The sequence below is a fragment of the Myceligenerans indicum genome, from assembly GCF_016742955.1.
GTDB classification, from domain to species: Bacteria; Actinomycetota; Actinomycetes; order Actinomycetales; family Cellulomonadaceae; genus Myceligenerans; species Myceligenerans indicum.
In genome coordinates, this window is record NZ_JABBYC010000024.1 from 1 (window position 1) to 56,607 (window position 56,607).

Here is a 56,607-nt window from a genome sequence, read left to right on the forward strand (position 1 = left end):
CATACGAGATGTAGCTCCGTCTCGTGGGCTCGGAGATGTGTATAAGAGACAGGGGTGGCGGTGGTGGTCGCGGGTGGCCTTCTTCCCGAAGGCCGCCCGCGACCGTCGTCCGGAACGCGAGGGGAGCTCAGGCGAACGCGCTCTCGCCGGTGATCTCGCGGCCGACGATCAGCGCCTGCATGCTCTCGGTGCCCTCGTAGGTGTGCAGGGCCTCGATGTCCGCGAAGTGCCGCGCCACGCGGTTCTCCAGCAGGATTCCGTTGCCACCCAGCAGGTCGCGGGCGGTCTGCGCGATCTGGCGGGCGCCACGCGTGCAGGAGTACTTGGCGATCGACGCCTGCGGGCCGGTCAGCTCGCCGGCCTCGGCACGGCGTGTCATCTGCTTCACCAGGAGCTGAAGCTGCGTGAGCGTCGACAGCATCTGCGTCAGGCGCTCCTGGACCATCTGGCTCGCGGCGAGCGGGCGCCCGAACTGCACGCGCTGCCTCGAGTACGCCACGGCGGCCTCGTAGCAGGCCACGGCGTGCCCGACGGCGGACCAGGCGACCCCCAGGCGCGTGGAGAACAGCACGCGGCCGGCGTCCTTGAAGGACCGCGACTTCGGCAGCAGGTTCTCCGCCGGGACGAACACGTCCGTCAGGACGATGTGGGCCTGGTGGATGGCGCGCAGCGACACCTTGCCCTGGATGGTGGTGGCCGCGTAGCCAGGGGTGTCCTGCGGCACGATGTAGCCGTGGACCTGGCCGTCCTCGCCCCGGGCCCACACCACGGTGATGTCGCCCGTCGAGCCGAGGCCGATCCACTTCTTCTCGCCGTTGATGACGTAGCCCTCGACCCCGTCGCGGGTGGCGGCGACCGCCGTCGTCTCCAGGGCTACGGAGTCCGAGCCGTGCGTGGGCTCGGTGAGGCCGAACGCGCCGAGGATCTCGCCGCGCGCCATCGGGCCGGCGTACCTCTCGATCTGCTCCTCGGAGCCGAGCATGACGATCGACTGCAGCGCCAGACCACCCTGCACGGCACAGATCGTGGCCACGGAGCCGTCCCCGCGCGACATCTCCATGGCGGCCAGGCCCTCGGCGTAGGGCGTGATGTGCGGGAGGCCGGGCACGTCCACGCCGTCGCGCAGCAGGTCGAGCTCGGCGAGGCGCTTGACCAGGTCCATCGGGACCTCGTAACGCTCCCAGTAGTCGGCGATGACGGGCAGGACGTCCTCCTGCACGAACTTGCGGACCTTGTGCTGGTGAGCGCGTTCCTCCGTGGTGGCGTCCGCGAACGCCCCGGCGAAGTCGATGTCGAGCGGCTGCGACAGGTCGTAGTCGGGGGCCGTCACCCCAGGGGTCTGAGTCATGCCCACATCGTGCTTCGGTACCGAATCTCACGTCAAGTGATACGGCGTCTCACGAGAAGGCGGCGACTTGCTCCCGTCGCTGGATGCGCCACCAGACGAAGAAGCCCACCAGGGTGAACCCGCCGTAGAACACGTACATCGCGGCCGTGGCCCAGTAGCCCGCGCTCAGCAGGAGGGGCACGCCCACGATGTCGACCGCCACCCAGATCAGCCAGAACTCGACCCACCCCTTGGCCATGCCGTAGGTGGCCAGGAGCGAGCCCATGAAGATCCAGGCGTCGGCCCAGACGGGCTCGAACGACCCGAGCGCCCGGAACAGCGGCGTCAGCAGCAGCGTGCCGCCGAACAGCGCGGCGACGAGACCGAGCCGCGCCGGCCACGAGGCCCATCGCGGATGCACGGCGGCGCCGTCGCCGGCCGGGACCCTGCCGTCCGCGCGGATGTCGGCGGAACGGCGGCGGGTCTCCTGCCAGCGGTACCAGCCGTAGACGGACACGGCGACGAACATGACCTGCCGGCCCGCCTGGCCGAGCATGTCGGCGCGCGCGGTCTCGCCGAACCATGAGCCGAGGAAGACCGTGAACAGCAGCACGTTCCCGACGATGCCCACCGGCCACGCCCACACCTTGCGCTGCATCCCGCCCAGCGCGGACGCCAGTCCGAAGACGTTCCCTATCACCTCGCGCCACAGGAGCTGTTGGTCCCCGATGGTGAAGGTGGCGTCGAACAGCCAGCGGATCGCATCCATGGGAGAAGGATGGCACGGCGTGTGGGCGTGGTTGTGAGATCGCTCTCACGAGTTTCCCCAGAACCATTGTCGTAAAAGGGATCCACCGGTACAAAGGTCTCTGAGAGCGTTCTCAACCCTGCAATGACGCAACCTCACTCGTCCCAACGATGGAAAGCGAGTCACCATGAGAACCCATCACCGGATCACGGCCGTGGCCGTCGGCATCGTCGCCGTCGCGATCGGCCCTCTGGCGGCGTCGATCACCCAGGCCGCCGTCCCCGCGACGCCCTCGGGCTGGTCCCTGGCCTGGAGCGACGACTTCGACGGAGCGGCCGGGACCGGCATCGACACGAACACCTGGATCTACGACATCGGCCACTCCTACCCCGGCGGAGCCGACAACTGGGGTACGGGCGAGATCGGCTACCACACCGACAGCACGCAGAACGTCTACCAGGACGGCAACGGCAACCTCGCGATCCGCCCGCTGCGTGACGCCGACGGCAACTGGACGTCGGGCCGTATCGAGACCGTGCGCACCGACTTCGAGCCCGCGCAGGGCGGCGTGATGCGGGTCGAGGGCCGCGTCAAGCTGCCGGACGTCTCCGGACCTGCCGCGCAGGGCATCTGGCCGGCCTTCTGGATGCTCGGTGAGCCGTTCCGCGGCAACTACTGGAACTGGCCGGGCATCGGCGAGATCGACATCCTCGAGAACGTCAACGGCACCAACCAGGTGTTCGGCACGCTGCACTGCGGCACCTCACCGGGCGGGCCCTGCAACGAGACGAGCGGTCTCGGCGGATCGACCACCTGCCAGGTCTCGAGCTGCCAGTCCGCGTTCCACACGTACAGCGTCGAGTGGGACCGCAGCACCGCGACCGAGGAGCTGCGCTGGTACCTCGACGGCAACCTGTTCCACACCGTCAACGAGAACCAGGTCGACGCGACCACCTGGACCGACGCCACCGACCACGGCTTCTTCATCATCCTCAACGTCGCGGTCGGCGGCGGATGGCCCGGCAACCCGACGCCGGCCACGGCGTCCGGCGTCCCGATGCTCGTCGACTACGTGGCCGTCTACCAGTCGACGGGCTCCGGCGACCCGACCACCCCTCCTCCGTCGACCGGCCCGGACGCCTACTCGACGATCCAGGCCGAGAACTACGACGCGCAGTCGGGCATCCAGACCGAGACGACGTCGGACACCGGCGGCGGTGAGAACATCGGCTGTGCCGCGAACGGCGACTGGGTGCGGTTCGACGGCGTGGACTTCGGGTCCTCGGCGGCGCACACGTTCTCCGCCCGCGTCGCCTCCGGCGCGGCCGCCGGTATCAGCGGCCTCGTCGAGGTCCGGCTCGACGACGTGAACGCCGAACCCATCGGCAGCTTCGCCGTCGCGAACACCGGTGGCTGGCAGTCCTGGCAGACGGTGCCCGCCAACATCGCGCCCACGACGGGCACCCACACGGTGTACCTGCGGTTCACGTCCGGCCAGCCGAACGACTTCGTGAACGTCAACTGGTTCACCTTCGCCCACTGAGCGCTCCCCGCGCCCAGGAGCGTCCGCGACGGGTGGCCGCCCGCCACCCGCCGCGGAACTACACTCCGATCAACCGGACCGGGGACCCTGGAGGAGAGCCATGCGCGACACGCAGGCGGCACGTCCCACCCTCGAGACGGTGGCACGCCTGGCCGGGGTCTCGCGCGCGACCGTGTCCCGCGTGATCAACGGCTCCGTGGGGGTCACGTCCGGCGTGCGCGAGGCGGTGGACCGGGCCGTCGACCAGCTCGGATACGTGCCCAACCCGGCGGCACGCAGCCTCGTGTCCCGTCGCACGGACTCGATCGCCCTCGTCGTGCCGGAACCCGCCACCCGGATGTTCTCCGACGACGCCTTCTTCACCGGCATCCTGCGCGGCATCGGCCAGGAGCTGGAGGCGGCCGACAAGCAGCTCGTCCTCCTGCTCGCCTCGACCCCCGCGAACCACGGCCGCATCATGCGGTACCTCCGCGGCCGGACCGTGGACGGGGTCATCCTCGCCTCGCTGCACGGAAACGATCCGTTCCCCGCCGAGGTCACCGCGACGGGCGTCCCCGTGGTCGCCAGCGGCCGCCCCTTGACCGGCGGCGCCGTCCCCTACATCGACGTCGACCACGCCGGTGGTGTCCGGGCCGCGGTCCGGCACCTCCTGGCGCAGGGGCGGACACGCATCGCGACGATCGCCGGCCCCCAGGACATGGTCGCGGGCATCGACCGGCTCGCCGGATACCGCGACGCACTCGCCGCGGCCGGCATGCGGTCGCTCGTCGAGATCGGCGACTTCACGCGTGAGTCGGGCACGGCGGCGATGCGCCGCCTCCTCGACGACGAGCCGGGGATCGACGCGGTCTTCGTCGCCTCCGACCTCATGGCCGACGGCGCCCTGCGTGCGCTGGCCCGGGCAGGACGCCGCGTTCCGCAGGACGTGGCCGTGGTCGGGTTCGACGACGCCGCCGCGGCGCGCTCCACGGAACCCCCGCTGACCACCGTGCGGCAGCCCATCCACGAGATCGGCCGCATGCTCGCGCAGCAGATCCTGAAGCTGGCCGCGGGCGAGCACATCGACACGGCGCTGATCCTCCCCACCGAGCTGGTGCTGCGGGAGTCCGCCTGAGCCCGCGCGCGTGCCCCTATCCCAGCGCGTCCCGGACCGCGCGCGCCACCTCGTCCGGCGGCGTGTCACCGTCGAGGACGGTGACCACGACCCGGCGGCGCGGCCTCGTGTCAGGCTCGGGCGCCTCACCACCCTTGCTGACCACGACGGCGCGACGCAGGTCGGAGAACGCCTCCTCCAGGTCGGGGCGCGGGTCCAGAGACGGGTTGCGCAGCCAGCGCCGCAGGATGGCGTTGTGCACCGCCACCACCGACGCCGCGAACGCGATCGAGGCGGTCGTGTTCGACCGGTCCGGCGGGAGCGTGTCGCGCAGGTACTGGGTGAACGCGCGCTCGTAGCGGTGGGTGGTGACCAGCTCACGGTCCCGCAGCGCCGGCACCTGCTGCAGCAGCGCGTACCGGGCGAGCGACGTCTCGCGCTGGCCCACGTGGTGGTCGAAGACCATGCGTGCTGCCCGGCACACCTCCAGGTAGGGGCCGGTATCCGGGTCCCAGCCGTGGCCGGCGTCGCTGCCCGCCTCCTCGCTGGACCGCGCCTCCGGCCGCGTGGCGGCCAGCATCACGACCACCTCCTCGAGGAGAAGCTCGTGGTCGGCGAAGACCACGTCCTCCTTCGACCGGTACCGGCGGAAGAATGTCGCGCGGCTCACCTGCGCGGCGTCCGCGATCTCCTCGACGGTGGTCTTCTCGTAGCCCTGACGGGTGAACAGGTCGACGGCGGCGTCAACGGCCTGTGCATGCGTGTGGGGTCGAACCGCGGTCATGCAGGGCAGGTTACCGTTCCCGGATCTTGCCGGTACGAAGCCGCTGAAGATAACGCACCTCGCGGAGCGCGATCGCGGAGCCCAGCGCCAGGGGAACGGCGGACCACGGATGCCCGGAGAGGAGGCCGAACAGCCCGACGGCGGCCACCACGACACCGCCGACGACCGTGAACAAGCTCGACCATCGCATGAGGCTCACCGTAGCGGAGGCGAGTCCGACGATGTCGTACAGGCGGCATAGGGTCGGCGCATGACTGAAACCACCCGGAACAGCACCCCCGTCGTCGACGTGTACGTCGACCCGGTGTGCCCGTTCGCCTGGATCACCTCCCGCTGGGCCATCGAGGTCGCGCAGCACCGCGACGTCGAGCTCACGTTCAAGCTGATGAGCCTCTACCTGCTCAACAAGGACCGCGACATCCCCGCCGACTACCGGGCGCTCATGAACAGCTCGCGCGGCATCGGACGCGTCGCCGCCGCAGTCCAGACAGACCACGGTTCCGAGGCGTTCGCCGCCTTCTACAACGCCGCCGGGGTCCGCGTCCACAACGGGCGCAACAAGGACTTCGCCGCCGTGATCCCCGAGGCGCTCGCCGAGGCCGGGCTCCCCGCCGAACTGGCGGCCGCCGCGGAGTCCGACGCGTACGACGACGCGCTCTCCACCTCCCACGAGACCGGAATGAAGCCGGTGGGTGAGGACGTCGGCACTCCGACCATCCACGTCGACGGCACCGCGTTCTTCGGGCCGGTGCTCCAGTCCATCCCCCGCGGGGAGGACGCGGTCCGCCTGTTCGACGGCGCCGTGGCGCTGGCCTCGCACCCGGACTTCTTCGAGCTGAAGCGGACGCGGTCGGGGTCGCTGAACTTCGACTGAGCCGAACAATCCCCCACGGCGGAAAAGTGTCGGAACGATCCGGCCGCCGATGACATTGTTGGAGGCATGAGTCTCGACCTCCGCATCTTCACGGAACCCCAGCAGGGCGCCTCCTACGACGATCAGCTCGCCATCGCCAAGGCAACCGAGGAACTCGGCTTCAGCGCCTTCTTCCGCTCCGACCACTATCTCGCGATGGGCGGCGACGGACTGCCCGGCCCCACCGACTCCTGGATCACGCTCGCCGGCCTCGCCCGCGACACCGAGACGGTCCGGCTCGGCACGCTCGTCTCGTCCGCGACCTTCCGCCACCCTGGTGTGCTCGCGATCCAGGTAGCCCAGGTGGACCAGATGTCTGGCGGCCGCGTGGAGCTCGGCCTCGGAACCGGCTGGTTCGGGGCCGAGCACGCGGCCTACGGGATCCCGTTCCCCGACAAGCGGTTCGGCATCCTCGAGGAACAGCTCGCCGTCGTGACCGGGCTGTGGGGCACGCCCCAGGGCGAGACGTTCTCCCACTCGGGCAAGCACTACACGATCACCGACTCGCCCGCGCTGCCGAAGCCCGCGCAGGATCGCATCCCCGTCATCGTGGGCGGGGCCGGGGCGAAGCGCACGCCGGCGCTCGCTGCCCGGTTCGCCGACGAGTACAACCAGGGGTTCCCGGAGATCGACTCGATCGGCCCACGCATCAAGGTCATCGAGCAGGCGCTGTCCGACGCCGGGCGCAGCACGGACTCGATGGTGCTGTCCGCGGCGCTCGTGCTCGCGGTGGGCCAGGACGAGGCGGAGTTCACCAGGCGCGCCGCGGCGATCGGCCGCGAGCCCGCCGAGCTGCGCGAGCACGGCGTCGCGGGGACGGTCGCCGAGGCCGCCGAGCGACTGCGGGACCTGGAGAAGGCGGGGATTTCCCGGGTCTATCTCCAGGTCCTGGACATGCAGGACCTGGACCACCTGGATCTGGTCGCGCGCGAGGTGCGGCCCCAGCTCGACTGAGAGCAGCTCGGACCGGCACCGGCCGCGCCCTGTCCCGCGTCGGGCGACGCGGGCGGGCCCGGGCGGGTGCCGGGCCGGACACATGGGGGAAACCGTCTCCCGTCGCCGCGTGGACTACTCTCCGCTCGATACGTGAGCGAAGAGAACGGGGCCTGGCATGACGAGGGGTTGGACAGTGCACGGGGACGGCGTGCAGATAGCGCCGGGAGAGGCCGTGGCGCCGGGCGAGAGGCTGAGCTGGCCCCGGACCGTCGGCATCGGGCTGCAGCACGTCGTCGCGATGTTCGGTGCGACGTTCCTGGTGCCCGTGCTGACGGGATTCGACCCGGCCACGACGTTGTTCTTTTCGGCGATCGGCACGGTGGGCTTCCTGCTGATCACCGGGAACCGGCTGCCGAGTTATCTGGGCTCGAGCTTTGCCTTCATCGCCCCGATCGGGGCGGCGACGGCGTCGGGTGGCCAGTCGGTCGCCGTCGGGGGTGTCCTCGTGACCGGCCTGCTGCTGGCGCTCGTCGGCGCGGTGGTGCACCTGGCGGGCGCACGATGGATCGATGTCGTCATGCCCCCGGTGGTCACCGGTGTGATCGTGGCGCTGATCGGCCTCAACCTGGCGCCGGCCGCGTGGGGTACCTGTGACGAAGGCGGCGCGTGCTCGGGCTTCCAGGCGTCGCCACTGACGGCCGTCGTGACGCTGGCGTCGATCATCCTCGTCTCCGTGCTGTTCCGGGGGATCCTCGGGCGGCTGTCGATCCTGGTCGGTGTCGTGGTCGGCTACGGCTTCGCCGCGGCGCGGGGCGAGGTGGACTTCACGGCGATCGGGGACGCCGCCTGGTTCGGGCTTCCGACGTTCACCACGCCGTCGTTCGACCCCGCGGTACTGGGGCTGTTCGTCCCGGTCGTGCTCGTGCTCGTGGCCGAGAACGTGGGACACGTGAAGTCCGTCGCCGCCATGACGGGCAAGAATCTCGACGGCGTCACCGGCCGCGCGCTCCTGGCGGACGGTGTCGCGACAACGTTTGCCGGTCTCGGTGGCGGCTCCGGGACGACGACGTACGCGGAGAACATCGGCGTGATGGCGGCGACGAGGGTCTACTCCACGGCGGCGTACTGGGTCGCGGCGGGCGGAGCCCTGGTGCTGAGCCTGTCGCCCAAGTTCGGTGCGGTGATCAACTCCGTTCCGGGCGGTGTGCTGGGCGGGGTGACGACGATGCTCTACGGGATGATCGGCGTCCTCGGAGCGCGGATCTGGGTGCAGAACCGGGTGGACTTCTCCGACCCGGTCAATCTCACGACCGCCTCGGTGCCGCTGGTCGTCGGCATCGCGAACTACACCTGGACGGCGGGCGATCTCCGGTTCGAGGGCATCGCCCTGGGGACGGCGTCGGCTCTGCTGATCTATCACGGGATGCGGCTGGTCGGCCGCCTGCGCGGGTAGCGGTCGGGGGCCTCGGGGGTGGCCGGGCCCGCAGCCTGCCGCTGCTCCGAGGGGGCCATCGACCTGACTGCGAGGCTGCGGCGTGCTGCCGGGCGTCGGCCGCCGCGGCACCTCGTGACGAGGGCTTCCACCCGATTGAACGTGTGTGTAGCATGTTGAACATGCGTTCAGCCGGCGGGTCCGCCTCCAGGCCCCAGCGGACGCCCGCCACGGACAAGACCACGCGGGCGCGCATCCGTGACGCCGCGATACGACGCTTCGCCACCAGCGGTTTCGGTGCGTCCGTGCGTGCGATCGCCCAGGACGCCGCCGTCAGCCCGGGCCTGGTGATGCACCACTTCGGCTCGAAGGACGCGTTGCGTGCGGCATGCGACGAGCATGTTCTCGCCCAGATCCGCGCGGTGAAGAACGAGACCATCGGCCATGCGGCCGGAGGCGGCGGCTTCCTGCAGGCGTTCGCCGGCGCCCAGGAGCACGCCGCGCTCCTGGGCTACGTCCTGCGGTCCATGCAGGACGGCAGCTCCCTCGCCCGGGAGTTCATCGACCGCATGGTCGACGACGCCGTGGCGTACACGCGGCACGCGGTCGCCCAAGGCATCGTGGTGCCCAGCCGCGACGAGGTCGCCCGGGCGCGCCACCTGACGTTCTCGGGACTTGGCGCCCTGCTGCTCGAGGTCACCCTGAATCCGCCGGAGGACCCCTCCGATCTCCGCGCGATCGTCGACACGTTCCTCGAGCAGAGCTACCTGCCGATGCTCGAGCTGTACACCGAGGGATTCCTGACCACCCGGCGCATGCTCGACGACTACCTCATGTATGTCACCGACCCGCCGGAAGGTGCGACGGCGGCCGGCTGAGGCCGAACCACGTCCCACGTTCGCCGCCGTCCCCAGCTACCGCCGTACCGCAGGACCGGTACGGCGGCCCTTCACCTTCCGTGAACTGGTAAGGACAACCAGAGAGCGAGCATCTTATGACCAACACCTCCTCCGGCGTGCCCGCGATCGAGATCGCGGGCCTCGACAAGTCCTTCGGCGCGGTCAAGGCCCTCGACGGCCTCGACCTGACGGTCCCCACCGGCGAGGTCGCCGGATTCCTGGGCCCCAACGGCGCCGGCAAGTCCACCACCATCCGAGTCCTGCTGGGCCTGCTGCGGTCCGACGCCGGTACCGCCCGCATGTTCGGCCGTGACGTCTGGCGCGACGCGGTCGAGCTCCACAAGCACATCACCTACGTCCCCGGCGACGTCAGCCTGTGGCCGAACCTCACGGGCGGCGAGTGCATCGACTACCTCACCCGTCTGCGCGGTGCGGCCGACAAGAAGGCACTGCGCGTCCGCAAGGCCGAACTGCTGGAACGCTTCGAGCTCGACCCGCGCAAGAAGGCCCGGACCTACTCCAAGGGCAACCGGCAGAAGGTCGCCCTGGTCGCGGCCTTCCTGTCCGACGCCGAGCTGTACATCCTCGACGAACCCACGGCCGGGCTCGACCCGCTCATGGAGTCCGTGTTCACCGACTACGTCCGTGAGGCCAAGGCGGACGGCCGTTCCGTCCTGCTGTCCAGCCACATCCTCAGCGAGGTCGAGAAGGTGTGCGACACCGTCACGATCATCCGCAACGGCACCGCGGTCGAGCACGGCACGCTCGACGAGCTGCGGCACCTCACACGGTCGAACGTGACCGCGGTGGTGGGCAAGGACCCCGCGGCGCTGGCGGGCCTCCGCGCGGTCAACGATCTCCAGGTCAAGGCGCACGACGGCGGGACCCGAGTCACCTTCGACGCCGACAACGCGGGCATCGCCGACGTGCTCGACGCCGTGACGGCCCTGGGCGTGCACAGCATCACCGTCACTCCTCCGTCTCTGGAGGAACTGTTCATGCGGCACTACGGCGACGTCATCGAGGCCGACGAGGCCGCGGCGGACGACGTGGCCGGTGACGGGGCGCCGTCGGGCCGCGCCGCGAGGAAGGCGGCCCGGCAGGCGGCGAAGAAGGCGGGTGTGCGATGAGCGCCGTCGCGCCGGGGCGGGGCGCCCCCACCGTCGCGGTGCCGTCGTTCGGGTCGACGCTGGAAGGGACGGGTCGGTTGATCCGCTTCATCCTGCGTCGGGATCGGGCAAGGATCTTCTGGTGGACGTTCTCGATCGTCTTCTTCTACGCGTACTTCATGGTTGCCCTCGATGCGCTCGGCGCCGAGGCGCTGGTCGGCCGGGCGCTGCTGATGGAGTCACCGAGCGGGATCGTGATGGGAGGGCCCGGATACGGGCTCGATGCCTACACGCCTGAGCGCGCGGTGGCGAACGAAGGCATCACCTGGTTCGTGCTCGCGCTGGGGGTCATGAGCGTGCTGCACATGGTGCGGCACACGCGAAGCGAGGAGGAGTCGGGGAGATCGGAGCTGGTGCGCGCGAACCCGGTCGGGCGTCACGCGCCGGCCGTCGCGTCGGTCGTCACCCTGGTTCTCGTGAACGCCGTGATTGCCGTTCTGTCCGCGATGACGCTCATCGGGATCGGCGGCGAGTACGTGACGTTCGCCGACTCGTTCGCCATCACCAGCGGAGTCGCGTGTGCCTCGATGGTGTTCGGGCTCGTCGGGCTGGTCTTCGCGCAGCTGACGGTATCCGGCCGAGGCGCCGTGGGTCTTGGGATGGTGGTGCTCGGGCTGGGCTTCGTCGTGCGTGCGGTGGGCGATGTCGCCGAGACCGGCGGAAGCACCCTGTCCTGGTTCTCGCCGTTCGCCTGGGCACAACAGATGAGGCCCTTCGTCGACCTCATCTGGTGGCCGATCCTGCTGTCGGCCGGTTCCATCGCGATACTCCTGCTCGTCGCGAGCGTTCTGGGTTCGCGCCGCGACTTCGGTGGCGGCCTGCTGCCGGACCGCATCGGCCCCGCAACGGCGACGGCCTCCCTGCGCGGGCCGATCGCTCTTGCCTGGCGGCAGCAGAGGTTTGCCCTGTTGGTGGTCACCGCCTTCTTCGCGGCCATGTGGCTCGGAGTCGGCACCATGCTGCCGACGATCGGCGAGATGGTGGGCAGCCTGATCGAGTCCAATCCGCAGTTCGGCGCCGTGTTCGGCGATCCGGGCGATCCCTCTGGATTCCTGGGACTCGTCATGCTCGAAGGAGTGCTCTTCGTCGGTGCGTATGCCATCGTCATGGGTGCCCGGCCCAAGGCGGAGGAGAACGCCGGCCGCGCCGAGATCGCCCTGGCCCGGCCCGTGTCACGGACCCGCTGGTTCGGTGCGCACATCCTTGTGACCGGCATCGGCGTCGTGATCGCCGTGGCGGTGCCGATCCTCGCCGTATGGGTGGGTGCGGTCGCCGTCGGCTTCGACCGCCAGTCCTTCGGCGACTACGCCCTGGTGGCCGCCACGTACGTGCCGTCCGCGCTGTGCTACCTCGGGTTCACGGTGGCGCTCTACGGCTGGTTCCCGCGAGCGACCGGACTCGGGTGGCTCCTGCTGGTGTACGGCTTCGTCATCGGGCTGTTCGGGAGCCTCATCCAGGATTTGCCGGAGGCGGCGAACTACATCAATCCGATCTACTGGGTTCCCGGTGTTTTCGAGACCCCTGACCTGGGTGAATGGCTCGGCGTGGCAGTAGTCGCACTCGGGCTGTGCGTACTGGGGATGATCGGCTTCCGGCGCCGGGACATCCCGGCCGTCTGAAGTCCCGTGTCCGACGGCGGTCGCGCGTGCGTGCTGCGCGGTGAGCACGTGCGCGCGTCGTCGTCGGACATCGCCCGGGCGGGGCGCGGCCGTATACGCGGGAAGAAGATGTGTGTGCAGCACGGACTTTGCGTGATGTGACCGTTTCGATAGGCTGTTTCGCCGCGTTACACGTCGTCGAACTCTAGGATCTCAGCCATGATCTTCAAGGCCGTCGGGGGCGGCCGACCCTACCCCGACCACGGGCGCACCCGCACCCGGGACTGGGTCGACGTCCCTCCCCGGCAGGTTCGGCTCGACGAGCTCGTGACCACCAAGCGAACCCTGGACCTGGAGACTCTTCTCGCGGAGGACTCCACGTTCTACGGTGATCTGTTCGCTCACGTGGTTGAGTACGAGGGCACCCTCTACCTCGAGGACGGGCTTCATCGCGCCGTGCGTGCTGCTCTGCAGCAGCGCCCCGTGCTCCACGCGCGCGTCCTCATGATCGGTTAGGTTCATTACGTGACAGACCCTTTCTACGACGAGGCGCGCGGCGCCCGGCGTCGTCGCCAGCACGAGCGCCAGGCCGTCGTCTTCGGCGTGATCATCGCCTTTCTGGCGGTTGCCGGAATCTTCGCACTGGCGACCTACACCGGCTCACTGGTCGGTCCGTTCCACCGGGAGTTCACGGTGGTGGGCGTGTCCCAGCAGGAGGAGGTTCCTGCGCCCTGCCTGCCCGAGGTGAAGGGGCAGCCCGACGGCGCCCTGCCGCTGCCGTACGCGCAGGTCGAGGTGAACTCGCTGAACGCGTCGGACAACCAGGGCGTGGCCAAGGCCTTCGAGGATGTGCTGGTCGGCCGGGGCTTCACCGTTCTGGAGCTGGGCACCATGCCGGAGAGCGACAGGCTGGAGGACTCGGAGCTGCGCTTCGGGGCCAAGGGCATCGTGCAGGCCTACACCCTCGCGACGCAGTTCCCGTCCATCCGGCTGGTCATGGACGACCGCAAGGGCAAGAACGTCGACCTGCTCATCGGTGAGGAGTACGACAGGCCTGTCGACGTCGAGGCCGTGCCTCCGTTGGACGAGCCGCTGGAGAACGTCGACAACTGTCGCTCGGCCGACGAGATCACACCGAGGCAGCGCGCGCTGTCCCTGGAGATGGAAGAGGCCAAGAAGGCCAAGGCCGAGGAGGGCGAGGTCAAGGAGGGCTGACCGGGCGGCCCGTCCCGGGCGGCCTGTCCCCGGGCGGCGGGCCCGGGCGGCGGCCCCGGGGCGGCCTGGGGCCGCCCCGGGTGAACCTCCTGAGGCGCGAGGAACCTGTCGTGCCGGCGCGGGCGCGGCCCGGCACGCTGGGCTCGCGGTCACGACGCCGGTTCGCCGCACCATGTCCGCAGTGCCACGGAGACGTCGGCGGGGTCGGGCGCACCGACCCACGCCGTGTACCCGTCGGGACGGACGAGAACAGTCTGGTTCTCCGGTCCGGTCAGGAAGGCCACCCGATTCCTCCACCCGGCAAGCTCGGAATCCCAGGCAGGTGCGGCACCTCCGACGAGCGCGAAGCGACCGGCGCGCAGGTGTTCGAACAGTCTCGTTCCGTCGGGCAGCTCATGGTCGGCAACCCGGGTCCCGACCGTCCTCGCATCGCCCGGGCCGCGGCCGTACCGGATCCCGAGCCCGGAGATCTGCATGGTCGCCATCCTCGTGACGGCCGGTGAGCCGAGCACCAACGGTGCGACCGCTTCGCGAGCCGCGACGGCGAGCCGGGAACGGGCGGTCGCGAGGCGTGCCATGCGCCCGCTCGACCTCAGCACCTCGGCGCCCACCGGATGACGCTCCGCGTGGTAGCCGTCGAGCAGCCCGAGGCTGGCACCCCGGGCCACCGCGGCGAGTCGCCACGAGAGATTGGCCGCGTCCTGCATCCCGGTGTTCATGCCCTGGCCGCCGGCGGGGGTGTGACAGTGAGCGGCGTCCCCGGCGAGGAAGACACGGCCGACGCGGTATCGGGGGACCTGCCGCTCGTCGGAGTGGAACCGCGAGATCCAGCGGGGCGAGTGCATCCCGTAGTCGGAGCCGAATGCCTGCCGCGCGGCCGCGGCGACCTGGTCCAGGGACGGCTCGCCGTCGTCGGCCTGATCGGCCCGGCTCCAGGCGGTCAGCCGCCAGTAGCCGTCCCCGAAGGGGGCGGCGAAGGCGAAGGCCTGGCGGTTGGTGTGGACGGTCGGTCTCGCGGGCGGCTCCGCCAGCAGGACGTCGGCGAGCATGATGCCGCGCATGACCGGGCCGCCGGGAAAGGGCAGGTCGATCAGGTGCCGCACGGCCGAGTGCACGCCGTCGCAGCCGACGGCGAAGTCGGAGCGGAGTGAGCGGGCCGTGCCGTCGGGCCCGGTGACGGTGAGGGACACGCCGTCGTCGTCCTGTGCGAGGCCGGTCACCTCGGTGTCGTGCTGGATGGTGGCGCCGAGCCGCTCGAGCCTGTCACGCAGGACCCGTTCCACGTACGGCTGTGCGCAGACGAGCAGATACGGGAAGGTGGTCGGGAGCCGGGAGAGGTCGAGCTCCGCGTTCCCGAAAGCGGCGACCTTGTCCATCTTGTAGGACGGGTGCGCCAGCAGATCCTCGGCGAGGCCGCGCATGTCGAGCACTTCCAGGGTTCGGGCGTGGACGCCGAAGGCTCGTGAGAGGTTCGACAGGTTCGCGGGACGCTTGTCGATGACCGTGACGTCCAGGCCGGCCTCGACGAGGTCGCCGGCGAGGAGAAGCCCGGTCGGTCCCGCTCCGACGACGACGACGGAGGTCGTGGGGGCCGTCTCAGGGTGAGCGGGTGCCTGGGTGGGGGAAGGGTGCGGCGATTTGGTTGCCATGGCAACCAGTAAAGCGCAAGCCTGGTTGCCATGGCAACCATCTTGCTAGGGTGGTCGTCGTGGATCCGCAGCAGTCTCTCGACGCACGTGAACAGCGCGCCTGGTCGGCCTTCGTGGCCATGCGGCGTGACCTGGAGGCCGCGCTCGCGCGCAGCCTTGCCCGTGACGGACTCTCCGTCAGCGACTTCGAGGTGCTGGCGAGGCTCGTCCAGGCGCCGGACGGTGAGATGCGTGCGCGTGACCTGGCCGCCGCCATCGGCTGGGACAAGGCGCGTCTGTCGAAGCATGTGGCCCGGATGGCGGGGCGTGGACTGGTCACGCGTCGTGAGGCCGGGGACGACGGTCGCGGTCAGATCGTCGGGCTCACCAGCCATGCGGAGCAGGTCGTCGCGGCCGCCGGGCCGAACCATGTCGCCGCGGTGCGCCGGTACTTCTTCGACCTGATCGAGCCCGACGAGCTCGAGGTCCTCGAACGCGTGCTGGAGCGGATCAACGCCCGCGCTCGCGGCTCATGAGGTTTCCCGGGCCGACGTCGAGCCCCTGGGCTATCCGCCGTCTCCACCGTCAGCGCCGCCCATGAGGAAACCCCCATGGTCAACTCCATGGTGGCCGTCGCCTCCGCCATAGGCTCCGTCCCCACCGTGGGAAGAGCGCCAGGGTACGTGGAGCTGCATGTGAAGCTCGCCGACGGCCATGGCATGCGCGCTCGCCTCTGTCAGATGCAGCAGACGGCCGATTGCCTCGAAGATGTCGGTCGCGTCTACCAGGGGCATCGCCCGCTGGAAATGAGCTGTTCGCGTCAGCTCCATGACCTCTGCAGCGAGCCGGCGGACCTCCGCGTCATGTTCCTGTCCCGTGTCACCGTCGTCGACCAGGAGTGACAGCAGGTACTGCACGTCATCCCGTGAGCCTTGGGTGCCGGCTGAGGGGCCGTGTGCGACGCCGTCGTTCAGCCGGCCTTCCACCATTGGCAGGATGGCTCGATGCAACTGGTCGAGGGCCCGAAAGACGAGTTCCTTGTTGGTCAGGGCGTGCACGCTGTCTCCCACTTCCTCATGTCGAAGGCAACCTTCCGGTGGATGAACTGCTCCGGATCGGACTCCGCCTTGACCGAGAGAGACTCGGCGACCGCCCGGCCGATGCGGATCGCCCCGCGCTTCCTGGGCGTGCGAGGCTACCGGCGTGCGCGGGCAACCCGACGCGACCGTCCATGCCCTGGCGCAACACTACGAGTCGGGCGGCGTGGACGCCCTTGAGCGCCGGCCGCGATTGCCTGACGGCCGGAAGCGACGCGGCCGGGAACGACGACGCGGGACATCGCTGACCGATGTCCCGCGTCATCACACTGCGGAGGATGGGGGAATCTCTCCCATATCGCTCTGACCTGCGGCGACGTAGAGAAACTTGCGGTGTGACTATTCCGGGGTTAGCGGCCAAAATGTGTGTCCGCATTCCGGGCGTGTCGGCAGGTCATTGCGGCGTTTCGGGGGCTGGTTAATCCCCTTGGAGTATGACTGGGGCGGGTGCTGGACATCCTGGATCGTGTTCGGTTCTTTATGCGGTTCGCGCTTGAAGCGCAACGGCACGACGCCTGCGGGAACCGTGCGGTGGCGATGTACCGGGTGCGGAGGCTCGTCGACCAGGCGTCGCCCGGATCACCGATCGCACCACGAGCCGAGTGGGTCCGGATTCCAGGAGGCAGCGCTGCCTCGCCGTGGTGCGAGCTGCCGCTGTGGGTTCCCGGGTACGAACCTGACGCTGGCCGCCATCGGCTCTATCGAGACGTGCCGTGACTCTGAAGCGGCACGCAGCCGTACGGATAGGCTTGTGCGCTGTGACCAATCCCGAGATCCGAGCACCACTGCGCGGACCGCCGTCGGGCAATCCCTCGATCATGACCTGGCCGCAGCGGTCACCGCGCACCACGCCTTCGTCCCCGGATTCGCCGGCGACGCCGCGGAGGCACGACCGCATCTGGCTGAGGCCGCCGCACATCCCGCGCTCAGCGAGAGTTCGTGGCTGCGGTCATGGGTGAACTGCGTTGCTGCCGAGGTCCACGCGCGCACCGGACAAGCCGCGCGTTCTCGCGTACACATCGCGATGGCCGAAGCGGAACTCACCGAACAAGACAACGGCACGCCCGGGTGGTTCGACTTCTACGACCCGGCACGCCTGGCGGGATTCGCGGGTAACGCTGAACTTCTGGGTGGCAACCCGCTGGCAGCACAGACATGGCTGGCTACGGCATTGGACGGCTTGGACGAGAAGTCAGTCAAACAGCGCCCCGTACTCTTGCTTGACCTCGCGGCCGCCTCGGCAACTGTCGACCCGGCGCAGGCTGCCGCGCATGCCGACGATGCGATGTCGATCATGGAGAACGCGCCCTACGCCACCGCCGTCGACCGTATGCACGACGTCGTCGCCGCGCTCTCGACCAGTCCGTACGGACCACAACTCGCTGAGCGTGCCGCAGTCCTCGCTGCTCCATCGCGGTAGCGGCTACCCTGCGGCAGCGGCGTTGTGCTTCGCGACGTGGTCCGGTAGTTCAGCCAGAGAGTCCAGCTGGAACAAGCACTGTGCCTCGTAGTCCTCACCGAGGATCCGCGCCGCAGTCTCGCCGCGCAGGATGTGACCCCACGGGCCACGCCGCAGGACCGCGGTCTCGATCCCGAGAGTCAGTGCGGGCCGGATGTCGTTGTCGAGCCGGTCACCCACGTACAGAATTTCGCCCGCCGCAACGCCGGCCTCCACGACGAGCCGCTCGAAGAACGCCACGTCGGGCTTCTCCGCGTCCCACGAGTCCGACGTGCCCAGCACATCGCACGGCAGGTCCAGCTCCCGCAGGATTCCCTCGGCCCGCAGTGTCTGGTTGCCCGCGATCCCAACCACGAGACCTTGGCTTCGAAGCTGCGACAGGCAGGATCGGACGTCCGCGTACAGGTCGTCCTCACCGAACCACTCCGGCCGACCAGCCTCCGTACGACGCTCACGCTCGACCGTCAGATCGAACCCCGGCCGGAACTCGCCGAAGGTCTCCCGGTAGTCCCGGCCTTGCGCGATCACAGCTCCGAACACAGCCGAGAACGTCTGGCGCGGAACCCCAAGCCAATCGGCCCACGTCCCGTACTCCCGCGTCTCGTTGACCAAGACCTCGCCGACATCGAAGAACACCGCGCGAATCATGCTTCGAGCCTATCGTGACCAGGCCGGATGCCACGGTCCTTAGGAGCTCGCCAGGGTGCGTCCGCCTACCGCGCTGCTGCAACGAAGAACCCCGGGATCCGAAGATCCCGGGGCTAGTCCGGCGGAGGATGGGGGATTCGAACCCCCGAGGGCGTGAACCCAACACGCTTTCCAAGCGTGCGCCATAGGCCGCTAGGCGAATCCTCCTCGTGCCCTCGGGCACGGCCGAGCCGACCGCGCGAACGCGTACCGGGAACGGCCTGACGAGGATACCGGACCGAAGGGGCTGAGGCCGAATCGAAACGGGGTGGCAGGGGTGTGACGTGATCGTTCGCCCGGGTCCATGCGGGTACCACCGCAGGATTCGGGATTCCGGGACACCCTCGGTTATGGTGGTGGCAGACCCCTCGTGCGGCATCACCTCGCCGAACTCCCCCAGGGCCGGAAGGCAGCAAGGGTAAGTGAGCTCTGGTGGGTGTGCGAGGGGTCCTTGCTGTCCCCGGGAGGGTTCCGTGGGTCGACGGGTCGACGGGTCGACGGGTCGACGGACAACGGACGACGGAGCAGGCGGGCAGGCGCCCGTCAGATGTCGTCGAGTCGCCCCCATGCATGGGTGACGGCGATCGCGCCGGCCGGAGCGACCGCCGCGGCCAGAGCCAGGTTCGGCAGGCCGACGTCCGCTGCGGCTTCCGCCCCTCCCATCTGCGTCCACAGCGACGTGGCCGCGTACGGGAACCACGGACCCACACCGAGCGCGGTGACGAGCTGCGCCACCACGACGACCCCGATCAGCACTCCGATCGTGCCGAGCGGGCTGCGGGTGACCGTGGCAACCCAGCCGAACGGGATCGACAGCCCAGCGGAGAGCAACCCTGCGGTCAGAGCGAGGCCGGCCCGGGACCAGGTGTCGTCGACGAACGGCTGCCCTGTGACGGCGCAGATCAGGGCTGTCACGGCGACTGTTGACCCGACGGTGGCCACCACGCAGGACGCCAGCCACATGACGTGCACGAGGACCTTGGCGAGGGCCACACTGCCGCTGGAGGTGGCCATCCCCGCCCGTGCCCCGGCGAGGCCTGTGGCGACCTCCTGGCCGAACGTCCAGGCCATGGCGAAACCGCCCGCCATCACGATCGCGACGGACAGGATCTGGGCCGCCACGAGAACCTGCGTCGCAGACAGCGGTCCGGTCGCGTACGGGGCGAACTTCGCGGTGGTGATCGTCGCCGCCGTGTCCGCGCGGGCGAGCGCCACCGCTCCGACGGATGCCGCGGGGACGGCGAGCAGGAGAATCGCCGTGGCGAGGCGGACGACCGTGGAGCGCACGCAGAGGAGCCACTCCGTCTCCCAGGCGGCGGCGAAGCCGCTCATTGCGCCACCTCCGGGCCGGCCGCGGAGCGCGTGTCGGCGTCGTGCACGACTTCGAAGAAGCGGCGTTCCAGGTCCGTGCCGCCAGGCTCGAGCTGACCGACGACACGGCCGTCGTGCACGACGACGATCCGGTCCGCCACACGTGAGACCTCGTCGAGGTGGTGGCTGGATACCAGGATCGCCGCGCCGCGTGCGGCGCATTCGCGGATCAGGTCACGCACGACGACGACGCCACGCGGGTCCAGGGCGCTGGTGGGTTCGTCGAGCACGACGGCCTCGGGCGCGTGAACGGTGGCGCAGGCGATGCCCAGGCGTTGCCTGTTGCCCTGGGACAGGGCGCGCGATCGCGTGTGCGCCCACGGTTCGAGTGCGAGCTGCCCGACGGCCGTGGAGGCGGCGCGGGTTGCGGACGTGCGGTCGAGGCCGTGGAGGCGGGCAGCCGCTCGGATGTTCTCCCTGACGGTGAGCTCGGGGTGCGCGAACGGGGCGTCCACGAGTTGCCCGAAGCGGCGTGCGACGTGTCCGGGCAGGCGGCCCGGGCCGTGGCCGAACAGTCTGGGGGTGCCTCGGTCGGGACGGAGCCGGCCGGCGAGGATACGCATCGCCGTCGTCTTGCCGGCACCGTTGAATCCGATCAGGGCGACGACCTCACCGGAGTCGACGGTGATCGAGAACTGGTCGAGAGCGGTCCGGGCGCCGAAGGAGTGGGAGACCCGATCGAGCTCAAGGGCTGGGCTCACGGCGCGTCCCCGGCCACGATCTCTGCCTCGAAGCCGTCCTCGTTCCTGAGATAGGCGGCGTAGTGGTCAGGCCCGCCGGCGAACGGGTGCTGGTCGTGGAACATGAGCGCCCAGCCGTGGGAGGTCGCGTCGGCGACGAGCGCGTCGACCTCCATCCTGCTGCCGCCGTGGAACGCGAGGTGGTTCAGGCCCGGGCGCCGTCGATCGTGCGACGAGGCCGAGAGCGCTGGGCTCTGTTCGGCTACCACGTAGGTGCCGCCGAGAGTCCAGCTCACCCCCTCCGGCCAGCGCTGATATTCGGTGTAGCCGAGACGCGACAGGAGCCGGCCCCAGGACTGCTCGGCTCGGGGCAGGTCGGGCACCCACAGTTCGATGTGATGAAGCATCCCGCGAGTCATGCGCATCATCCTTGCAGGCGGTGACGAGCCGTTCCCACGACGTGACCGGCGCGGCCGCAGTACGACGGAGTCCGTAGCGATCAGAAGGGCGGTTCCTCGGAAGGGTCAGGTCGAGGGCCGACGGCGGCAGGGGGCTTCGTGTAGCGGCGGCCCGTCGGTGCAGTCCAGCGCTCGGAGTGCCCCTGTCCGGCGCGGCCCTCAGCGAATCCCGGGGCCGGTGCGCCCTGGCATGCTGTCCCGCATGGTCAGCACCGCGGCACCTCGCTCCGTCGATGAACTCGTCACCCACGTCGCATCCGGCGCTGCCGTCAAGTACCTGCACTTCTGGGGCCACAAGCCTGAGGCAGACGGCGCACTCGGCCGCGGCTGCCTGAGTCAGTGGTGGCCCTCGCCGTTCACGGTCGAGGGGGTGGTGTATCAAACGGCCGAGCACTGGATGATGGCCGAGAAGGCGCGCCTCTTCCAGGACGCCGAGGCCGAACGGGCCGCGGTGGAGGCTGCGAACCCCGCCCTGGCGAAGGCGGCAGGACGCACGGTGCGAGGATTCGAGGACTCGATCTGGGAGCGAGAGCGCTTCGACGTCGTCGTCCGGGGGAGCCTCCACAAGTTCTTGTCAACTCCTGAACTGCGCACCTATCTCGTCAACACCGGCGAACGCGTCCTCGTCGAGGCGAGTCCGCGTGACCGGATCTGGGGCATCGGCATGGGGGCGCGCAACGAGAACGCCGAGACCCCGAGCGCCTGGCGAGGGCTCAACCTGCTCGGCTTCGCCCTGATGGAGGCGCGGGCCAGGCTGCGTGGCGCCACGACGGAATAGGCGTGCTCCGGGCCGACCTTCGAAATCCTGGCCGCGAACCGGCGCTCGGACCTGCTCGCCGGCGCACGTCGTCCTACAGTGGGCGACATGGCGAACAAGGCGATGCCCGGCTGGCTCCGACGTGCGTTCGCCGTGCCGAACCTGCTCTACCGGTGCGGCCTCGGCAGTCTGCTCGGTCACCGATTCGTGCAGCTCACGCATGTGGGGCGGCGGAGCGGACGGTCACATACCACCGTGCTGGAGGTCGTGCGCTACGACCACGCCACGGGTGAGACCTTCGTGGTGGCCGCCTTCGGGAAGCACTCGGACTGGCTGCTCAACATCACGTCGGGTTCCGGCGTGCGCGTCAGCTTCGGGAAGACGCCACGAGCGGCGTCATACCGCGTGGTACCGACCGATGAGGCTGCGGAGGTGTTCGCCGGGTATGAACGCCGCAATCGGCTGTTGATGCCGGTGGCCCGGCCTCTCCTCGGCAGGTTCAGCGGGTTCGAGTATCACAGCACCGACGCGGACCGCCGCCGGCTGTTCGAGACCCTGCCGATGCTCGCCTTCCTTCCTGCCTGATCAGCGGTCAGTCTCCGCGGGCCCGGCCTCGTGACCTGTCGCGTTCGCTCGGGCCGCCTTCCCGTCCCGTCAACGCTCGGGCTGCCCGCCGTCGCTCGCACCGACCTCCGCGGAGACGGCCTTCTCATGCCACGCGGTGAGCAGATCGAGGCTGAGGGGCGCGATCGGATGAGGGAGACGAGGCGTCGTCGGCGTCGCCGGATCGATCCACCTCAACTCCTCCAGTTCCGCCTGCGCTCGCGGGTGCTCACCCGGCTCCAGCCGGACCACGAAGGCGTGCGCGTCGACACGGTGGTCCGGTTCGTTCGCCGCAGGTGCGCTGAACCGCCCGAGCGGTTCCACGCGCGTGGGCAGGAGCGCAAGGCCGACCTCCTCCTCGAACTCGCGCAGCAGGGCCGGGACCGGCTCCTCGCCCGGCTCGATCTTGCCGCCCACCTGCATGTACGACGTCGTGCCCCGCTTGCGTGCCAGGAGGTGACGCCCGTCGGTACCGACCACCACCGCCGCGACGATCCGCAGCGTTGCGGGCGGCGCCGTCACGCCTGATCGACCTTCTCGTCGATCACCGTTCCGCCCAGCACCTTCACGACGAGTGGCACCCCGACGAGCCCGTTGCCCCCGGTCTCAAGATCCGGATCGTCGGCAGACAGCTCGTCGTACGTGGCGGCCCGGCCCACCGGTGACGCAGAGGTCCCCGATGGCCCCGTCGAGGCCGTGGCGGCGCCGGCCGCATCGGGGTTGCGTGCCGCTTGTGCGCGTCGCAACGCCTCCCGGGCGCGCTCGGCACCGGTCAGCCGGCCCGGTGAACCCTGAGTGGCGTAGACCGACTCCGGGACGGGCGGCGGCGACGGGGTGCGGTCCCCGCCGGGCTCGAGGTCGTCGTCGTAGTCCGGCGGAGGTTCGGGGATCGGTTCGTCGTCCGGGGGCGTGGCGGTCGCCGTGGACGACGCCGGCGCCGTCGCCGGGCGTTCGGCGACGGCGACGGCGACGGCAGCCGCGCCGACAGGCTTCTGTGCGGCGACTCCACCGGGGGGACCGGCCGGTTCAGCCCGGGACGGCTGCGAGCCCGGGGACAGCGGAGCGGACTCGGTGGGCTGGTTCCTCGACGGGGCCGCGCTTGCCGTTGTCGCTGTGCCGGACCTCGCACCGGGGACGGGTACCGTCGGCCAGCCGTCTGGTTCGGCGGCCGGGGTCGTGGAGGCCGTCGCTTCCGGTGCTGAATCCCTCGGGCTCTGACCGGAGTCCGTGGAGTCGGTCGAAGCCTGGGCGCCCGGGCCGGTGCTGCCGTTCTGTCCGGCGCGGCCCGAGGTGCCCCCACCGGGGCCGGAGCCGACACCAGGCTCGCCCGCTTCGTCAGGGGCCCGGTCCGGTCCTGCACCTCCGCCTGGTCCGGTGTTCCCGCCTGGTCCCGCACCTCCGCCCGGTCCGGGGTTCCCGCCCGGCCCGGCGGCGCCTGGACCTGGACCGTCCCCCACGATGCCCTCGACCTTCACCTGCACGCCGAGGGTCTGGTAGACGGCATCCTCGACGGCGTTCGTGTGCCGGGGGTTGGAGAACGCCCGCGCGAGACCGTCCGCGCGGAAGGCCAGCTTCAGCACTGCTCCGTCGAGTGCCGCGACCTGTGCGTTCTGCCCCACGAGTGACCAGGTGACCCGGGCCGCAGACAGTGTCTCCAGTACCTCCGGCCAGCGGCGGCGTACCTCCTCCGTGGTCATCGCGCCGGAGCTGGGCGAAGCGGGGTGCTGCTCCGACCGGGGGGAGGGCGCTCCCTCGCTCGGCCGCGGGGCCTGCTCCGCCGGGGCATCCGTCGCGGGGGCTTCCGCTGCGGGGACATCCGCCGCCGGAGCGGCTGCCGGCGGGTGCACCGCCCGGTCCTCCTGAACGGCTTGCTGCGTGCGGGACGCGACGCTCTCGGTGCTGGTCGGCACGGGGGCGGCCTGGGAGGGCCCGGACACGCGAGGTTCCGCGGAAGAATCCGGCTGCTTGGTGCCGTCCCCGTTCATCTCACGGCTGTTCGTGGCAGCCCCGGAGCCGCCGGACGGCGTCGTGCCACCCGTCTGGACGTTCTTCTTCGCGCGATTCGCCTCGATCACGGCTCGTGCGGCCGCGGCTCCGGACAGACCGCCGCCGGAACCCTCGGCGGCTGCCGGTTCGGCGGCGGGTTCGGTCACGGAAGCTCCGGCTGCCCGTGCGGCGATACCACCACGCTCCAGCCGGTCGATACGTGCGGCGAGCCCGGCCGTGCCGTCATCGGCGCCGGGCAGCAGCAGCCGCGCGCACAGCAGCTCCAGGTGCAGGCGCGGCGACGTCGCGCCCGTCATCTCGGTCAGCGCCGCGTTGACCAGGTCGGCCGCGCGGGACAGCTCGGCCACGCCGAGCCGTCCGGCCTGGGCGTGCATCCGTTCGAGCTGATCGGTGGGAAGCTCACGGAGCACGGCGTCGGCCGCGTCCCCGGAGACCCCGATGACGATGAGGTCACGCAGCCGTTCGAGCACGTCCTCCACGAACCGCCGCGGCTCGTGCCCGGTGGCGATGATCTGGTCCACGACGCGGAAGATGGACGCGCCGTCCCTGGCCGCCAGCGCGTCCACGACATCGTCCAGCAGGGACGAGTGCGTGTAGCCGAGCAGGCCGACCGCCAGGTCATAGCCCACCTCGCCGCCCGAGGCCCCGGCGATCAGCTGATCCATCACCGACAGTGAGTCCCGGACCGATCCACCGCCCGCTCGCGTCACGAGCGGCAGCACGCCCGCCCCGACCTGGATGCCCTCCGAGTCGGCGAGCTTCTCCAGGTACGGGGACAACACGTCCGGCGGGACCAGACGGAACGGGTAGTGATGCGTGCGCGACCGGATCGTGCCGATCACCTTGTCCGGTTCCGTCGTCGCGAAGACGAACTTGATGTGCGGCGGGGGCTCCTCGACGATCTTCAGCAGCGCGTTGAAGCCCTGCGGCGTCACCATGTGGGCCTCGTCCAGGATGAAGATCTTGTACCGGTCCCGTGCCGGGGCGAAGGTGGCCCGCTCCCTCAGGTCGCGAGCATCGTCGACGCCGTTGTGGCTGGCGGCGTCGATCTCGACGACGTCGAGCGATCCCGGCCCGCCGCGGGCCAGCTCAACGCACGAATCGCACTCGCCGCACGGGGTGTCCAGGGGGGTCTCGGGGGTGTTGCGATGGCAGTTCAGCGTGCGCGCGAGGATCCGGGCCGACGTGGTCTTGCCGCACCCGCGCGGGCCGCTGAACAGGTAGGCATGGTTGACACGGCCGCTGCGCAACGCCTGCATGAGCGGTCCCGTCACGTGCTCCTGACCGATCATCTCGGCGAACGTGTCGGGCCGGTAGCGGCGATACAAGGCGGTGGTCACGCGAGCAACGATAGACGGGGAGGCTGACACGCGCCGACAGCGACGGACGGCGCGCACCCGAGCCGCCGCACGTCGGGTGGGCCACCACGGGTCGCCTACCATCGTCGCGTGACGACGACGCGCGAACTGCCCCGTTCCAACCCGGAGGCCGAAGGCCTGGACCCGGCGGCGGTCCGCCGTCTCGTGGAGAACCTCGACGGCCTGGACGCCGTCCACAGCTTCATGCTGCTGCGCCACGGCAAGGTGGTCGCGGAGGGCTGGTGGTCCCCCTACGACGCCGAGACGCCGCACCTCATGTTCTCGGTGAGCAAGAGCTTCACCAGCATCGCCGTCGGCCTGGCGTTCGTCGACGGGCTGTTCGACCTCGACGACAAGGTCCTGGACCACTTCGCCGCAGAGGCTCCCGAGGCGCCGTCGGACAACCTGCGGGCGATGACGATCCGGCACCTGCTGACCATGAGCACCGGCCACGCCGCTTCGACGATGGAAGCGATCGTCCCCACGAACCTCGGGATGCAGGAGAGCGACTGGGTGCGCCAGATTCTCGCCCAGCCGGTGCCCGACGAGCCCGGCTCACGGTTCCTGTACAACACCGGCGCCACCTATCTGGCCGGCGTGATCGTGCAGCGGCTCACCGGCCGCCGCCTGCTCGACTACCTGGGCGAACGCGTGCTCGAGCCGCTCGGGTTCCAGGGCGCCACCTGGGAGCAGGACCCGGACGGGCTGGATGTCGGCGGCTACGGGATGCGCGTACGCACCGAGGACCTGGCCAAGCTGGGACAGTTCTGTCTGCAGCAAGGTCACTGGGACGGCGAGCAGCTCATCCCGGGGGAGTGGATCGAGGCGGCCACGTCCCGCCAGATCCACAGCACGCACGACGACTGGCCGGAGTGGCGCCAGGGCTACGGGTTCCAGTTCTGGCGGTCGCGGTTCGGCGCCTACCGGGCCGACGGCGCGTTCGGGCAGTACTCGATCGTCTGGCCGGACCACGACGTCGTGCTCGCCATCACCTCCGGCGTCCAGAACCTCCAGTCGGTGCAGGACGCCGTCTGGGACGCCCTGCTCCCGTCGCTCGACCCGGTGGCCGCGCGCGACGCCGGCCTGCCGCACGACGCCCCGGGTCGTGTCCTGCCCGCCGGCGGCTCGCAGACGCCGCCGGTCGTGGCGCCGCCCGAGGGCGGCATCACCTGGGACCTGCACCTTCCCCGGCCGACGGGCGAACGGACCCGGCCCGGCACACCGGTCACCGGCCGGACCTACCGCATGTCCCCGAACGACGGCGGTCTCGAGGCGCTGGAACTCGACCTGGACGACGACGGCCGCCTGGTGCTGCGTGAGGACATCGGCGGGAAGCGGCGCACGCTCACGCTCGGCCACGGCGAGTGGGTGCGGCAGGACGTGGAGCTCGCCGACGGCCCCGAGGAACTCGCCTGCGCCGCCGCCTGGACGGAGCCGAACACGCTGGTGGTGCGCATGGTCGCGGTCGGTGCCCCGTTCACGTTCACCCTCACGCTCCGGTTCGACGGCGACGACGTGACGGTCTCGCTCGACCAGAACGTGGCGTTCGGCGACACACACCTGCTCGACGCGACCGGCACGGCTGCCCGGCCGGAGCCCGAACCGACGATCTGACGACCCGGCCACGGAAACAGGTCTCGCTCCCACTTCCCTGGCCGACGGGCGATGGTCGCCGCTAGCCTCTCCACCATGTCCCCAGGCAGCGGAGTCGCAGCGCACGGTGTAAGGCGGTCGTTCGGCAGCGTCCAGGCCGTGGCCGACGTCGACCTCGTCGCCGCACCCGGTCGCGTGACGGCACTGATCGGGCCCAACGGTTCCGGAAAGACCACTCTCCTGCTCATGCTCGCCGGTCTGCTCGCTCCGGACGGCGGCACCGTCTCCGTGGCCGGGTTCGACCCGGTCACACAGAGCTACCAGGCCCGTTCACGCACCGGCTGGATGCCGGACGTGTTCGGCACCTGGGACTCCCTGACCGCGCGTGAGGTCCTCACCACGGTCGCGGGCGCCTATCGGATCGCCCCCGCCGACGGCGGGCGCCGCGCCGCCGAACTCCTCGACCTCGTGCACCTCACCGAGCTCGCCGACCAGCCCGCCCACGTGCTCTCACGAGGGCAGAAGCAGCGCCTCGGTCTCGCACGCGCCCTGGTGCACGACCCGGAGGTGCTGCTGCTGGACGAGCCGGCGTCCGGCCTCGACCCGCGCTCCCGGGTGGACCTGCGGGTGCTCCTGCGCCGGCTCGCCGCCGAGGGAAAGGCCGTGCTCGTCTCCTCGCACGTGCTCGCCGAGCTCGACGAGATGGCCGACGACGCCGTGTTCCTCTCCCGGGGCCGCACGGTCGCCGCCGAGACGATCGAGTCGGCGGGCGAGACCCGCCGGTGGCGGATCACCGCCCTGGACCCGGAGGCGCTCGTGGCGCATCTCGCCCGGGCAGGCGTCGCGTACGACGTCGACCCCGACGGCGGCAGCGTCCTGGTCCCGTTGTCCGCCGACACCGAGGCGGCCGCCCTGCTGGGCGACGCCGTGCGTGCCGGCATCGACGTGGTGAGCCTCGCCCCCGCGGGCGGCGTCCTGGAGCAGAAGTACCTGGCCCTCGAGGAGGAACGGCGATGACGGGGACGACCACGGGCACGGATGCGCCCACACCGGCGCAGCCGACGGCGGCCGCCCGGGCCGAGCGCGGAACCTGGTCCCTGTCGTGGCACGGGCTCCGCACGGTCACCCGGCTGGAACTGCGCCAGCGCGTGCGGTCGACGCGCTGGAAGCTGGCGCTCGTGCTGTGGGTGCTGGTGGTCGCTCTGATCACCGGACTGACGACGTGGGCGTTCGCCGTGGAGGCGAGGGACTCCTCCTATTCCGGCCCCGGCGACCCGTTCGGCGGCATGATCTACAGCATCGTCGTGCTGTTCGTGCTGTTCCTCGGGCTGCTCGTCGCCCCCACCCTGTCGTCCGGCGCGATCAACGGGGACCGGAACGCGGGAACGCTGGCCACGCTGCAGGTCACGATGCTCAGCCCCGCCGAGATCGTGCTGGGCAAGCTGGCGGCGTCCTGGCTCGCGGCGCTCGCATTCCTCGTCGCGAGCGTGCCGTTCGTCGTGTGGGCGCTGTTCGCCGGCGGTGTCACCGTGCTCGCGCTGGTGGGCACCCTGCTCATGCTGGCCGTGGTGCTGGGTGTGGTCTGCGCGGTGGGCCTCGGTTTCTCGGCCCTGGTCACGAAGCCGTCCGCCGCCGCTGTCCTCACCTACCTGACGATCGGCACGATCACGGTCGTCCTGCCGATCCTGTTCGGGCTGCTGGCGCCGCTGACCACCACGAGCGACCCCGTCCGTGTCTGGACGCAGACCTCGTTCGACCAGGACACGGGCTTCGCCGAGGAATGCGAGTGGCGGACGCAGGTGCGGGAGGTCTGGCATCACGAACGCACCTGGTGGATGCTCGCGCCCAATCCGTTCGTCCTCGTGGCCGACGCGCAGCCACTGGTCGCGGACCCCGACGAGATGAACGACACGAACCTGCTCGCCATGATGCAGTACGGCGTGCGATACGCGATGACGGACGAGGGCGCCGAGCGCAACGAGTGCTGGACGCGCCTCGGGCCCGACCCGGATGCCCCCGTCGAGGAGACCGTCGTCACCGACCGGATGGCATGGCCCTGGGGCCTCGGGTTCGACCTGCTGCTCGGAGGCGCCGGGGCCGCGGTCGCCGTGCGACGGCTCCGGATCCCGGCGGGCGTCCTGCCGAAGGGCACCCGAGTGGCATGACCGAGCAGGTCGGATGAGCCGTGCGCCCGGGCCGGAGCGTGTGGTGCCCGGTCAGGCGTGCAGCGCGTCGTACTCGGCCTCGGCGGCGACGTCGTCGGCCACGTCGAGGCGCAGATGGGCGAGCACCGACTGGAGCACACGCAGCGCGGACGCCGCGCGCTCGCCCCACACGGAGAAGTAGCTGAACTGCCACCACCACAGGGCCTCCAGCTGGTGGCCGGTGTCATAGTGCTGCAGCCCCTTGGCCATGGCCTCGGCGACGCAGGCCAGATCGCCAGACAGCGTGGCCGGGCCGACCTCCTCGCCCAGCATCGGGTCGGAGACCTCGAGGTAGTCGTCGAAACCGTCGAGAAGCTGCGACAGGGCATCACGCAGCGGGTCCATGTCGGTCTCCGGGCCGGCATCGGGCTCGTACCGCTCCGAGGGGACGACGTCGACGATCGCCGCGAGCCGGGCCCCGGCCGCGAGCAGGTCGCTCGTGGCCAGCACCAGAAGCGAGAGCTCGGCGCCCGGCATCGACCCCGACGCGACCTTCGTCATCGTCGAGAGGAACGTTCTGGCCTGGGCGGATGCCTGGTCGGCAACCTCGCGGAGGTCGGAGTCCGCGGCGATCTCGCTCATCGTTGTCACCCCTGTGATCAGTTGCCGACGATCCGCCGGCCTTCGAATGCCCGCCCGAGGGTCACCTCGTCGGCGTACTCCAAGTCTCCACCGACGGGCAGGCCGGAGGCCAGCCTCGAGACGGTGATTTCGAGCGAACCTATCAATCGGGAAAGATAGGTCGCCGTGGCCTCTCCCTCGACATTCGGGTCGGTCGCGATGATGACCTCCTGCACCGTGCCGTCCGCCAGCCGGGACATCAGCTCCTTGATGCGCAGGTCGTCCGGGCCGACGTTGTCGATCGGGTTGATCGCCCCGCCGAGCACGTGATACCGGCCACGGAACTCGCGGGTGCGCTCGATCGCCACGACGTCCTTGGGCTCCTCCACCACGCAGATGACCTCGTCGCTACGGCGGGGGTCCGCGCAGATGCGGCAGAGCTCCGCCTCGGCCACGTTGCCGCACAGCTCGCAGAACCGCACCCGCCGCTTCACCTCCACGAGCGCGTCGACCAGCCGCTTCACCTCGTGGTCGTCCGCGGCGAGCAGATGGAACGCGATGCGTTGCGCGCTCTTGGGGCCGACGCCCGGAAGCCGGCCGAGCTCGTCGATCAGGTCCTGGACCGCGCCTTCGTACACGCCGCACAGCCTACGCGGCGAGTCCGACATCGACGACGGTTCCCGTGGCACGGGCCGGGTCCACGGGCCGGGCCACCACGCCGCGGCCCGTCCGGCGGCCACGGCGCCGGACATCGTCGCTCGTGGGACGACGGCCGGGAGAGAATGCGCAGCGTGCCCGAGCTCGATCTCCTGACCATCGCCCTGCTCCTGTTCGCCGCCCTCGCCGCCGGATGGGTCGACGCCGTCGTCGGCGGGGGAGGGCTCATCCAGCTCCCGGCGCTGCTGCTCGTCCCCGGGATCACCCCGGTGCAGGCCCTCGCGACGAACAAGCTCGGCAGCATCCTGGGCACGGCGACGTCGTCGGTCACCTACTACCGCCGTGTGGGACCCGACCTGCGCACGGCCGGCCCGATGGCACTCGCGGCGCTGGCGGGCGCGGTCGGCGGGGCCGCGCTGGCCTCCCTGATCCCGGCCGACCTGTTCAAACCGGTGATCCTGCTGGTGCTCGCGGGCGTGCTCGTCTTCACGCTCGCGAAGCCGAAGCTCGGTGAGTACGACGACCTGCGGTGGGTGGGCAACGGGCACCGCCGGATCGCCGCGGCGATCGGGCTCCTGATCGGTGGCTACGACGGCCTCCTGGGACCCGGCACGGGCACCTTCCTGGTGATCGCGCTGGTGAGCGTGCTCGGTTACTCGTTCCTGCCGGCGTCGGCCATCGCGAAGATCGTCAACTTCGCGACCAACCTCGGAGCCCTGATCTTCTTCGTGCCGGCAGGGCACGTGATCTGGACGCTCGGCCTCGGCCTCGGGGCGGCGAACCTGGTGGGGGCGTACATCGGGGCGCGCATGGCGGTGGCGCGCGGGTCGCGGTTCGTGCGGGTCGTCTTCGTGCTCGTCGTTGCCGTCCTGATACTCCGGCTTGGCTGGGACGTGGTCGCCGAATGGTTGTCCTGAAGCGTGGACGAGCTGGAGACCGTCAGACCGTCGTCGTAGCCTGGGTCCGCAAGCAGACCGATCCGGCGGGCCGTTGAAAGAGACGGAGGCCGGCAACAGGAAGCAGGCACATGGCACTTGTCGTGCAGAAATATGGCGGTAGCTCGGTCGCTGACGCGAAGAGCGTCAAGCGGGTCGCCAAGCGCATCGCCGAGGCGAAGCGGGCCGGGAACGACGTCGTCGTCGTGGTCTCCGCGATGGGGGACACCACCGACGACCTCCTGGACCTGGCCGCACAGATCAGCCCGCTCCCGCCCAAGCGGGAGATGGACATCCTTCTCACCGCGGGCGAGCGCATCTCCATGTCGCTGCTCGCCATGGCGACCAACAACCTGGGGATCAAGGCGAAGTCGTTCACGGGCCCGCAGGCCGGCGTGATCACCGACGCCGCCTACGGAAAGGCGCGGATCGTCGACGTCGTCCCGCACCGCATCCGCAGGACGATCGAGAAGGGCCAGGTCGCGATCGTGGCCGGGTTCCAGGGCGTCAACAAGAAGGAGGACGACGTCACCACGCTCGGGCGTGGTGGCTCGGACACGACGGCGGTGGCGCTGGCGGCCGGCCTCGACGCGGACGTCTGCGAGATCTTCACGGACGTCGATGGCGTGTTCACCGCGGACCCGCGCATCGTGCCGACGGCGCGCAAGATCCACCGCGTCACGTACGAGGAGATGCTGGAGCTCGCGGCCTCGGGCGCCAAGGTGCTCGCACTGCGCGCCGTCGAGTACGCACGGCGATACGGCGTGCCGCTGCACGTGCGGTCGTCGTTCAGCGGTGCGCCCGGCACCCTCGTATCCGGCACCTATGGAGACCTGATCGACCCGAACGCCCCTGATGGCGACGAGGAGGAGGACGTCATGGAAGACCCGCTGATCTCCGGCGTGGCACACGACCGGTCGGAGGCCAAGATCACGGTCACCGGCGTCCCGGACAAGCCCGGCATGGCCGCGCGCATCTTCGAGGTCGTGGCGGCCTCCGGCTCGAACATCGACATGATCGTGCAGAACGTGTCGGCGGCCTCCACCGGCCGGACGGACATCTCGTTCACGCTTCCCGAGGGGAGCGGGCCGAGCGCGCTCGCGGCGCTGCGGGACGTCAAGGGCGAGGTCGGCTACGACAGCCTCGAGTTCGACGACCAGATCGGCAAGCTGTCGCTGGTCGGTGCGGGCATGAAGTCCCACCCGGGTGTCTCGGCCCGGCTCTTCGGCGCCGTACGGGACGCCGGGATCAACATCGAGATGATCTCCACCTCGGAGATCCGGATCTCGATCGTCACGCGGGCCGACTCGCTGGACGATGCCGTGCGCGCGGTGCACACCGCGTTCGGCCTCGACAGCCTTGAGGGCGAGGCCGTCGTCTACGCCGGGACGGGGCGGTGATCGCCCGATGGCCGTGATCTCTTCCCAGGGCGTGAACGTCGCCGTCGTCGGCGCGACCGGGCAGGTGGGCGCCGTGATGCGGCGGCTGCTGGCCGAGCGTGAGTTCCCCGTCAAGGAACTGCGCCTGTTCGCGTCGTCCCGGTCGGCCGGGCAGCAGCTGGAGTTCGCCGGTGTCCGCGTGACGGTGGAGGACGTCGCGGCGACCGCCACCGCGGACCTCGCCGACATCGACATCGCGCTGTTCTCCGCCGGCGGCGGGACCTCGCGCGAACAGGCGCCGCGGTTCGCCGAGGCGGGTGCCGTGGTCGTGGACAACTCCTCGGCGTGGCGCCTCGACCCCGAGGTGCCGCTCGTCGTGTCCGAGGTGAACCCGCAGGCCGTCAGCGAGGCGGTCAAGGGCATCATCGCGAACCCGAACTGCACCACCATGGCCGCGATGCCGGTGCTCAAGCCGCTGGCGGACGAGGCCGGGCTGGAACGGCTCAAGGTCGCCACCTACCAGGCGGTGTCAGGCTCCGGCCTGGCGGGCGTGGCCGAGCTGGCGGGCCAGGCGAGGGCCGCCGTCGAGGCCGGCGAGCCGGGGCTCGAGGGCCTCGTGCACGACGGCGGGGCGCTGGACCTCCCGAGCCCGAAGGCGTACGTGGCACCGATCGCGTTCAACGTGCTCCCGCTGGCCGGCAACCTCGTGGACGACGGCTCCGGCGAGACCGACGAGGAGCAGAAGCTGCGCAACGAGTCGCGCAAGATCCTCGGGCTGCCGGATCTGGCGGTCGCGGGGACGTGCGTGCGGGTGCCGGTCTTCACCGGGCACTCGCTCGCGATCCACGCCGAGTTCGCGGAGCCGATCACGCCCGAGCGCGCGCGGGAGCTGCTCGGCGGCGCGCCCGGCGTGGCTCTGACGGACGTGCCGACGCCGCTGGAGGCGGCGGGTGCGGACCCGTCGCTGGTGGGCCGTGTCCGAGCCGACCAGTCGGTGCCCGGTGGGCGAGGGCTGGTGCTCTTCGTCTCGAACGACAACCTGCGCAAGGGCGCCGCGCTCAACACCGTGCAGATCGCCGAGATCGTCGCCGACGATCTCGCCGCGCTGAGCGCGTTGGACGCGGCCGAGGCCGACGCCTGACAGGTCTTCGCGGCATGTCCGACGCCGGGGCGGAGGTTCTCACGGATCTTCCACCCCGGCGTTCGTGCTGCCCGAGGCGGTAGCCGCATCCCGCCCGCTCCCGGCGACAGCGCCGGAATGTGGGAAGCAGCCGGTCACCCGGCTATGCTGTCCGCCGGACGAACGCCGGGGCAGGCAGAAGAAGGCCGGCGACAGGACCGACCGGTCGACGGAACGGCGTTCCGGCCCCACGAGGAACGGGAGTGCGATGCGCAGGGTTGCCCAGTTCGCAGGACGATGGTTCGCCGTACTCGTGGTCCTCGGAGGAGTCGCGGGGCTGCTCGCGCCACGCGCGGTGGCGCCCGTCGCCCAGCACATCCCGCTCTTCCTCGGAATCATCATGTTCGGCATGGGGCTCACCCTGCGCGGACGTGACTTCGCACTCGTCGCACGGCGACCCTGGGCGGTGCTGATCGGCGTCGTCGCGCAGTTCCTCGTGATGCCGCTCGCCGCCTGGGCCGTGGGCGGGCTGTTCGGGCTCACCGGCATGGCGCTGCTCGGCATGATCCTGGTCGGCGCCGCTCCCGGCGGAACGGCGTCGAACGTCATCGTGCACCTCGGCAAGGGCGACACGGCACTGTCGGTGACCATGACCGCCGTCTCGACCCTGCTGGCGCCGCTGGTCACACCGGCCCTCATCCTGTGGCTCGCCGACGAGACCCTCGACGTGGCGTTCATGGATCTGTTCGTCTCGATCGTCCAGGTGGTGCTCGTTCCCGTGCTCGCCGGTCTCGCGCTGAGGGCCGTCGCGGGAAGGATCGTGGAGCGGCTCCTGCCGTACCTGCCGCTCGTGTCGGTGACCGGCATCGTGGTGGTCGTCGCGGGGATCGTCGCCGCCAACGCCGACACGGTCCTGAGCACCGGGATCCTGGTGGCGCTCGCCGTCGTCGTGCACAACCTGTTCGGCCTGCTCCTGGGGTACGGCGCGGCCAAGGCGGCGCGGCTCGACCGGTCCGCCCGGCGGGCCGTCAGCATCGAGGTCGGCATGCAGAACTCCGGCCTCGCCGCCTCCCTGGCCGCCACCCACTTCTCACCCGCCGCCGCGCTGCCCGCGGCCCTGTTCTCCGTGTGGCACAACGTGTCCGGATCGGCGCTGGCCTCGTGGTGGGCCCGCAGGCCGACGATCCGCCGCTGACCCGTTCTCACGCCTCGTACACCTGACGGCACCGATCCCCCCGACCTCTTAGGCTTCCGTCATGAAGCCGTTCCTGCTCCTCGCGACACGCGCCGAGGACGAGGCCGCCGACGCCGAGTACCAGGCGTTCCTGAACTACGGCGGTCTCGCCCCGGAGCAGCTCCACCGCGTCCGGCTGGAGTCCGCGCCGCTGGGCGAGGTGACGCTGGACGACTACTCCGGGATCATCACCGGAGGGGGGCCGTTCAACTTCTCCGACCCGCCCCTGCTGAAGACACCGGTGCAGCGGCGCGTGGAGTCCGAGATCTTCGCTCTGCTGGACCAGGTCGTGGAACGTGACTTCCCGTTCTTCGGCGCCTGCTACGGCGTCGGGACGCTCGGCGCGCACCGCGGCGCCGAGATCGACCGGACGTTCGGCGAGTCACCCGGGCCCGTCGCCGTCGAACTGCAGCCGGCAGGCGCCGACGACCCGCTGCTCGCCGGAGTACCGGACTCGTTCGTCGCGTACGTGGGTCACAAGGAAGCCGTGCGCAAGCTGTCCGACGACGCCGTCCTGCTCGCCTCGTCCGCCGGCTGCCCCGTCCAGATGTTCCGTGTGAAGAAGAACATGTACGCCACGCAGTTCCACCCCGAACTGGACTTCGCAGGTATCGAACTGCGTATCGAGGTGTACAAGGAGTACGGCTACTTCCCGGCCCACGAGGCGGCCATCGTCACCGAACGCGCCCGTGTCGTCCAGGTGACGCACCCGATGCGGATCCTGCGGAACTTCGTCGAGCGGTACGCGCAGGACTGACCGCCCACGATCTCGTCCGCCCGGCCGGGGTCCGAGTCAAGGACGCACAGGACTCGGACCGCGGCCGCCCGGACGCTCGCTCCGGCTCCTTACAGCTCGCTCAGGAGGCCGCGCGGCGCTCGCGGACGGCCTTGGCCAGGACGCCCAGGAGGGTCTGGGTGGTGTTCCAGTCCATGCACTTGTCCGTGACGGACCGGCCGTAGGTGAGGGTGTCCAGCGGGCCGGGCTTCTGGGCCCCGGCCTCGAGGAACGACTCGAGCATGAGGCCCGTGATCCCGGACTCGCCTGTCGCGAGGCGCTCGGCGATCTCCCGGACCACCTCGGCCTGGCGGACGTGGTCCTTGCCGGAGTTGCCGTGGCTGGCGTCCACCACGACACCCGTCCCGACCGCGCCGCCCAGGCCGGACGCACGAGCCACGTCCAGGGCGGCGGCGACGTCGGCGGCGCCGTAGTTCGGGCCCCCGCGCCCGCCGCGCAGGATGACGTGGCAGTCCGGGTTGCCCGCCGTCTCCACCGCCGCGGCGCGGCCCTCGGCGTCCGCGCCGAAGAAGGTGTGCTCGCTGGCGGCGGTGATGCAGCCGTCCACGGCGATCTGCACGTCGCCGTCCGTGGCGTTCTTGAAGCCCACGGGCATCGACAGTCCCGAGGCGAGCTGGCGGTGGACCTGCGACTCCGCGTTCCGTGCCCCGATCGCGCCCCACGTGACGGCGTCGGCGATGTACTGCGGGCTGGTGGGCTCCAGGAACTCGCACGCGGCGGGGACCCCCGCGTCCAGCACGCCGAGCAGCACCTCCCGTGCCAGGCGCAGACCGTGGTGCACGTCGTGGCTGCCGTCCAGGTGCGGGTCGTTGATCAGCCCCTTCCAGCCCACCGTGGTGCGCGGCTTCTCGAAGTACACCCGCATCACGACCACCAGATCGTCCGCCAGCTCGCGTGCCACGACCGACAGCCGCTGCGCGTACTCCAGGGCAGCGGCGGGGTCGTGCACGCTGCACGGGCCGACGATCGCCAGCAGCCTGTCGTCCTCACCGGTCAGGACGTCGCGGACCTCGCGTCGCGACGTGGCCACGAGGTCGCCGCGCTGGGTGCCCAGCGGCATCTCGTCGAGGATCCGGCGGGGTGCGGGCAGAGGCTCGAGGGCGCGGACGCGCAGGTCTGACGTGCGGGCCTGGACCTCGGTGGCCGGTGACGATGCCGTCCCGGACGACACGGCCCCGGATGTCGGGTCGGACGTGGGCTCGGACGACGGGTCGAGGCCCGGCTGTGTGGTCGGCGTACTCATCGGTTCGCTGCTCCTGATGGTCGGTGGTGCTCGGCTGATGCGTGGACTGCTGCTGCGTCCAGGCGGGTGCCGCCACCGCCTCGTGATCCGGAGCGGCCCGTCTGGAATGACGAAGGGCCCGGACACGGTCGGTGTCCTAGGCCCTGGTGGCTCCGGGTGGATGTGGTCAGGCGCGTGCGCGCCGGGCTCCACCAGGAGCCGACGTAAAGCGCCAATACCAACGGATGTTCACAGAAAAGAAGGTAGCCGGGCCGAGCGCGTGCGTCCAGCGCTGCTCGGTATGTGGTCGGTCACGCGAAGCTCGTCATCGCGGCGGCGAGCACGTACAGCGCGGCCAGTGCGCACACCAGCGTCACTGCTCGCCTGCCCCTCGGGTCCATGGACCCGAATAGTGCCAGACATTCCGCCGTGGGCGAAAGGCCGGGCCTCATGCGGGCGGTCCTCGCGGATCAGGCCGTGAAGTTCTCCAGCTCCTCGCGCGGGACGTCGCGCCCGGTGAGGATCAGCTTCTTGATCCGGTCCACCTGGTCCCAGACGTTCACGGCCATGCCGGCGAGGACCCGGCCGTCGCGGACCCAGAACGCGACGAGTTCGCGCTTGCGCACCGACCCGGACACGACGACGTCGTCGTATCCCCGACCGGCCTCGACCCAGCCGAGGTACTCCATGCCGAGCTCGTACTGGTCGGAGTAGAAGAACGGGAGGCTGTCGTACGGTGCGTCGGCGCCCAGCATGGCGCGGGCCGCGTGGATCCCGCTGTCGTTGGCCGCGGCCCAGTGCTCGACCCGCAGCGGCCGGCCGTAGTGCGGTGAGGGGATGCTCGCGACGTCCCCGGCGGCGAAGACGTCGGGGTGGGACGTGCGCAGGGTGCCGTCGACGGCGATGCCGCCACCCTGGCCCGCGGGTCGCAGGTCGAGCCCGGCGGCCTCGGCCAGCCCCACGTTGGGCGTGGCCCCGATGCCGATCACCACGATGTCGGCGTCGACCTCGGTCGCGTCGTCCAGTTCGACGCCGACCACCCGGGACTCGGAGCCGGTGAGGCGGACCGCCGAGGTCTCCCGGATCAGGCGGGTGCCGTGCTCGGCGTGCAGGTCGGCGAAGATCTCGGCCATCTCGGGTCCGAGCACGCCGGCGAGCGGTGCCTTGTTCCGGCCCAGGACGGTGACGTCCAGGCCGAGCGTACGGGCCGACGCGGCGACCTCGAGCCCGATCCAGCCGTCCCCGACCACGGCGACGCGGCCCGCGCCCTCCAGGGAGCAGTCGAGGATGACACGGGACAACCGGTCGGCGTCGTCGAGGGTGCGCAGGTAGTGCACTCCGGCCAGATCGGTGCCGGGGGCGTCGAGCGGCCGGGGTGAGGAACCGGTCGCGAGCAGGCACCGGGAGTAGGCGAGGGTGCCGCCGTCGGCGAGCGTGAGGAGATGGTCTGCGGCATCGAGCCCCACGGCGAGCGTGGCGGTCCGGACCTCGACGCCGTGGGTGTCGTACCAGTCGGCCGCGAGCGGGAAGACGACGTCGCGTTCCGACTCGGCACGCAGGAAGTCCTTGCTCAGCGGCGGGCGTTCGTACGGGTGGTGCGGCTCGGCGGTGACGACGACGAGGTCGCCGTCGTATCCCTCGTCACGAAGTGCCTCGGCCGCGCGGGCGCTGGCCAGGCCTCCTCCGACCAGGACGATCGGTTCCATCACGTGCCTCCCGGGGTCGCACGAACGCGTCCAGGCTCTCATGGCACGCGGTCGCGCGCGGGGCGGGCGATCCGCTGCGGTACCGGTGTCCGGCCGCGTGCGGTCATTCATGGGTTCCGCATAGCTTCCGGTCAGACTTCGCAGGGGACGGGGCCGGAGAGTGAGGGCACACGACAACCGGAAGCACCAGGAGCAACCATGAAGATCCGCACCAAGATCGCCGCCCTCTCCCTCGCCGGCATGCTGCCTCTCCTGGCGGCCTGCAGCGCAGCGTCCGACGACAGCGCGGAGTCCGGCTCCGATGTCGCGGTCGAGGCCGTGGCGGACGACGGAACCGCCGGCGGGACCGCCGCGGACGGGGAGGGAGCAGCGGACGGCACCGCACCGGACGGGGCGCCGCAGGGCGCTGCGGGCGGTCCGGGCATGGCCGTCGACCCCGATGCCGTCACCACCGAGGACGAGTTGATCGAACTCGTGCAGCAGGCGTACGGGGACGCGAGCCTCGGCCTGCACCGGGGGCATCAGCCCGTCGAGCAGACCCTGATCGACGTCCTCGGCATCACGCACGACGAGATGCACGTGCGCATGGAGGAACAGGGCCAGAACCTGGCGGCGGTCGCCGAGGACCTGGGGATCGACCCGCAGACGCTCATCGACGCGCTGGTCGACTCGTGGAGCCCGGCGATCGACGGCCTGGTCTCGGACGGCACGATCAGCGCCGACGAGGGGGAGCAGTACCTCGACGCCCTGGAGGAGGCCTTCACGTACCGGGTGACCTGGGACGGGCAGGAGGCGACGCCGACCTTCACCGGGATCGGGTCCTGACCGGGCACCGGCCCACGAGGAGCAATCCTGTGCGCAGCCCACTGATCCGGCGCGTGACCGCCGTCCTCGCGGCGGCGGTCATCGCCGTGCTCACGATCATGTCTCCGTCCGCCGCGCAGGCGCACAGCCTCGACAGCAGCACGATCTCGCTGCGGACCTCCGAGGACGGCGCCGACGCGACGGTGTCGGTGGCGGCCCGGACCCTCGAGGACGCCGTGGGCAGCTCCGACGCGGACACCCTCGTCAGCTACCTCGCGGACCACCTCACTGCCACCGGCGCCGACGGCGCCGTCTGGGGTGAGACCTGGGGGGAGGCGACGTTCGAGACCGTCGAGGGCATCGAGTCCGTCAGCGTGGACGTCACCTTCGACACGGGCGGGGCCGACGGCGACGACCTGGTCCTGTCGTACGACGGCGTCATCGAGGCGGACAGCGGCCACGAGGCCGTCGTCGTGCTCACCGACGCCTCCGACAACGTCTCCACGGCGGGTGTCATCACCAGTTCGGAGCCGAGCATCGCGATCGGTGACGCCTCCGCCGACGCGGCGTCGTCGGCGTCGACCGGTGTCCTCGACATGGTCGGCCTCGGCTTCCACCATGTCCTCGAAGGGGCCGACCACCTCCTGTTCCTGGTCACGTTGCTGCTCGTCGCGCCGATGGTTGCCGTGGCCCGGCGCTGGCGGCCGCGTGAGGCGGCCGCCGGGACGGTCCGGGACCTGCTGGCAGTCGTCACGGCGTTCACCGCCGGGCACACGATCACGCTGGTCGCAGCGGCCCTGGGCTGGGTGTCGTTCCCGGCCGGGCCGGTCGAGGTCCTCGTGGCCGTCTCGATCGGGATCGCAGGGATTCACGCGATCCGGCCATTGACCCGGAGGGGCGAGGTGCTCATCGCGGGCGGGTTCGGCCTGGTCCACGGCCTGGCGTTCGCCGGGATCCTCACGGACCTGGGGCTGTCCGGTCCGACGTCGGTGCTCAGCCTTTTGGCGTTCAACGTCGGCGTGGAGCTGTCGCAGCTCACCGTCGTGGCTCTGGTCTTCCCGTCGCTCTGGATCCTGGCGCGTTCGAGCTGGGCGGCTCCGGTACGCCGGGGAGGGGCTGCGGTGGCTCTGGTCATGGCGACCGTCTGGGTGCTGGACCGGCTGGGTGTGCTCACCGATCCGCTCGCCGGCGTCGAGGACGCGGTGATCGCCGACGCCTGGATGGTGGCGCTCGGACTGTTCGTCCTGGCGGGCGCGGCGTGGGCGCGAGACAGGCGGCGCATCCGAGGAGACGCGCCGGCCCGGGAGTTGTCCCTACGGTGACGACCGACCGTGGCCCGGAGATCCTGTATACCCACCACCCCTCCTGAGTATTCCCGTTTCCCTCCCGGCAGGCAATTTCGAAGATGTCTGCATTGACTCTCACCACCTAGTCTGAATTCTCGAAAGATCGTCTCGGGCATCATTTCACGGAATTTTCCATGCCATTTTTCATGTCGATCTGAAAAGGTGAGAGCAAATGCGGAGAATTGTTTCTCCCGTCGTCGCGGTGCTCCTGGTGGCCCTGGCATGGATCGCCGTGCCCGGGACACCGGGGGCCGCCGCCGTGGACCGGGCCGGCAGCGGTCTCGCCTTCGAGCGAGCCTTGCTCCCGCAGGCGGAACACGATCAGAAGGTCCGGCCCGTCGCACCGGACCTCGAACCCATCCAGCCGTGGATCTCCGCGGTCGGGACCTCGGTCGCGGCCCTGGACCTGCGCAACCAGGGGCACGCGGGCGACGGGTGCACCACCGACCCCCGCGACGACACCGTGCGGGTCTTCCCGGTTCCCGGCAGCAGCGGAGACCCGTTCGACGCCTTCGAGCTGCACCCGACGGGCCTGCGGTACGACGCGACCATGGCGCCCATCGGGTGCGTGCCCGCGGACGTGAACGCCGACGGTGCCACGGACATCCTGGTCTACTACTGGGGCCGTTCCCCGGTCCTGTTCCTGAACCAGCAGATCCCCGGGCCCGGCGACGAGCCCGTCGTCCCGGGTGCCGCGGACTTCGTCGCGACGGAGCTGGTCTCGCCGATGCAGGTCTGGAACACGACGGCGCTCAACGTCGCGGACGTGGACGGCGACGGCGCGCTGGACGTGCTGGTGGGCAACTACTTCCCGGACGGCGCCCGGGTCCTGGACCCGGACGCGGCCGATGACCCGCGGATGCAGATGCAGCACTCGATGGGCAAGGCGCGCAACGCCGGGATCAACCGGCTCTATCTCGGGCAGGCCGACGTCGAGCCCGGCGAGGCGCCGCGGTTCACCGACGTGAGCAACCGGATCCCGGACGAGTCCGCGCGGTCGTGGACGCTCGCGATCGGGTTCCAGGACCTGACCGGGAACGGCCTGCCCGACATCTACGCCGCCAACGACTTCGGTCCAGACCAGCTCCTCGTCAACACCTCGACGCCGGGTGACGTGCGGCTCGACGTGGTCCGCGGACGCCGCGACCTCACGGAGCGCAAGTCGAGCGTGCTCGGGCACGACTCCTTCAAGGGGATGGGGGTCGCCTACACGTACGCCGCCGGGGAGGAGCTGCCGGAGATCTACGTCAGCAACATCACCAGCCCTTGGGCCCTGCAGGAGTCCAACTTCGCCTTTCAGCCCGACGGTGACCCCGAGAGCCTGTTCGACGGCGTCGTCCCGTACACGGACAGGTCCGGCTCCACCGGGATCGCCCACAGCGGCTGGTCGTGGGACATCAAGGCCGTCGACCTGCTCAACAGCGGCCGCGACGACCTGGTCCAGGCCACCGGGTTCATCCAGGGCGATCGCGACCTCTGGCCGCGTCTGCAGGAGATCGCCATGGGCAACGACCTCATCCTCCAGAACCCGGAGGTGTGGCTGCGCATCGAGCAGGGCGACGACCTCTCCGGGCACGAGCCCAACCGGGTCTGGCGTGACCAGGACGGGTCCTGGGTCGACGTGGGGGCCGCCGTCGGCTTCACCGACCAGGACGTGAGCCGCGGGATCGCGCCCGGCGACTTCGACGCGGACGGGCTCGCCGACTTCATGGTCGCCAACCAGTGGCAGGACTCCTACGTGTACCGGAACGAGTCCACGACCGACAACCGGTGGATCACCCTGCACGTCGTGCGGCCCACCGCCGCGGGCGCGACCACCCCGCTGATCGGCGCGACGGTCCGGGTGCAGGGCGACGGGTACGAGCGTGAGTCCCAGCTCTACCCGGCCAACGGCCACTCCGGGGTCGCGGCGCCCGAACTCCATTTCGGTATCCCGGACGAGTTCGCCGACACCGCCCTGAGCGCCACCGTGAGCTGGGTCGAGGACGGCGAAACCCGCACCCGGACGTTCGATCTCGTCGACGGACAGCAGACGTTGGAGGTTTCCCGATGAGCACGATCCAGGATTCCGGCCAGGACTCACCTACCGTCCCGCCGCCGGCCGGTCCGTCAGGGACCGAGTCGCCGGCGACGGGCGAGCGGCCGCCGGCCGCCCAGCCGGTGGCGGACGCTCCCGCGGGTCTCACCCCCGACCAGCGCCGGCGCAAGGCGCTGCTGCGCTTCGCGATCTCGATCACGGTCCTCAACGTGGTCGGTCACCTGTGGCTCGGCTTCGAACAGCCCCCGATCGTCCCGATCCTGGCCGTCCTCGTCAGCTACGCGGCCCACCTGGGCCTCGAGGCGGTCGACGCCTGGGCGCACCGGCGCCGGCCCGAGTACGCCGGCGGCGCGCGTGAGGTCTTCTACTTCCTCCTGCCGGCGCACATCGCGGCCCTCGCCTGCGCGATGCTGCTGTTCACCAGCACGATCTGGCCCTACCTCTTCGCCGTCGTAGTAGCCGCGGCGTCCAAGTACGTGTTCCGCGTGCGGGTGCGGGGACGGCTGCGTCACTTCCTCAACCCATCGAACCTCGGCATCTCCGTGGTCCTGCTGACGATGCCGCTGGTCGGTTTCACGCCCCCGTACATGTTCCTGAACAACACCGACCAGACGCTCGACGTCCTGATCCCGCTCACCGTCCTCATGGCCGGGACGATGCTGAACGGCAAGCTGACACGCAAGATGCCGCTGATCCTCGGCTGGGTCGGCGGCTACGTCCTCCAGGCGGTGCTCCGGATGGTGTTCTTCGACGACGTGCTCCTGGCGACGCTCGGCATGATGACCGGTGTGCCGTTCGTGCTCTACATGAACTACATGATCACCGACCCCGGCACCTCGCCGATGGACCCGCGCCGGCAGGTGGTCTTCGGCGTCTCCGTGGCGCTGGTCTACGGCGTGCTCATCGTTGCGCAGGTGTCGTACGCCATCTTCTTCGCGCTGGTCCTGGTGTGCGCGGTGCGGGGAGTCCTGCTGTTCCTGGGCGAGCGGGGGCTCTCGGTCCCTATCGGATCGAGGCGGCCATCCGGAGGGCCCGTCCCAGCGCCTCAGGGTTCCTGACGAGCGTCCCGTGATCGCCCGTGACGAGACTGCTCGACGAGCCGGGGCCGCCCGTGCGTTCCCAGGACGCGAGGTCGTGCATGCCGGCCAGCGGGTCGCGGTCGCCCGCGACCGCGTGGACGGGACACCTGAGGGTGACCGTTCTGCGCGGCGCGGACTCGGCGACCCGCGTGTCGGCCCGCCAGGTCGGCATGAAGGCCTGGCGGACCCACGGCTCGTCGAGCAGCTCGGCGGGGGCGACACCCAGTTCGCGCAGCGCCTGGACGAACGACGCGTCGTCCAGGCCGGCGATCCGGCGCGGCGGCCACCGGTCCGGCGCGGCGGTGCCGCCCACGACCAGGGCCAGGGGCCCGGCTCCGGCGGACTCGATCCGCAACGCCATCTCGAGGGCGAGCATGCCGCCGAGGCTGTACCCGAAGAGGACCAGCGGCCGGGCGGATCTGGCCGCCAGCTCAGGTTCCAGCTGTGCGAAGAGGTCGTCGGCGAGCGCGCCGAACTCCGTCAGGGGGGCCTCGTGGCGGCGGCCGTCCCGGCCGGGGAGCACGGGGACGTGCAGGGGCCGCCCGTCGAGGTAGGGCGCGAGAGGCGTGTACGCACCCGTGCCGCCGCCCCCGTACGGGTACCCGGCGAACCATGTGTCGGGGTGGATCGGGCTCATCGGTCGACTCCTCCTGGATTGCTGAACTTGTCGTCGTCCTACTTCTGGATTGCTGAACTCGGCACGGCGCTTCTTCCCGGTTGCCGTGCCGGTGGCGGACCGCACGCCCCGGCGTCGCGGGCGTCCGCCGCCGAAGCCCGCCGCACGTTCCCGTGAAGGAGTTCGTTCATGGCCATCTCCCCGCACAGCATCGTCCGCCTGCTCGCCGCCCCCCGGCCCGATCACACCGGCTACCGTCACCTCGGCTTCGCCTCCGGGCCCGATCCGGTCCGCGACCGGCTGGACCGCATCCCGCGGAGCGTCGTGGTGGGCTTCGAGGCCGCCATGGAGTCCTCCGACGAGTCAGAGCTCGCGCGGCGACTCGACCTGCTGGACCCGGAGCTCCTGGGGTTCGGCTACGAGGGCGCGACCATGGCCTGGACGATCCTTGACGCCGTGTCGGGCACGCAGCGCACTCGCCGGCTGCTCGCCGGGCCGGGGGCGCCGCACCTGCTGCTCGCCTACATCGGCATCGGGTTCGCGATGCGCAGACTCCCGCGTCCCCTCTGGCGGCGGGTGCTGCCCGCGCTGGACGAGGGGCCGTTCCACCCCACGCTGTCCTGGCTCGCCGTGGACGGGTACGGGTTCGACCTCGCGTACTTCCGGCGGCCGGTCCATGTGGTCGCCGGGCGCCGTCCGAAGCCGTGGCCGTGGCTGGGGCATGCGGACTACTTCCGGCGTGCCGTCGACCAGGGGGTCGGCAGAGCGCTCTGGTTCATCGAGGGGGCCGACGCCGACCGCGTGGCCGCGGCCGTGGACACGTTCGCCGCGGACCGCCGTGCCGATCTGTGGGCAGGGGTCGGCCTGGCGGCCACCTACGCCGGTCCGGGGAGCGACCTGCCGTACGGCAAGCTCCTGGCCCGGGCGGGAGAGTTCTCCGGGCAGGTGGGGCAGGGCGCGGTGTTCGCGGCGCGGGCCCGGGTGGCGGCCGGCGTCGTACCGGATCACACGGTGGTCGCCCTGGACGCCCTGACCGGTCTGGCGCCGAGCTCCGCGGCGCGGCTCGCCGACGCGTGTGCGGTCCGGGACGACGCCGGCGGGCTGCCTGCGTTCGAGCTGTGGCGCAGTGCCATCACCCGCCGGCTGTCCGGCGGCCGCTGACACCGTCGCCGGGCCGGCCGGACCTCGCCGGCGGCGGTCAGCACCCGCCACGGTCACCGCCCGCCGGGAGGAAGCCGGCACCGCTGAAGATGACGGGCGGATCGAACTCGCACGGCGTCGTCGGCTGGAGGCGAAGGGGCAGGTGGCTGGTGGTCGGATCGTCGGAGACCGTCACCTGGCAGCGGTCGCGCAGTATCTCGGTACCGGCCTCGGTGAGCGAGCGGAGCAGCACCGAGACCATCCACGAGCCGGCCGGGACGCCCGTGAGCTCGAAACTGGTGCCGAGTTCGGGACGCGCGCACGCGACCGGCCTGCCCTGCACGACCGAGTCCTCGTACACGGCCACGAACAGGTCGGCGGGCCGGCGGGAGACGTCCTCGACGAGGTGGACGTGCCCGCGCAGGACGGTTCTGCCGGGTCCGTGCACATCGGGCGAGGCGGAGGTCCGGCCGCGGCACCTGCGCCACTCCCGGGGAGAGACGCCGACCAGCGCGGAGAACCGGGAGCTGAACGTGCCGACGCTCATGTATCCGACCGTCGTGCTGACGTCCACCACGCCGAGGTCGGACTTCAGCAGGAGGTCCTTGGCCCGCTGCATGCGCAGGGCCGCGAGGTAGCGCCGCGGCGTCGTCCCGGTGATGCGGCTGAACTCGCGCGTGAAGTGGAACTTGCTGTAGAAGTTCGCGGCGGCGATGCTCGCGATGCCTTCGTCGCAGCACAGGTCCTGGGTCATGGCCTGGACGGCCTGCCGCACCGCGTCCTCGATCGGCGTGCGGACCGTCGGGGGCCGGGGCCCCGGGCTCTCGGCGATCCGGCCGGCCCGGGCACGACGGGCGGGGGCGGCAAGTCGTAACGTGCCGGGGTGAGCGGATCTGGCTTCGCTGTGGGCCGGGCTCGTCATGGGGGCTAATCTCCTCGAAATTCGGCGGGGACTTGCACGATCCAGACATCAACGAACGCTTACGGACTTTGGATGGAAGTTAGCAAAATCTAGACTTTGAGTACAGAACTAGTTGAAGATACATCTTCACCCGGCAATGCCTGCCTGGGGCGGGCTCACCGGGACCGGTTCGTGCGGCATCAGGGCGCCGTTGCAGAACAGCAGCGGCGTGGACCCCTGTCCGAACCCGCAGTCGACCACCCGGGCCGTGAACAGCGTGTGGTCCCCCGAGTCCACGGCCTGTTCGGTCCGGCACTCCAGCCAGGTCACGCAGTCCGTGAAGACCGGATGCCCGAGGTTCGGGCCGGGTGCGACGGAGAATCCCTCGAAGGCGGCCGCCCCCCGAGGCCTGGCCGACGAGGCGAACCACTTCGCGGCGTCGATCAGGGACGCGCTGAGGACGGACACCGTGAAGCCTCCTGCCTCCCGCAGGACCCGGTGCATCGTGCTCGTCGTGGCGATCGAGACCAGCACCTGCGGCGGGTCGAGCGAGACGGAGGTCAGCGAGTTGACGGTCATCCCCCGGGGCTCGCCGTCGTCCGACGTCACGACGGTGACGCCGGTGACGAAGCACGCCATCGTCCTTCTCAGCTCCTGGCCGGTGGTTCGCCCGGATCCCATCACATCACCGCGTGCCGCGTCGGCGCGCCGGAGTACGGCGCGAGTGCTGCCACGAGATCGGGGGGTACACGCGTGGGCGCCGTGTCACGGTTCTCGCCGCGCATGCAGGCGATGCGCTGGCGGCCGCGGGCCACGGTCTCGTGGGCGCCGTCGGTCGTCCTGACGTACTCGAAGCTGAACTCCACCTGGGTCTGGGTGAGGTCCTCCAGCCGCATCCTGATGCTCAGCTCGTCGAACGCCGTGATCTCGGAGAAGAACTCGCAGTCGACCTTGAGCGTGAACAGCTTCAGGTCGCCCCGGACGTCGGCCAGCACCGACGGCGCCTCCTCTTTCAGGAACATCTCCCGGCACCGCCCCTGCCAGCGCAGGTAGTTGACGTAGTAGACGTTGCCGACCAGGTTGGTCTCCTCGAAGCCGACGGTGTGGCGGTACTCGTAGTAGTTCGGCATCACTCATCTCCTCTCAGGACGGCCGCGGTGATCCGGCGGCCCGAGACGTCCCGGCCCGCCCAGCTCGCCACCCGGTCACGCCCCACGCCGAACTCGGTCCACGAGTCACCGAGCGGCATCCCGGCATGGACCGACGACGTGACCTGCCCGGTCTTGCGCAGGCACTCCAGGACCGACCAGACCCGGGTGGCGGCCGTGTCCAGGTCCTCGTCGAGGTCGGAAGCCACCTGCGCGGCCGTCGCGAGGTTCACCGAATCGAGGAGTCCGCGCCAGGTGTCCTCGGACCGTGGTTCGACGAGCTCGACGTCGACGGCGAGCCGGGCGAGGTCCGCGCTGCCGGCCACGACCGTCGTGCAGTTCGCCCCGTGCGAGGCCGAGACCTGGCGTCCGGGTCCGTACTCCGGGCGTCCGTCCGGGCGGTGGCCGATCGGGACGGCGTCTCCCGTGGCACGCCGGGCCGCGAGCTCGGTCAGGGCGCGCCGTGCGTCGACCGAGGAGGGTGGGCGGTCGCCGTGCGGCTCGACGGCGACGGACCACGACCCGCCCAGGTGCTCCTCCACCCGGCGCTGCAGGTAGGAGCCGAGGAACGCCTGCGGCCACGCGATCTGCGCGGACGGGACGGCACGGACGGACTGCAGCCCCAGTCCCGACCAGTGCTCGACGAGCCGGCCCTCCGCGTCCCGGACGGTCACGTCGTAGGTGAAGGAGCTGTCCCGGGCCCCGGTCTCGCGTGCGTCCATCCGCAAGGTCCCCGTCCGGCTCCCGGGGCCGAGAACGATCTCGTCGACCCCGTGGGGCAGCAGCACGCCGTGGGGGACGCAGGACTGCAGGGCGTGCATGAACGCGTCGCGCGAGCCCGGGTCGCCCAGCAGCAGGGTCTGCGGGAGATGCCCGGCGAACCATGGTTCGCCGGCCTCGGCCGACAGATCGGCCGAGGCGTGCCGCGCGGTCACCCGGTGGTAGGCGGTGATGCGGCGGAAGCGCCCGCTCTGGAACAGCACGCCGCCGTAGAGATCGGTCGCCGGGTCGAGGACGATCGGCGACGTCCGGTCGCCGGGCTCGACGAGTTCGGGGGACCGCGCGTCCCCGAAGTGGTAGACGGCCCGGAAGTGGTCGGCCGCGAAACCGGTCGCGGACGACCGCAGAACGACGGCGACGGAGCCGTCGGGGCGGGTGACGGCACACACCCGGACCGTCTCCGGTGCGTCGTCGGGCACGATGACCGGCCGCTCGAACGCGACGGCCGAGACGCTCGTCGGCGTGGTGCCCGACAGCGCGGTCGCGGCCTGCGCCATCGCTTCGAGTCCCAGCACCGCGGGCAGCAGCAGCTGGCCCTCGAACCGGTGATCGAGCAGGTACGGGTCGGTCCGGGCGGTGAGTTCCGCCTCCGTCACGAGCTCGACGCCGGGGTAGTCGACGACGACGCGCTCGGTGAACCGCGCCAGTGGCAGTTCCCCGCGCAGGAACCCGAGGGTGGGCAGACTCCCGACGCGGGAGCACACCAGGGACGTCACGGGATGGTCCGGCGCCGTCAGCGCCCGGCGCAACTGTGCCAGCCCGCGGTCGGTGTCCACGGGCTCGATGCCTTGCTGCTTGAGCAGCTCGACGACCCCGAGGTTCTCGCCCATGCCGGTTCCGGACCAGACCGACCACTCCAGCGAGCGGACACGCAGGTGGTGGTGGGCCTCGGCGAGGGCTGCCAGTTCCGCCGTCATCCAGTCGTTGGCCAGGGCGTAGTGGCCCTCGCCGGCGAGGCCGGCGCGGCCGATGATGCTGCCGAAGCCGATGACGTGCCGCAGCGTGGTGAGGTCGAGGGCGGCGAGCACGTTGCGCAGCCCGTCGACCTTCGGCGCGACGGCGGCCCGGAGTGCGTCCGGGGTGAGGTCGAGGGTGGGTTCGGGCCGGTTGACGCCGGCGCCGTGCAGTACCGCGGTGACGGTGCCGAGCGCGGACGCCACCTCCGCGACGGCGGCCGCGACGGCGTCGGGGTCGGTGACGTCCGCCTGGACGTAGTGGTGCCGCACCCCGGCGGCCGTCATCCGGTGGAGGGTGGAGCGGACCGCCTCGTCCTCGGGGGCCGCCCGGCCGAGCATCGCGACCGCGACGCCGTACCGGTTCCCGAGGTCCAGGCAGGCCTCCGCGGTGATGCCCTTGGCTCCGCCGGTGGCGAGGAGGACGTCCGTGGCGTCGAGCGGCGTGTCGGTGGCGGCCGTGGGCGGTACGGCCTCGAGGCGGGGCACGAGGCGGTTGCCCTCGGTGTCGTAGCCGACGTCGAGGAATCCGCCCGCGGCGGCGTCCGCGCCGATGGCGGTGATGGTTCCGGGTGCGAGGTCCGTGTCCGCGGCGAGCGTGACGACGGTGACGGCGATCCGGGGGTGTTCGAGGTGGACGGACTTCAGCAGGCCTGCGAGGCCGCCGCGGGGGTGCTGCAGTGTGACGACGCGGGCGGCGTCCGGTCCGGTCCGGACGTCCCGCAGCCGGGCGATCAGCTCGTCGGCGGTGGTGACGGCCGCGTCGAGGGAGAGACCGCGGGTGTCGACCAGGATGCCGGTCGCGCCGGCGGTGCCCGAGAGGTGGGTCAGCAGGCGGTCCGCGTCCGGGCGTGCGGCGCCGAGCCGGGTCCAGCGGGACCGTCCGGCGGGCGCGTCGGGCAGGGGCGCGGCGGGTTGGTGCCGGATCGCGAAGGCATGGACCCAGGGCTCGGCCCCCGGCGCCTCGCCCGGCCCGTCCGGGGAGCCGCCGGGCTCCGCGCCCGTGGTGGTGTCGTCGAGCATCTGGGCGATCTCGCCGACGGTGGCCGTGGCGAACGCGGGTACGCCGGTGAGGGGTGGGCGTCCCAGGGAGCGGATGACGTCGTTGGTGATCTGGGCGATCGTGATCGAGCTGAGGTGGAGTTCGTCGAGGGGCCGGGTGCGGGCGTCGATCGTGTCCAGGGGCAGCTCGACCTTGTCGGCGATGCTGCGGCGCAGCAGGTCGAGTGTCGACGTCGTGGCCGGATCGGCGCCGGCGTGCGTGTCGTCGGGTGCTTCGGGGTGCCGTCGCGCCGGGGTGGTGCTCGTGTCCGGAACCGGTGTCGTCGGGTCGAAGCCCAGTTCCGGGGCGGTCTCGCACGGGTTGGTGAGGAAGGCGGGCGGGGTGTCGAGGTCGAAGGGCTTGACCGCGCGGCCGTCCACGAGGGCTCCGGTCTTGATGTCCCGGCCCAGCGCGTGTGCGGCGGCGACGCACTCGAGGAAGGGTTCGAGCGAGTCGCTGTCGGAGTCGGTGCGGGTCACGACCGTGTCCGGCAGGGTGGCAGCGACCGGGCCGCTGAGCGCGTGGCCGGGTCCCACCTCGACGACGAGGTCGACGTCGTCGAGGCGTCCGACCGCCTCGGAGAACCGCACGGGCCGCACGATCTGGTCGGACAGGTAGGCGGGGAGGCTGGTGCTCGCGTCGAGGAGGTTCCCGTCGACGGTGGATCGCACCGGGCGCCGGGGCGGCCGCACCTCCTGGGTGGCGAGGTGGTCGCCGAGGGCCCGGGCCGCCGCCGTGAAGTCCTCGGTGTGGAACGCGTGACCGACCGGGAGGAGCGACGCGGTGACGTCGGCCCGGGTGGCGGCCTCGATCACCCGGTCGACATCGGTGCGGCGTCCCGCGATCGTGACGATCTCGGGCGCGTTGTACCCGGAGATCCTGGCGGACGTTCCCGCGAGCAGGTGCTCGGCGCTCGCCGCGTCGGTGTGCAGCACGGCCATCGCGCCGTCGTCGGGTGCGAGGTCCGCCATCAGCGCGCCGCGGCGGGTGGCGACCTCCAGCGCCTGATCGGCGGTGAAGGCTCCCGCCCAGGCCAGCGCCGTGATCTCGCCGAGGCTGTGGCCGACGGCGATGTCCCCGGAGATCCCGCATCGTTCGAGCGCGTCGAGGCTGTCGAGGGAGCGAGCCACCACGCGGGGCTGCAGGGAGGCGGTGCCGTCGGCGGTCGTGGTGGGCAGGGAACGGTGGCCGAACCGGCGCAGGCAGGCGCCGACGTGCCCGTGTCCGGCGCCCTGGCCGGGGAAGACGAACGCGATGCGTGCGCCGTCGCGCCCTCGTCCGAGGAACGCGCCGGGTGCGACCCGTTCGAGGGCGGCCGGGCCGGGGCCGTTCGTGAGACGGTCGATCACCGCGTCGAGCCGGGCGACGGCCTGCTCCGGTGTCCGGGCCACGACGGCGGTGCGGAACGCGCCGCCCTGCTGGCGGAGGCCGGCGGCGGCGATGTCGGTCAGCTCGCACAGGGCGGCGTCGGCCAGCGCGGATCGCAGCCGGCGGGCCTCGGCGGTGAGCTCGGCGACGTCGGTGCCTCCCGCCACCAGGACCTCGGCATCCTGGCGTCCGCAGACCACGTCGCGCACGCGTGCGGACGGCGTCGGCCGGGAGGTGTCGGTGGGATCGCCCTGTTCCAGGGCGACGTGCGTGTTGATGCCGCCGAACCCCATCGCGGAGACCCCGGCGCGGATCGGCGGGCCCGCTGCCCAGGCCGTCGGCCTGTCGGGCGTGTGGAGGCGGTCCGCCGCCTCGGCGAGCGCCGGGTGCGGGTCGGTCTGCCCGGTCACGGGCGGGATGGTGCGGTGGTGGACCGCGAGCGTGGCCTTGATGAGTCCGGCGATGCCGGCCGCGGCCTTGGTGTGCCCGATGTTGGCCTTGACGGATCCGAGGGCGGCCCGGGTGCCGTCCGCTCGTGGCCGCAGGCTGCCGGAGATGGCGGCGATCTCGGTGGCGTCGCCGACGGCGGTGCCGGTCCCGTGGCCCTCGAAGTAGCCGACCGAGTCGACGGAGTACCCGGCGCGGGCGTAGGCGCGGGCGATCGCGTCGCGGTGGCCCTCGACCTCCGGCCGGGTGATGCCGCCGCGGCCGTCGGAGGAGACGCCGTAGCCGGTGATGCACGCGTAGATGCGGCGGCCCTGGGCCCGGGCGTCGCTCTCGCGCATCAGGACGACCATCCCGCAGCCCTCGCCGGGCCAGAAGCCGTTGGAGTCGGCGTCGTAGACGCGCATCTCCCGCGTGGCCAGGGCGCCGGTGCGGGCGAACCCGATCAGTTCGAACGGGTCGATCGACAGGTCGACGCCGCCGGCGAGGGCGACGTCGAGGTCGCCGTCGGTGAGGGCGGTCACGGCGTTGACCACGGAGAGCAGTGATGACGAGCAGGCGCCGTCGACGGTGTAGCCGCCGCCGCCCAGGTTGAAGTAGTTGCAGATGCGTCCGGAGATCGTGTTGGCCAGACCGCCGGCGAGCGAGTCCTCGTCCGGGACGGGGAAGGGTGCCTTGTAGCGGGGTTCGAGGCCGGTGAGGAACTCGTCGATGGCCGGTGCGTCCCAGCCGGCCGCCCGGAGCTGGTCGGCGACGGTGCGGCGGACGTAGGGCCATCGCAGCCGCATGAGGCCGGCTCGCGTGAACTCGCCGGTGAGCGTGTTGCCGACGACGACGCCGGTGGTCCGCGCGGGGAGTCCCGCGCCGCCGGGGAATCCGGCGTCGGCCAGCGCCCGGTCGGCGACGTCGAGGGCGAGCCAGTGCGTCATGTCCGTGGCGCGGAACGTGGCGGTGGAGATCCTGTGCCGGACACGGTCGAACTGGTAGTCGCGCAGGACCGCGGCCTTGCGCGAGTAGAAGGAGTCGGGAGCGCCCGGGTCGGGGGACCAGTAGTCGGACAGGCGGGTGCGCACGTCGGGGATGTCGCGGAAGGCGCGCCGTCCCGCCAGCACGTTGGTCCACAGCTCGTCGGGGGAGTCGGCGTCGGGATAGACGAGCCCGATGCCGACGACAGCGATCCGGTCTCTGTTCACCTGTTCCTCCTCGAGGTGGTCTCGTGCTCCTCCAGGAGCGTGAACTCCGTGCGGATGGTGTCCAGCACCGAGCCGGCCGCGGACTGTTCGACCTTGGACCGGAACAGCGGTACGGCGGCCCGCAGGTTCCCGGTGAACGTGACGCGCGCGCCGTCGTCGTGCGGCTCGATCCGCACGTGGCCGCGCAGGGCGACGGGCGCGCCGTCGACGTCGACCTCGAAGTCGCCGGTGAAGGTGTCGCCGCCCGGTTCGGACGGGTGCCACCGTTCGGTCTCGACCGCGACGATCGTCGGCCGGATCATCGGCTTGAGGAACTCCGGGAACCCGGCGGTGTCGAAGCGTCTGCGCGTGACGACGGTCCGGGCGTGTTCCGGTGGGGGTCCGTCGGTCACCTCCATGCCGAACTCGATGGCGCCCAGCCGGTCCGCCTTGGCGCGCTGGAATGCGTCGGTGGTCATCAGGTCTCGGACGCGCTCCGGACTGAGCGCGGTCGTCGTGGTCTCGTCGATCAGCACGCGGTGTCTCCTTGGCGGTTCAGACGGGGAGCAGCGCGCCGTAGCGGACGGGAACGTCACGCTCGGCGAGCCGGTCGCAGATGTGCTCGACCGCCCGCTCGGCGAGGGCGGCGACGGTGTTGGACGGGTTGACCGTCAGTGCCGCCGGTACGGCGGAGGCGTCGGTGACGAAGATGCCGGGGTGTCCCCGCAGTTCATGGGTGTCGTCCAGGGCGCTGGTGGCCGGGTCGTCCCCCAGCCGGCACGAGGCGAGCGGGTGGACGGTGTAGGCGCCCACCAGGTCGTTCGTCCAGGGCTCGACCTGTCCCAGGCCGGCGTCCTCGATGAGGGCCCGGACGTCGGCGTCGGCGCGTTCCCAGGCCGCGCGGGTGCTCACGCGGGGCCGGTAGCGCAGCGTGCCCCGGCCCAGGAGCTGCTGGGACAGGCGGACGGCGTTGCCGGAGGGAGGGGGTGCGCCGAACACCCCCTCGTTGTCGTCCTCGATGAGCTGGAACAGCAGCAGCCACGACTGCCAGCGCCGCAGGAGCTCCTTCTTCTCCAGGCCGAACCAGCCCGGCCCGCCGTCGGCCACGCGTGCCTGCGCCAGGATCGTGCCGAGGCCCGGTGGGAAGTAGAGCTGTTCCACGGCGTACCGCTCGAACTCGGGCAGCGTCTCGTCCTGGCGGTCCCACGTGGCCACGACGGGCCCCCGGCCGATCTGGAACGCCTCGTAGGCGCGGCCGTCGCCCCGGTCGAGACCCAGCGTGTCGCGCAGCGCGTGCTCGTCGAGGGCGGCGACGTTGATGCGCTCGCCGTTCCCGGAGAAGTACCGTCCGACGGCGTGGGGCATCGTGCCCAGGTGCGGGGCCGAGCGTTGCAGGATCACCGGCGTGGCCGCGGCCCCGGCCGCGAGCACGACGACGCGGGCCCGCACGGACCCCGTGCCGGTGGTCTCCCGGTAGTCGACGGGGTGCACGTGCGAGTAGTGGACCGTGTAGGTGCCGTCCGCGTCCCGGGTGAGGTGCTGGACCTCGTGGAGGTCCCGGACCTCGCAGCCGTGCGCCTCGGCGGCCGGGATGTAGTTGAGCAGCAGTGACTGCTTCGCGTCCTCGACGCAGCCGGACATCATCCAGTTGCAGTTGACGCACCGGGAGGTGTCCACGGCGGACGGCAGCGGGTTGGCGGTGCGCCCGCCGTGGTCGCAGATCGCCGCCCACGCCCCGCCCGCGTAGGAGACCTCGTCCCACGAGTGCCGGCGGATCGGCAGCGCCTCGGCGACGCGGTCGTACCAGGGGTCGAGCGACTCGCGGTCGATCGACGACGGCCAGAGCCGGTGGCCCACCGAGCCGCGGCGCTCGAACGCGAACCGTGGCGCGCGGGGCATCGCCGCGAAGTACACGACACTCCCGCCGCCGACGCAGTTGCCGCCGAGCACGCTCATGCCGTCCCCGGCGGTGAAGTCGAAGATCCGGGTGGCGGAGCTGCCGAACCGGAGCGACTGGTCGTACTCGCTGCTGGTCAGCCGGGGGCCGCGTTCCAGGACCAGGACGCGAGCCCCACCGGCCGCGAGGTGGAACGCGGGGATCGAGCCACCGAACCCGCTGCCGATGACGACGACGTCGAACTCCTCGGTGGCCGGGCCGGTCATCGCGGGTCCCCGTGGTCGTCCGTGCCCGGCTTCAGGCGGGCGAGCGGCCGCCCGTAGCCGCCGCGGTCGAACGCCCACCGTCCGCCCGACGGCGGGAAGAAGCCCATCGCCCGCAGCCCGGAGGCCGGCGTGACCGCCGGGTCCAGGGCGTCGGCCGTCTCCAGGTGGGGTGCGCTGTCGTAGGCCATCGTGGCGAACAGCGCCACGAGGAACCACAGGTCCTTCTCGGGTTCGGCCGGGTCCGTGAGCTCGGCGACCAGACGCCGCCGGTCCGGGTAGCCGAGGTCGGCGAAGCGGGCCACGGGGCGCCCGCCGTGCCGGTCCGCCCACGCGGCGGCGCGCCGGTCGAGCAGGTCGGCCATGTCGCCGACGCCGTCCTCGATGCCGGTGGCCGGGTCGGTGAGGACGTCGAGCGCACCGCACTCCACGGCTCCCGGGGTGTCG

Annotated in this window: 51 protein-coding genes, 1 tRNA gene and 1 other RNA gene (1 of these 53 only partly in view); 28 read left to right on the forward strand and 25 right to left on the reverse strand. The window is 71.1% G+C overall.

Annotated elements, in window-relative coordinates:
• Positions 1-127 precede the first annotated feature (127 nt).
• Positions 128-1,348 carry an acyl-CoA dehydrogenase family protein gene (locus HGK34_RS13185; RefSeq protein ID WP_201848036.1) on the reverse strand — a complete coding sequence of 407 codons (1,221 nt, stop codon included), beginning with the start codon at positions 1,346-1,348 and terminating at the stop codon, positions 128-130.
• Positions 1,349-1,397: 49 nt separating this feature from the next.
• Positions 1,398-2,096, reverse strand: a complete 699-nt coding sequence (pnuC, locus tag HGK34_RS13190; protein ID WP_201848038.1) for a nicotinamide riboside transporter PnuC — start codon at positions 2,094-2,096, stop codon at positions 1,398-1,400.
• 166 nt (positions 2,097-2,262) lie between these two features.
• Between pnuC and HGK34_RS13195 the strand changes: the two genes are divergently transcribed.
• A complete protein-coding gene (locus tag HGK34_RS13195) occupies positions 2,263-3,618 on the forward strand; it encodes a glycoside hydrolase family 16 protein (protein ID WP_201848040.1) in 1,356 nt (451 codons plus the stop codon).
• Positions 3,619-3,718: 100 nt separating this feature from the next.
• Positions 3,719-4,732, forward strand: coding sequence for a LacI family DNA-binding transcriptional regulator (locus HGK34_RS13200; RefSeq protein ID WP_201848042.1), 1,014 nt, complete (start codon positions 3,719-3,721; stop codon positions 4,730-4,732).
• A gap of 16 nt (positions 4,733-4,748) precedes the next feature.
• Here the strand turns inward: HGK34_RS13200 and HGK34_RS13205 are convergent, their stop codons facing one another.
• Together HGK34_RS13205 and HGK34_RS13210 are read right to left on the reverse strand one after the other, a co-directional pair.
• Entirely contained in the window at positions 4,749-5,495 is a 747-nt protein-coding gene (locus HGK34_RS13205; protein WP_201848044.1) for a TetR/AcrR family transcriptional regulator, read from the reverse strand.
• A gap of 10 nt (positions 5,496-5,505) precedes the next feature.
• Positions 5,506-5,685: a hypothetical protein gene (locus HGK34_RS13210; protein ID WP_201848046.1), complete on the reverse strand. Its 180-nt coding sequence runs from the start codon at positions 5,683-5,685 to the stop codon at positions 5,506-5,508.
• A 60-nt stretch (positions 5,686-5,745) separates the two neighbouring features.
• On the opposite strand from HGK34_RS13210, the gene HGK34_RS13215 reads away from it, so the two are divergent.
• From HGK34_RS13215 to HGK34_RS23550, 8 genes are all read left to right on the forward strand, one after another.
• The gene (locus tag HGK34_RS13215; RefSeq protein ID WP_201848049.1) at positions 5,746-6,369 is read left to right on the forward strand and encodes a mycothiol-dependent nitroreductase Rv2466c family protein; all 624 of its coding nucleotides are present in this window, start codon (positions 5,746-5,748) and stop codon (positions 6,367-6,369) included.
• Positions 6,370-6,435: 66 nt separating this feature from the next.
• Positions 6,436-7,362: an LLM class F420-dependent oxidoreductase gene (locus HGK34_RS13220; RefSeq protein WP_201848051.1), complete on the forward strand. Its 927-nt coding sequence runs from the start codon at positions 6,436-6,438 to the stop codon at positions 7,360-7,362.
• Positions 7,363-7,519: 157 nt separating this feature from the next.
• Positions 7,520-8,797, forward strand: a complete 1,278-nt coding sequence (locus tag HGK34_RS13225; RefSeq protein WP_201848054.1) for a uracil-xanthine permease family protein — start codon at positions 7,520-7,522, stop codon at positions 8,795-8,797.
• 161 nt (positions 8,798-8,958) lie between these two features.
• Positions 8,959-9,654, forward strand: coding sequence for a TetR/AcrR family transcriptional regulator (locus HGK34_RS13230; protein ID WP_201848056.1), 696 nt, complete (start codon positions 8,959-8,961; stop codon positions 9,652-9,654).
• 116 nt (positions 9,655-9,770) lie between these two features.
• The gene (locus HGK34_RS13235) at positions 9,771-10,805 is read left to right on the forward strand and encodes an ABC transporter ATP-binding protein (protein WP_201848058.1); all 1,035 of its coding nucleotides are present in this window, start codon (positions 9,771-9,773) and stop codon (positions 10,803-10,805) included.
• Positions 10,802-12,463: an ABC transporter permease gene (locus HGK34_RS13240; RefSeq protein WP_201848060.1), complete on the forward strand. Its 1,662-nt coding sequence runs from the start codon at positions 10,802-10,804 to the stop codon at positions 12,461-12,463. The genes HGK34_RS13235 and HGK34_RS13240 overlap by 4 nt, the downstream gene beginning before the upstream one ends.
• A gap of 198 nt (positions 12,464-12,661) precedes the next feature.
• Positions 12,662-12,958, forward strand: a complete 297-nt coding sequence (locus tag HGK34_RS13245) for a type II toxin-antitoxin system VapB family antitoxin (RefSeq protein ID WP_201848062.1) — start codon at positions 12,662-12,664, stop codon at positions 12,956-12,958.
• A gap of 9 nt (positions 12,959-12,967) precedes the next feature.
• Positions 12,968-13,657, forward strand: a complete 690-nt coding sequence (locus HGK34_RS23550; protein ID WP_201848064.1) for a LytR C-terminal domain-containing protein — start codon at positions 12,968-12,970, stop codon at positions 13,655-13,657.
• A gap of 149 nt (positions 13,658-13,806) precedes the next feature.
• Here HGK34_RS23550 and HGK34_RS13255 read toward each other — a convergent pair whose 3' ends face one another.
• On the reverse strand, positions 13,807-15,306 hold the full coding sequence (locus HGK34_RS13255) for an FAD-dependent monooxygenase (RefSeq protein WP_201848066.1): 1,500 nt from the start codon (positions 15,304-15,306) through the stop codon (positions 13,807-13,809).
• 59 nt (positions 15,307-15,365) lie between these two features.
• Here HGK34_RS13255 and HGK34_RS22765 point away from each other — a divergent pair, with 59 nt between their 5' ends.
• Positions 15,366-15,821, forward strand: coding sequence for a MarR family winged helix-turn-helix transcriptional regulator (locus HGK34_RS22765; protein ID WP_201848069.1), 456 nt, complete (start codon positions 15,366-15,368; stop codon positions 15,819-15,821).
• Between the two features lie 30 nt (positions 15,822-15,851).
• Here the strand turns inward: HGK34_RS22765 and HGK34_RS13265 are convergent, their stop codons facing one another.
• Positions 15,852-16,343 carry a hypothetical protein gene (locus HGK34_RS13265; protein ID WP_201848071.1) on the reverse strand — a complete coding sequence of 164 codons (492 nt, stop codon included), beginning with the start codon at positions 16,341-16,343 and terminating at the stop codon, positions 15,852-15,854.
• A gap of 790 nt (positions 16,344-17,133) precedes the next feature.
• Between HGK34_RS13265 and HGK34_RS13270 the strand changes: the two genes are divergently transcribed.
• Positions 17,134-17,802, forward strand: coding sequence for an NsdA family TPR-like regulatory protein (locus HGK34_RS13270; RefSeq protein WP_201848073.1), 669 nt, complete (start codon positions 17,134-17,136; stop codon positions 17,800-17,802).
• Between the two features lie 3 nt (positions 17,803-17,805).
• On the opposite strand, the gene HGK34_RS13275 is transcribed toward HGK34_RS13270, so the two are convergent.
• Both HGK34_RS13275 and HGK34_RS13280 read right to left on the reverse strand, forming a co-directional pair.
• The gene (locus HGK34_RS13275; protein WP_201848075.1) at positions 17,806-18,489 is read right to left on the reverse strand and encodes an HAD family hydrolase; all 684 of its coding nucleotides are present in this window, start codon (positions 18,487-18,489) and stop codon (positions 17,806-17,808) included.
• Positions 18,490-18,611: 122 nt separating this feature from the next.
• A tRNA-Ser gene (locus HGK34_RS13280) sits at positions 18,612-18,696 on the reverse strand.
• A 191-nt stretch (positions 18,697-18,887) separates the two neighbouring features.
• On the opposite strand from HGK34_RS13280, the gene ffs reads away from it, so the two are divergent.
• Positions 18,888-18,984, forward strand: an RNA gene (gene ffs / locus HGK34_RS13285) — signal recognition particle sRNA small type.
• A gap of 87 nt (positions 18,985-19,071) precedes the next feature.
• Here the strand turns inward: ffs and HGK34_RS13290 are convergent.
• From HGK34_RS13290 to HGK34_RS13300, 3 genes are read right to left on the reverse strand one after another with little or no spacing between them, the layout of a single operon-like run.
• The gene (locus HGK34_RS13290; protein ID WP_201848077.1) at positions 19,072-19,860 is read right to left on the reverse strand and encodes an ABC transporter permease; all 789 of its coding nucleotides are present in this window, start codon (positions 19,858-19,860) and stop codon (positions 19,072-19,074) included.
• A complete protein-coding gene (locus HGK34_RS13295) occupies positions 19,857-20,600 on the reverse strand; it encodes an ABC transporter ATP-binding protein (RefSeq protein WP_201848079.1) in 744 nt (247 codons plus the stop codon). The genes HGK34_RS13290 and HGK34_RS13295 overlap by 4 nt, the downstream gene beginning before the upstream one ends.
• Complete coding sequence (locus tag HGK34_RS13300; RefSeq protein ID WP_201848081.1) at positions 20,597-20,998, reverse strand: VOC family protein; 402 nt, start codon at positions 20,996-20,998, stop codon at positions 20,597-20,599. Before HGK34_RS13300 ends, HGK34_RS13295 begins: the two co-directional genes overlap by 4 nt.
• A 241-nt stretch (positions 20,999-21,239) precedes the next feature.
• Between HGK34_RS13300 and ybiA the strand changes: the two genes are divergently transcribed.
• Both ybiA and HGK34_RS13310 read left to right on the forward strand, forming a co-directional pair.
• Positions 21,240-21,815, forward strand: a complete 576-nt coding sequence (gene ybiA / locus HGK34_RS13305) for a riboflavin biosynthesis intermediates N-glycosidase (protein WP_244666703.1) — start codon at positions 21,240-21,242, stop codon at positions 21,813-21,815.
• Between the two features lie 87 nt (positions 21,816-21,902).
• A complete protein-coding gene (locus HGK34_RS13310) occupies positions 21,903-22,379 on the forward strand; it encodes a nitroreductase family deazaflavin-dependent oxidoreductase (protein ID WP_201848085.1) in 477 nt (158 codons plus the stop codon).
• Positions 22,380-22,448: 69 nt separating this feature from the next.
• On the opposite strand, the gene HGK34_RS13315 is transcribed toward HGK34_RS13310, so the two are convergent.
• Both HGK34_RS13315 and HGK34_RS13320 read right to left on the reverse strand, forming a co-directional pair.
• Positions 22,449-22,919: an NUDIX hydrolase gene (locus HGK34_RS13315; RefSeq protein ID WP_307815948.1), complete on the reverse strand. Its 471-nt coding sequence runs from the start codon at positions 22,917-22,919 to the stop codon at positions 22,449-22,451.
• Positions 22,916-25,744 carry a DNA polymerase III subunit gamma and tau gene (locus HGK34_RS13320; protein WP_201848087.1) on the reverse strand — a complete coding sequence of 943 codons (2,829 nt, stop codon included), beginning with the start codon at positions 25,742-25,744 and terminating at the stop codon, positions 22,916-22,918. Before HGK34_RS13320 ends, HGK34_RS13315 begins: the two co-directional genes overlap by 4 nt.
• A 108-nt stretch (positions 25,745-25,852) precedes the next feature.
• Between HGK34_RS13320 and HGK34_RS13325 the strand changes: the two genes are divergently transcribed.
• From HGK34_RS13325 to HGK34_RS13335, 3 genes are all read left to right on the forward strand, one after another.
• Positions 25,853-27,376 carry a serine hydrolase domain-containing protein gene (locus tag HGK34_RS13325; protein ID WP_201848089.1) on the forward strand — a complete coding sequence of 508 codons (1,524 nt, stop codon included), beginning with the start codon at positions 25,853-25,855 and terminating at the stop codon, positions 27,374-27,376.
• Between the two features lie 75 nt (positions 27,377-27,451).
• Positions 27,452-28,372, forward strand: a complete 921-nt coding sequence (locus HGK34_RS13330; protein WP_201848091.1) for an ABC transporter ATP-binding protein — start codon at positions 27,452-27,454, stop codon at positions 28,370-28,372.
• Complete coding sequence (locus HGK34_RS13335) at positions 28,369-29,520, forward strand: ABC transporter permease (protein ID WP_244666704.1); 1,152 nt, start codon at positions 28,369-28,371, stop codon at positions 29,518-29,520. The genes HGK34_RS13330 and HGK34_RS13335 overlap by 4 nt, the downstream gene beginning before the upstream one ends.
• A 51-nt stretch (positions 29,521-29,571) precedes the next feature.
• On the opposite strand, the gene HGK34_RS13340 is transcribed toward HGK34_RS13335, so the two are convergent.
• Together HGK34_RS13340 and recR are read right to left on the reverse strand one after the other, a co-directional pair.
• Complete coding sequence (locus HGK34_RS13340) at positions 29,572-30,141, reverse strand: DUF5063 domain-containing protein (protein WP_201848094.1); 570 nt, start codon at positions 30,139-30,141, stop codon at positions 29,572-29,574.
• Between the two features lie 17 nt (positions 30,142-30,158).
• Positions 30,159-30,758: a recombination mediator RecR gene (recR, locus tag HGK34_RS13345; RefSeq protein ID WP_307815949.1), complete on the reverse strand. Its 600-nt coding sequence runs from the start codon at positions 30,756-30,758 to the stop codon at positions 30,159-30,161.
• A gap of 144 nt (positions 30,759-30,902) precedes the next feature.
• On the opposite strand from recR, the gene HGK34_RS13350 reads away from it, so the two are divergent.
• The 5 genes from HGK34_RS13350 (at position 30,903) to HGK34_RS13370 (ending at position 36,202) form a co-directional block, all read left to right on the forward strand.
• The gene (locus HGK34_RS13350; protein WP_201848096.1) at positions 30,903-31,694 is read left to right on the forward strand and encodes a TSUP family transporter; all 792 of its coding nucleotides are present in this window, start codon (positions 30,903-30,905) and stop codon (positions 31,692-31,694) included.
• Between the two features lie 110 nt (positions 31,695-31,804).
• Positions 31,805-33,112: an aspartate kinase gene (locus HGK34_RS13355; RefSeq protein ID WP_201848098.1), complete on the forward strand. Its 1,308-nt coding sequence runs from the start codon at positions 31,805-31,807 to the stop codon at positions 33,110-33,112.
• Positions 33,113-33,119: 7 nt separating this feature from the next.
• Positions 33,120-34,232: an aspartate-semialdehyde dehydrogenase gene (locus tag HGK34_RS13360; protein WP_201848108.1), complete on the forward strand. Its 1,113-nt coding sequence runs from the start codon at positions 33,120-33,122 to the stop codon at positions 34,230-34,232.
• A gap of 247 nt (positions 34,233-34,479) precedes the next feature.
• A complete protein-coding gene (locus HGK34_RS13365) occupies positions 34,480-35,406 on the forward strand; it encodes a bile acid:sodium symporter family protein (RefSeq protein WP_201848110.1) in 927 nt (308 codons plus the stop codon).
• 61 nt (positions 35,407-35,467) lie between these two features.
• Complete coding sequence (locus HGK34_RS13370; RefSeq protein WP_201848112.1) at positions 35,468-36,202, forward strand: glutamine amidotransferase; 735 nt, start codon at positions 35,468-35,470, stop codon at positions 36,200-36,202.
• A gap of 100 nt (positions 36,203-36,302) precedes the next feature.
• On the opposite strand, the gene HGK34_RS13375 is transcribed toward HGK34_RS13370, so the two are convergent.
• Both HGK34_RS13375 and HGK34_RS13380 read right to left on the reverse strand, forming a co-directional pair.
• The gene (locus HGK34_RS13375; RefSeq protein ID WP_201848114.1) at positions 36,303-37,484 is read right to left on the reverse strand and encodes a 3-deoxy-7-phosphoheptulonate synthase; all 1,182 of its coding nucleotides are present in this window, start codon (positions 37,482-37,484) and stop codon (positions 36,303-36,305) included.
• Positions 37,485-37,933: 449 nt separating this feature from the next.
• Entirely contained in the window at positions 37,934-39,169 is a 1,236-nt protein-coding gene (locus HGK34_RS13380; RefSeq protein ID WP_201848117.1) for an NAD(P)/FAD-dependent oxidoreductase, read from the reverse strand.
• Between the two features lie 198 nt (positions 39,170-39,367).
• Here HGK34_RS13380 and HGK34_RS13385 point away from each other — a divergent pair, with 198 nt between their 5' ends.
• The 4 genes from HGK34_RS13385 to HGK34_RS13400 all read left to right on the forward strand — a co-directional run bounded on the left by HGK34_RS13385 (position 39,368) and on the right by HGK34_RS13400 (position 44,415).
• Positions 39,368-39,994, forward strand: coding sequence for a hypothetical protein (locus tag HGK34_RS13385; RefSeq protein WP_201848119.1), 627 nt, complete (start codon positions 39,368-39,370; stop codon positions 39,992-39,994).
• Between the two features lie 29 nt (positions 39,995-40,023).
• Entirely contained in the window at positions 40,024-41,295 is a 1,272-nt protein-coding gene (locus HGK34_RS23555) for a HupE/UreJ family protein (RefSeq protein WP_201848121.1), read from the forward strand.
• Positions 41,296-41,491: 196 nt separating this feature from the next.
• Positions 41,492-43,372, forward strand: a complete 1,881-nt coding sequence (locus HGK34_RS13395; RefSeq protein WP_201848123.1) for a CRTAC1 family protein — start codon at positions 41,492-41,494, stop codon at positions 43,370-43,372.
• Positions 43,369-44,415, forward strand: a complete 1,047-nt coding sequence (locus HGK34_RS13400) for an enediyne biosynthesis protein UnbU (protein WP_201848125.1) — start codon at positions 43,369-43,371, stop codon at positions 44,413-44,415. Before HGK34_RS13395 ends, HGK34_RS13400 begins: the two co-directional genes overlap by 4 nt.
• Here the strand turns inward: HGK34_RS13400 and HGK34_RS13405 are convergent.
• Entirely contained in the window at positions 44,360-45,073 is a 714-nt protein-coding gene (locus HGK34_RS13405; protein WP_201848127.1) for a thioesterase II family protein, read from the reverse strand. The two genes, HGK34_RS13400 and HGK34_RS13405, sit on opposite strands and share 56 nt — an antisense overlap.
• Positions 45,074-45,241: 168 nt before the next feature.
• Between HGK34_RS13405 and HGK34_RS13410 the strand changes: the two genes are divergently transcribed.
• On the forward strand, positions 45,242-46,213 hold the full coding sequence (locus HGK34_RS13410; protein WP_201848129.1) for a DUF1702 family protein: 972 nt from the start codon (positions 45,242-45,244) through the stop codon (positions 46,211-46,213).
• Positions 46,214-46,250: 37 nt separating this feature from the next.
• Here HGK34_RS13410 and HGK34_RS13415 read toward each other — a convergent pair whose 3' ends face one another.
• From HGK34_RS13415 to HGK34_RS13445, 7 genes are all read right to left on the reverse strand, one after another.
• Positions 46,251-47,114: a helix-turn-helix transcriptional regulator gene (locus HGK34_RS13415; RefSeq protein ID WP_201848131.1), complete on the reverse strand. Its 864-nt coding sequence runs from the start codon at positions 47,112-47,114 to the stop codon at positions 46,251-46,253.
• A gap of 126 nt (positions 47,115-47,240) precedes the next feature.
• Entirely contained in the window at positions 47,241-47,774 is a 534-nt protein-coding gene (locus tag HGK34_RS13420; protein ID WP_201848133.1) for a flavin reductase family protein, read from the reverse strand.
• The gene (locus HGK34_RS13425) at positions 47,774-48,223 is read right to left on the reverse strand and encodes an acyl-CoA thioesterase (RefSeq protein WP_201848136.1); all 450 of its coding nucleotides are present in this window, start codon (positions 48,221-48,223) and stop codon (positions 47,774-47,776) included. Before HGK34_RS13425 ends, HGK34_RS13420 begins: the two co-directional genes overlap by 1 nt.
• Positions 48,223-54,021, reverse strand: a complete 5,799-nt coding sequence (locus HGK34_RS13430) for a type I polyketide synthase (RefSeq protein WP_201848138.1) — start codon at positions 54,019-54,021, stop codon at positions 48,223-48,225. The genes HGK34_RS13425 and HGK34_RS13430 overlap by 1 nt, the downstream gene beginning before the upstream one ends.
• A complete protein-coding gene (locus HGK34_RS13435) occupies positions 54,018-54,536 on the reverse strand; it encodes a DUF2505 domain-containing protein (protein WP_201848140.1) in 519 nt (172 codons plus the stop codon). The genes HGK34_RS13430 and HGK34_RS13435 overlap by 4 nt, the downstream gene beginning before the upstream one ends.
• A 19-nt stretch (positions 54,537-54,555) precedes the next feature.
• A complete protein-coding gene (locus HGK34_RS13440) occupies positions 54,556-56,163 on the reverse strand; it encodes an FAD-dependent oxidoreductase (protein ID WP_201848142.1) in 1,608 nt (535 codons plus the stop codon).
• A protein-coding gene (locus tag HGK34_RS13445; protein ID WP_201848144.1) for a DUF5987 family protein crosses the window boundary here: on the reverse strand, positions 56,160-56,607 show its 3' portion. It continues 176 nt past the right edge of the window; the window shows 448 of its 624 coding nt (coding positions 177-624); the start codon falls outside the window, past its right edge; the stop codon is at positions 56,160-56,162. The genes HGK34_RS13440 and HGK34_RS13445 overlap by 4 nt, the downstream gene beginning before the upstream one ends.

Bases quoted from the DNA above. Each gene is read 5' to 3' on its own strand.
- HGK34_RS13185 (WP_201848036.1), bottom strand. From the start codon at position 1,348: ATGACTCAGACCCCTGGGGTGACGGCCCCCGACTACGACCTGTCGCAG.
- pnuC (WP_201848038.1), bottom strand. From the start codon at position 2,096: ATGGATGCGATCCGCTGGCTGTTCGACGCCACCTTCACCATCGGGGAC.
- HGK34_RS13195 (WP_201848040.1), top strand. From the start codon at position 2,263: ATGAGAACCCATCACCGGATCACGGCCGTGGCCGTCGGCATCGTCGCC.
- HGK34_RS13200 (WP_201848042.1), top strand. From the start codon at position 3,719: ATGCGCGACACGCAGGCGGCACGTCCCACCCTCGAGACGGTGGCACGC.
- HGK34_RS13205 (WP_201848044.1), bottom strand. From the start codon at position 5,495: ATGACCGCGGTTCGACCCCACACGCATGCACAGGCCGTTGACGCCGCC.
- HGK34_RS13210 (WP_201848046.1), bottom strand. From the start codon at position 5,685: ATGCGATGGTCGAGCTTGTTCACGGTCGTCGGCGGTGTCGTGGTGGCC.
- HGK34_RS13215 (WP_201848049.1), top strand. From the start codon at position 5,746: ATGACTGAAACCACCCGGAACAGCACCCCCGTCGTCGACGTGTACGTC.
- HGK34_RS13220 (WP_201848051.1), top strand. From the start codon at position 6,436: ATGAGTCTCGACCTCCGCATCTTCACGGAACCCCAGCAGGGCGCCTCC.
- HGK34_RS13225 (WP_201848054.1), top strand. From the start codon at position 7,520: ATGACGAGGGGTTGGACAGTGCACGGGGACGGCGTGCAGATAGCGCCG.
- HGK34_RS13230 (WP_201848056.1), top strand. From the start codon at position 8,959: ATGCGTTCAGCCGGCGGGTCCGCCTCCAGGCCCCAGCGGACGCCCGCC.
- HGK34_RS13235 (WP_201848058.1), top strand. From the start codon at position 9,771: ATGACCAACACCTCCTCCGGCGTGCCCGCGATCGAGATCGCGGGCCTC.
- HGK34_RS13240 (WP_201848060.1), top strand. From the start codon at position 10,802: ATGAGCGCCGTCGCGCCGGGGCGGGGCGCCCCCACCGTCGCGGTGCCG.
- HGK34_RS13245 (WP_201848062.1), top strand. From the start codon at position 12,662: ATGATCTTCAAGGCCGTCGGGGGCGGCCGACCCTACCCCGACCACGGG.
- HGK34_RS13255 (WP_201848066.1), bottom strand. From the start codon at position 15,306: ATGGCAACCAAATCGCCGCACCCTTCCCCCACCCAGGCACCCGCTCAC.
- HGK34_RS13275 (WP_201848075.1), bottom strand. From the start codon at position 18,489: ATGATTCGCGCGGTGTTCTTCGATGTCGGCGAGGTCTTGGTCAACGAG.
- HGK34_RS13290 (WP_201848077.1), bottom strand. From the start codon at position 19,860: ATGAGCGGCTTCGCCGCCGCCTGGGAGACGGAGTGGCTCCTCTGCGTG.
- HGK34_RS13300 (WP_201848081.1), bottom strand. From the start codon at position 20,998: ATGACTCGCGGGATGCTTCATCACATCGAACTGTGGGTGCCCGACCTG.
- ybiA (WP_244666703.1), top strand. From the start codon at position 21,240: ATGGTCAGCACCGCGGCACCTCGCTCCGTCGATGAACTCGTCACCCAC.
- HGK34_RS13310 (WP_201848085.1), top strand. From the start codon at position 21,903: ATGGCGAACAAGGCGATGCCCGGCTGGCTCCGACGTGCGTTCGCCGTG.
- HGK34_RS13330 (WP_201848091.1), top strand. From the start codon at position 27,452: ATGTCCCCAGGCAGCGGAGTCGCAGCGCACGGTGTAAGGCGGTCGTTC.
- HGK34_RS13335 (WP_244666704.1), top strand. From the start codon at position 28,369: ATGACGGGGACGACCACGGGCACGGATGCGCCCACACCGGCGCAGCCG.
- HGK34_RS13340 (WP_201848094.1), bottom strand. From the start codon at position 30,141: ATGAGCGAGATCGCCGCGGACTCCGACCTCCGCGAGGTTGCCGACCAG.
- HGK34_RS13350 (WP_201848096.1), top strand. From the start codon at position 30,903: ATGCGCAGCGTGCCCGAGCTCGATCTCCTGACCATCGCCCTGCTCCTG.
- HGK34_RS13355 (WP_201848098.1), top strand. From the start codon at position 31,805: ATGGCACTTGTCGTGCAGAAATATGGCGGTAGCTCGGTCGCTGACGCG.
- HGK34_RS13360 (WP_201848108.1), top strand. From the start codon at position 33,120: ATGGCCGTGATCTCTTCCCAGGGCGTGAACGTCGCCGTCGTCGGCGCG.
- HGK34_RS13365 (WP_201848110.1), top strand. From the start codon at position 34,480: ATGCGCAGGGTTGCCCAGTTCGCAGGACGATGGTTCGCCGTACTCGTG.
- HGK34_RS13370 (WP_201848112.1), top strand. From the start codon at position 35,468: ATGAAGCCGTTCCTGCTCCTCGCGACACGCGCCGAGGACGAGGCCGCC.
- HGK34_RS13375 (WP_201848114.1), bottom strand. From the start codon at position 37,484: ATGAGTACGCCGACCACACAGCCGGGCCTCGACCCGTCGTCCGAGCCC.
- HGK34_RS13380 (WP_201848117.1), bottom strand. From the start codon at position 39,169: ATGGAACCGATCGTCCTGGTCGGAGGAGGCCTGGCCAGCGCCCGCGCG.
- HGK34_RS13385 (WP_201848119.1), top strand. From the start codon at position 39,368: ATGAAGATCCGCACCAAGATCGCCGCCCTCTCCCTCGCCGGCATGCTG.
- HGK34_RS13395 (WP_201848123.1), top strand. From the start codon at position 41,492: ATGCGGAGAATTGTTTCTCCCGTCGTCGCGGTGCTCCTGGTGGCCCTG.
- HGK34_RS13400 (WP_201848125.1), top strand. From the start codon at position 43,369: ATGAGCACGATCCAGGATTCCGGCCAGGACTCACCTACCGTCCCGCCG.
- HGK34_RS13405 (WP_201848127.1), bottom strand. From the start codon at position 45,073: ATGAGCCCGATCCACCCCGACACATGGTTCGCCGGGTACCCGTACGGG.
- HGK34_RS13410 (WP_201848129.1), top strand. From the start codon at position 45,242: ATGGCCATCTCCCCGCACAGCATCGTCCGCCTGCTCGCCGCCCCCCGG.
- HGK34_RS13415 (WP_201848131.1), bottom strand. From the start codon at position 47,114: ATGACGAGCCCGGCCCACAGCGAAGCCAGATCCGCTCACCCCGGCACG.
- HGK34_RS13420 (WP_201848133.1), bottom strand. From the start codon at position 47,774: ATGGGATCCGGGCGAACCACCGGCCAGGAGCTGAGAAGGACGATGGCG.
- HGK34_RS13425 (WP_201848136.1), bottom strand. From the start codon at position 48,223: ATGCCGAACTACTACGAGTACCGCCACACCGTCGGCTTCGAGGAGACC.
- HGK34_RS13440 (WP_201848142.1), bottom strand. From the start codon at position 56,163: ATGACCGGCCCGGCCACCGAGGAGTTCGACGTCGTCGTCATCGGCAGC.